General features: G+C 63.1%; 77 protein-coding genes (1 of these 77 cut by a window edge). 44 read left to right on the forward strand and 33 right to left on the reverse strand.

The window, feature by feature from the left end; genetic code table 11:
• Nucleotides 1-832: 832 nt before the first annotated feature.
• Genes B7X65_RS15180 through B7X65_RS15190 form a run of 3 tightly spaced genes read right to left on the reverse strand, consistent with a single transcriptional unit; the run spans nt 833 to nt 2,007 of the window.
• Nucleotides 833-1,108: a hypothetical protein gene (locus tag B7X65_RS15180; protein ID WP_293595134.1), complete on the reverse strand. Its 276-nt coding sequence runs from the start codon at nt 1,106-1,108 to the stop codon at nt 833-835.
• Between the two features lie 21 nt (nt 1,109-1,129).
• Nucleotides 1,130-1,570: a Mor transcription activator family protein gene (locus B7X65_RS15185; RefSeq protein WP_293595135.1), complete on the reverse strand. Its 441-nt coding sequence runs from the start codon at nt 1,568-1,570 to the stop codon at nt 1,130-1,132.
• Nucleotides 1,567-2,007, reverse strand: a complete 441-nt coding sequence (locus B7X65_RS15190) for a regulatory protein GemA (protein WP_293595136.1) — start codon at nt 2,005-2,007, stop codon at nt 1,567-1,569. Before B7X65_RS15190 ends, B7X65_RS15185 begins: the two co-directional genes overlap by 4 nt.
• Before the next feature lie 38 nt (nt 2,008-2,045).
• Here B7X65_RS15190 and B7X65_RS15195 point away from each other — a divergent pair, with 38 nt between their 5' ends.
• Nucleotides 2,046-2,396 (forward strand): hypothetical protein, encoded by a 351-nt coding sequence (locus tag B7X65_RS15195; protein ID WP_293595137.1) that lies wholly within the window; start codon nt 2,046-2,048, stop codon nt 2,394-2,396.
• An 11-nt stretch (nt 2,397-2,407) separates the two neighbouring features.
• Here the strand turns inward: B7X65_RS15195 and B7X65_RS15200 are convergent, their stop codons facing one another.
• The 24 genes from B7X65_RS15200 to B7X65_RS15315 all read right to left on the reverse strand — a co-directional run bounded on the left by B7X65_RS15200 (nt 2,408) and on the right by B7X65_RS15315 (nt 13,338).
• Nucleotides 2,408-2,659: a hypothetical protein gene (locus B7X65_RS15200; RefSeq protein WP_293595138.1), complete on the reverse strand. Its 252-nt coding sequence runs from the start codon at nt 2,657-2,659 to the stop codon at nt 2,408-2,410.
• Nucleotides 2,659-2,934 carry a hypothetical protein gene (locus B7X65_RS15205; protein WP_293595139.1) on the reverse strand — a complete coding sequence of 92 codons (276 nt, stop codon included), beginning with the start codon at nt 2,932-2,934 and terminating at the stop codon, nt 2,659-2,661. The genes B7X65_RS15200 and B7X65_RS15205 overlap by 1 nt, the downstream gene beginning before the upstream one ends.
• A complete protein-coding gene (locus B7X65_RS15210) occupies nt 2,931-3,278 on the reverse strand; it encodes a hypothetical protein (RefSeq protein ID WP_293595140.1) in 348 nt (115 codons plus the stop codon). The genes B7X65_RS15205 and B7X65_RS15210 overlap by 4 nt, the downstream gene beginning before the upstream one ends.
• Nucleotides 3,275-3,685: a hypothetical protein gene (locus B7X65_RS15215; protein WP_293595141.1), complete on the reverse strand. Its 411-nt coding sequence runs from the start codon at nt 3,683-3,685 to the stop codon at nt 3,275-3,277. Before B7X65_RS15215 ends, B7X65_RS15210 begins: the two co-directional genes overlap by 4 nt.
• Nucleotides 3,682-4,080, reverse strand: a complete 399-nt coding sequence (locus B7X65_RS15220) for a hypothetical protein (protein WP_293595142.1) — start codon at nt 4,078-4,080, stop codon at nt 3,682-3,684. Before B7X65_RS15220 ends, B7X65_RS15215 begins: the two co-directional genes overlap by 4 nt.
• 9 nt (nt 4,081-4,089) lie before the next feature.
• Nucleotides 4,090-4,422, reverse strand: a complete 333-nt coding sequence (locus B7X65_RS15225) for a hypothetical protein (RefSeq protein WP_293595143.1) — start codon at nt 4,420-4,422, stop codon at nt 4,090-4,092.
• Entirely contained in the window at nt 4,419-4,937 is a 519-nt protein-coding gene (locus B7X65_RS15230) for a hypothetical protein (protein WP_293595144.1), read from the reverse strand. The genes B7X65_RS15225 and B7X65_RS15230 overlap by 4 nt, the downstream gene beginning before the upstream one ends.
• Nucleotides 4,934-5,398: a hypothetical protein gene (locus tag B7X65_RS15235; protein ID WP_293595145.1), complete on the reverse strand. Its 465-nt coding sequence runs from the start codon at nt 5,396-5,398 to the stop codon at nt 4,934-4,936. Before B7X65_RS15235 ends, B7X65_RS15230 begins: the two co-directional genes overlap by 4 nt.
• A gap of 196 nt (nt 5,399-5,594) precedes the next feature.
• Nucleotides 5,595-5,813: a hypothetical protein gene (locus B7X65_RS15240; protein ID WP_293595146.1), complete on the reverse strand. Its 219-nt coding sequence runs from the start codon at nt 5,811-5,813 to the stop codon at nt 5,595-5,597.
• Entirely contained in the window at nt 5,810-6,079 is a 270-nt protein-coding gene (locus B7X65_RS15245; RefSeq protein ID WP_293595147.1) for a hypothetical protein, read from the reverse strand. The genes B7X65_RS15240 and B7X65_RS15245 overlap by 4 nt, the downstream gene beginning before the upstream one ends.
• Nucleotides 6,076-6,696: a DUF3164 family protein gene (locus B7X65_RS15250; RefSeq protein WP_293595148.1), complete on the reverse strand. Its 621-nt coding sequence runs from the start codon at nt 6,694-6,696 to the stop codon at nt 6,076-6,078. Before B7X65_RS15250 ends, B7X65_RS15245 begins: the two co-directional genes overlap by 4 nt.
• Nucleotides 6,693-7,079, reverse strand: a complete 387-nt coding sequence (locus B7X65_RS15255) for a hypothetical protein (RefSeq protein ID WP_293595149.1) — start codon at nt 7,077-7,079, stop codon at nt 6,693-6,695. Before B7X65_RS15255 ends, B7X65_RS15250 begins: the two co-directional genes overlap by 4 nt.
• A 13-nt stretch (nt 7,080-7,092) precedes the next feature.
• Nucleotides 7,093-7,386, reverse strand: coding sequence for a hypothetical protein (locus B7X65_RS15260; RefSeq protein ID WP_293595150.1), 294 nt, complete (start codon nt 7,384-7,386; stop codon nt 7,093-7,095).
• Nucleotides 7,383-7,655, reverse strand: a complete 273-nt coding sequence (locus B7X65_RS15265; RefSeq protein ID WP_293595151.1) for a hypothetical protein — start codon at nt 7,653-7,655, stop codon at nt 7,383-7,385. Before B7X65_RS15265 ends, B7X65_RS15260 begins: the two co-directional genes overlap by 4 nt.
• Nucleotides 7,648-8,124: a hypothetical protein gene (locus tag B7X65_RS15270; protein WP_293595152.1), complete on the reverse strand. Its 477-nt coding sequence runs from the start codon at nt 8,122-8,124 to the stop codon at nt 7,648-7,650. Before B7X65_RS15270 ends, B7X65_RS15265 begins: the two co-directional genes overlap by 8 nt.
• Before the next feature lie 3 nt (nt 8,125-8,127).
• A complete protein-coding gene (locus tag B7X65_RS15275) occupies nt 8,128-8,355 on the reverse strand; it encodes a hypothetical protein (protein ID WP_293595153.1) in 228 nt (75 codons plus the stop codon).
• Nucleotides 8,352-8,477, reverse strand: a complete 126-nt coding sequence (locus B7X65_RS15280; protein ID WP_293595154.1) for a hypothetical protein — start codon at nt 8,475-8,477, stop codon at nt 8,352-8,354. Before B7X65_RS15280 ends, B7X65_RS15275 begins: the two co-directional genes overlap by 4 nt.
• Nucleotides 8,474-8,830 carry a helix-turn-helix domain-containing protein gene (locus B7X65_RS15285; protein WP_293595155.1) on the reverse strand — a complete coding sequence of 119 codons (357 nt, stop codon included), beginning with the start codon at nt 8,828-8,830 and terminating at the stop codon, nt 8,474-8,476. The genes B7X65_RS15280 and B7X65_RS15285 overlap by 4 nt, the downstream gene beginning before the upstream one ends.
• Nucleotides 8,817-9,452, reverse strand: a complete 636-nt coding sequence (locus B7X65_RS15290; RefSeq protein WP_293595156.1) for a hypothetical protein — start codon at nt 9,450-9,452, stop codon at nt 8,817-8,819. Before B7X65_RS15290 ends, B7X65_RS15285 begins: the two co-directional genes overlap by 14 nt.
• Nucleotides 9,452-10,201, reverse strand: coding sequence for an ATP-binding protein (locus tag B7X65_RS15295; RefSeq protein WP_293595157.1), 750 nt, complete (start codon nt 10,199-10,201; stop codon nt 9,452-9,454). The genes B7X65_RS15290 and B7X65_RS15295 overlap by 1 nt, the downstream gene beginning before the upstream one ends.
• An 84-nt stretch (nt 10,202-10,285) precedes the next feature.
• The gene (locus B7X65_RS15300; RefSeq protein ID WP_293595158.1) at nt 10,286-12,415 is read right to left on the reverse strand and encodes a DDE-type integrase/transposase/recombinase; all 2,130 of its coding nucleotides are present in this window, start codon (nt 12,413-12,415) and stop codon (nt 10,286-10,288) included.
• Nucleotides 12,412-12,666 (reverse strand): hypothetical protein, encoded by a 255-nt coding sequence (locus B7X65_RS15305; protein ID WP_293595159.1) that lies wholly within the window; start codon nt 12,664-12,666, stop codon nt 12,412-12,414. Before B7X65_RS15305 ends, B7X65_RS15300 begins: the two co-directional genes overlap by 4 nt.
• Before the next feature lies 1 nt (nt 12,667).
• A complete protein-coding gene (locus B7X65_RS15310) occupies nt 12,668-13,024 on the reverse strand; it encodes a hypothetical protein (protein ID WP_293595160.1) in 357 nt (118 codons plus the stop codon).
• Nucleotides 13,021-13,338, reverse strand: coding sequence for a helix-turn-helix domain-containing protein (locus tag B7X65_RS15315; RefSeq protein WP_293595161.1), 318 nt, complete (start codon nt 13,336-13,338; stop codon nt 13,021-13,023). The genes B7X65_RS15310 and B7X65_RS15315 overlap by 4 nt, the downstream gene beginning before the upstream one ends.
• A 99-nt stretch (nt 13,339-13,437) precedes the next feature.
• Between B7X65_RS15315 and B7X65_RS15320 the strand changes: the two genes are divergently transcribed.
• The 42 genes from B7X65_RS15320 to B7X65_RS15525 all read left to right on the forward strand — a co-directional run bounded on the left by B7X65_RS15320 (nt 13,438) and on the right by B7X65_RS15525 (nt 45,230).
• Nucleotides 13,438-13,809, forward strand: a complete 372-nt coding sequence (locus tag B7X65_RS15320; RefSeq protein WP_293595162.1) for a helix-turn-helix transcriptional regulator — start codon at nt 13,438-13,440, stop codon at nt 13,807-13,809.
• Between the two features lie 58 nt (nt 13,810-13,867).
• The gene (locus B7X65_RS15325) at nt 13,868-14,332 is read left to right on the forward strand and encodes a hypothetical protein (protein WP_293595163.1); all 465 of its coding nucleotides are present in this window, start codon (nt 13,868-13,870) and stop codon (nt 14,330-14,332) included.
• 58 nt (nt 14,333-14,390) lie between these two features.
• Nucleotides 14,391-15,059: an N-acetylmuramoyl-L-alanine amidase gene (locus B7X65_RS15330; protein ID WP_293595164.1), complete on the forward strand. Its 669-nt coding sequence runs from the start codon at nt 14,391-14,393 to the stop codon at nt 15,057-15,059.
• Entirely contained in the window at nt 15,056-15,373 is a 318-nt protein-coding gene (locus B7X65_RS15335; RefSeq protein ID WP_293595165.1) for a hypothetical protein, read from the forward strand. Before B7X65_RS15330 ends, B7X65_RS15335 begins: the two co-directional genes overlap by 4 nt.
• A gap of 109 nt (nt 15,374-15,482) precedes the next feature.
• The gene (locus B7X65_RS15340) at nt 15,483-15,875 is read left to right on the forward strand and encodes a hypothetical protein (RefSeq protein ID WP_293595166.1); all 393 of its coding nucleotides are present in this window, start codon (nt 15,483-15,485) and stop codon (nt 15,873-15,875) included.
• A complete protein-coding gene (locus tag B7X65_RS15345) occupies nt 15,872-16,120 on the forward strand; it encodes a hypothetical protein (protein ID WP_293595167.1) in 249 nt (82 codons plus the stop codon). Before B7X65_RS15340 ends, B7X65_RS15345 begins: the two co-directional genes overlap by 4 nt.
• The gene (locus tag B7X65_RS15350; protein WP_293595168.1) at nt 16,089-16,346 is read left to right on the forward strand and encodes a hypothetical protein; all 258 of its coding nucleotides are present in this window, start codon (nt 16,089-16,091) and stop codon (nt 16,344-16,346) included. Before B7X65_RS15345 ends, B7X65_RS15350 begins: the two co-directional genes overlap by 32 nt.
• Complete coding sequence (locus B7X65_RS15355) at nt 16,343-16,705, forward strand: hypothetical protein (protein ID WP_293595169.1); 363 nt, start codon at nt 16,343-16,345, stop codon at nt 16,703-16,705. The genes B7X65_RS15350 and B7X65_RS15355 overlap by 4 nt, the downstream gene beginning before the upstream one ends.
• Nucleotides 16,698-17,018 (forward strand): hypothetical protein, encoded by a 321-nt coding sequence (locus B7X65_RS15360; protein WP_293595170.1) that lies wholly within the window; start codon nt 16,698-16,700, stop codon nt 17,016-17,018. Before B7X65_RS15355 ends, B7X65_RS15360 begins: the two co-directional genes overlap by 8 nt.
• A 6-nt stretch (nt 17,019-17,024) precedes the next feature.
• Nucleotides 17,025-17,558 (forward strand): DUF3486 family protein, encoded by a 534-nt coding sequence (locus B7X65_RS15365; RefSeq protein WP_293595171.1) that lies wholly within the window; start codon nt 17,025-17,027, stop codon nt 17,556-17,558.
• Entirely contained in the window at nt 17,555-18,907 is a 1,353-nt protein-coding gene (locus tag B7X65_RS15370) for a terminase family protein (RefSeq protein ID WP_293595172.1), read from the forward strand. The genes B7X65_RS15365 and B7X65_RS15370 overlap by 4 nt, the downstream gene beginning before the upstream one ends.
• A gap of 166 nt (nt 18,908-19,073) precedes the next feature.
• Nucleotides 19,074-20,597, forward strand: a complete 1,524-nt coding sequence (locus B7X65_RS15375) for a DUF935 family protein (protein ID WP_293595173.1) — start codon at nt 19,074-19,076, stop codon at nt 20,595-20,597.
• Nucleotides 20,594-20,803 carry a hypothetical protein gene (locus B7X65_RS15380; protein ID WP_293595174.1) on the forward strand — a complete coding sequence of 70 codons (210 nt, stop codon included), beginning with the start codon at nt 20,594-20,596 and terminating at the stop codon, nt 20,801-20,803. Before B7X65_RS15375 ends, B7X65_RS15380 begins: the two co-directional genes overlap by 4 nt.
• The gene (locus B7X65_RS15385; RefSeq protein ID WP_293595175.1) at nt 20,800-22,020 is read left to right on the forward strand and encodes a phage minor head protein; all 1,221 of its coding nucleotides are present in this window, start codon (nt 20,800-20,802) and stop codon (nt 22,018-22,020) included. The genes B7X65_RS15380 and B7X65_RS15385 overlap by 4 nt, the downstream gene beginning before the upstream one ends.
• Nucleotides 22,021-22,119: 99 nt before the next feature.
• Entirely contained in the window at nt 22,120-22,656 is a 537-nt protein-coding gene (locus B7X65_RS15390) for a phage virion morphogenesis protein (protein WP_293595176.1), read from the forward strand.
• A gap of 80 nt (nt 22,657-22,736) precedes the next feature.
• Entirely contained in the window at nt 22,737-23,906 is a 1,170-nt protein-coding gene (locus B7X65_RS15395) for a peptidase (protein ID WP_293595177.1), read from the forward strand.
• A gap of 26 nt (nt 23,907-23,932) precedes the next feature.
• Nucleotides 23,933-24,856, forward strand: coding sequence for a hypothetical protein (locus B7X65_RS15400; RefSeq protein ID WP_293595178.1), 924 nt, complete (start codon nt 23,933-23,935; stop codon nt 24,854-24,856).
• A 15-nt stretch (nt 24,857-24,871) separates the two neighbouring features.
• Nucleotides 24,872-25,021: a hypothetical protein gene (locus B7X65_RS15405; protein ID WP_293595179.1), complete on the forward strand. Its 150-nt coding sequence runs from the start codon at nt 24,872-24,874 to the stop codon at nt 25,019-25,021.
• Nucleotides 25,022-25,034: 13 nt separating this feature from the next.
• Nucleotides 25,035-25,367 (forward strand): capsid cement protein, encoded by a 333-nt coding sequence (locus B7X65_RS15410; RefSeq protein WP_293595180.1) that lies wholly within the window; start codon nt 25,035-25,037, stop codon nt 25,365-25,367.
• A 10-nt stretch (nt 25,368-25,377) separates the two neighbouring features.
• The gene (locus tag B7X65_RS15415) at nt 25,378-25,830 is read left to right on the forward strand and encodes a DUF1320 domain-containing protein (RefSeq protein WP_293595181.1); all 453 of its coding nucleotides are present in this window, start codon (nt 25,378-25,380) and stop codon (nt 25,828-25,830) included.
• Complete coding sequence (locus B7X65_RS15420; RefSeq protein ID WP_293595182.1) at nt 25,827-26,408, forward strand: phage protein Gp37; 582 nt, start codon at nt 25,827-25,829, stop codon at nt 26,406-26,408. The genes B7X65_RS15415 and B7X65_RS15420 overlap by 4 nt, the downstream gene beginning before the upstream one ends.
• 11 nt (nt 26,409-26,419) lie before the next feature.
• Nucleotides 26,420-26,614: a DUF2635 domain-containing protein gene (locus tag B7X65_RS15425; protein WP_293595183.1), complete on the forward strand. Its 195-nt coding sequence runs from the start codon at nt 26,420-26,422 to the stop codon at nt 26,612-26,614.
• Nucleotides 26,615-26,712: 98 nt separating this feature from the next.
• Nucleotides 26,713-28,134: a phage tail sheath subtilisin-like domain-containing protein gene (locus B7X65_RS15430; RefSeq protein WP_293595184.1), complete on the forward strand. Its 1,422-nt coding sequence runs from the start codon at nt 26,713-26,715 to the stop codon at nt 28,132-28,134.
• Nucleotides 28,135-28,164: 30 nt separating this feature from the next.
• Nucleotides 28,165-28,539, forward strand: coding sequence for a phage tail protein (locus B7X65_RS15435; RefSeq protein ID WP_293595185.1), 375 nt, complete (start codon nt 28,165-28,167; stop codon nt 28,537-28,539).
• A gap of 2 nt (nt 28,540-28,541) precedes the next feature.
• Entirely contained in the window at nt 28,542-28,883 is a 342-nt protein-coding gene (locus B7X65_RS15440; protein WP_293595186.1) for a phage tail assembly protein, read from the forward strand.
• 139 nt (nt 28,884-29,022) lie between these two features.
• Nucleotides 29,023-30,948 (forward strand): phage tail tape measure protein, encoded by a 1,926-nt coding sequence (locus B7X65_RS15445; protein ID WP_293595187.1) that lies wholly within the window; start codon nt 29,023-29,025, stop codon nt 30,946-30,948.
• Nucleotides 30,948-32,210, forward strand: a complete 1,263-nt coding sequence (locus B7X65_RS15450) for a DNA circularization N-terminal domain-containing protein (protein WP_293595188.1) — start codon at nt 30,948-30,950, stop codon at nt 32,208-32,210. Before B7X65_RS15445 ends, B7X65_RS15450 begins: the two co-directional genes overlap by 1 nt.
• 1 nt (nt 32,211) lies before the next feature.
• Complete coding sequence (locus B7X65_RS15455; protein WP_293595189.1) at nt 32,212-33,315, forward strand: phage baseplate assembly protein; 1,104 nt, start codon at nt 32,212-32,214, stop codon at nt 33,313-33,315.
• Entirely contained in the window at nt 33,312-33,887 is a 576-nt protein-coding gene (locus B7X65_RS15460; RefSeq protein WP_293595190.1) for a phage baseplate assembly protein V, read from the forward strand. Before B7X65_RS15455 ends, B7X65_RS15460 begins: the two co-directional genes overlap by 4 nt.
• Nucleotides 33,887-34,267 carry a phage GP46 family protein gene (locus tag B7X65_RS15465; protein ID WP_293595191.1) on the forward strand — a complete coding sequence of 127 codons (381 nt, stop codon included), beginning with the start codon at nt 33,887-33,889 and terminating at the stop codon, nt 34,265-34,267. The genes B7X65_RS15460 and B7X65_RS15465 overlap by 1 nt, the downstream gene beginning before the upstream one ends.
• A 10-nt stretch (nt 34,268-34,277) precedes the next feature.
• On the forward strand, nt 34,278-35,351 hold the full coding sequence (locus B7X65_RS15470; protein WP_293595192.1) for a baseplate J/gp47 family protein: 1,074 nt from the start codon (nt 34,278-34,280) through the stop codon (nt 35,349-35,351).
• Nucleotides 35,352-35,354: 3 nt separating this feature from the next.
• Nucleotides 35,355-35,927, forward strand: a complete 573-nt coding sequence (locus tag B7X65_RS15475; protein WP_293595193.1) for a putative phage tail protein — start codon at nt 35,355-35,357, stop codon at nt 35,925-35,927.
• A gap of 20 nt (nt 35,928-35,947) precedes the next feature.
• Nucleotides 35,948-37,006 carry a phage tail protein gene (locus tag B7X65_RS15480; RefSeq protein ID WP_293595194.1) on the forward strand — a complete coding sequence of 353 codons (1,059 nt, stop codon included), beginning with the start codon at nt 35,948-35,950 and terminating at the stop codon, nt 37,004-37,006.
• Complete coding sequence (locus tag B7X65_RS15485; RefSeq protein WP_293595195.1) at nt 36,991-37,452, forward strand: hypothetical protein; 462 nt, start codon at nt 36,991-36,993, stop codon at nt 37,450-37,452. The genes B7X65_RS15480 and B7X65_RS15485 overlap by 16 nt, the downstream gene beginning before the upstream one ends.
• Before the next feature lie 4 nt (nt 37,453-37,456).
• A complete protein-coding gene (locus B7X65_RS15490; protein ID WP_293595196.1) occupies nt 37,457-37,909 on the forward strand; it encodes a hypothetical protein in 453 nt (150 codons plus the stop codon).
• Nucleotides 37,910-38,034: 125 nt separating this feature from the next.
• The gene (locus B7X65_RS15495; protein ID WP_293595197.1) at nt 38,035-38,262 is read left to right on the forward strand and encodes a Com family DNA-binding transcriptional regulator; all 228 of its coding nucleotides are present in this window, start codon (nt 38,035-38,037) and stop codon (nt 38,260-38,262) included.
• Between the two features lie 37 nt (nt 38,263-38,299).
• Nucleotides 38,300-39,064: a DNA adenine methylase gene (locus tag B7X65_RS15500; protein ID WP_293595289.1), complete on the forward strand. Its 765-nt coding sequence runs from the start codon at nt 38,300-38,302 to the stop codon at nt 39,062-39,064.
• 73 nt (nt 39,065-39,137) lie between these two features.
• Nucleotides 39,138-39,344: a hypothetical protein gene (locus B7X65_RS15505; protein WP_293595198.1), complete on the forward strand. Its 207-nt coding sequence runs from the start codon at nt 39,138-39,140 to the stop codon at nt 39,342-39,344.
• Nucleotides 39,341-39,562: a hypothetical protein gene (locus B7X65_RS15510; protein ID WP_293595199.1), complete on the forward strand. Its 222-nt coding sequence runs from the start codon at nt 39,341-39,343 to the stop codon at nt 39,560-39,562. Before B7X65_RS15505 ends, B7X65_RS15510 begins: the two co-directional genes overlap by 4 nt.
• Nucleotides 39,563-40,199: 637 nt before the next feature.
• Entirely contained in the window at nt 40,200-43,445 is a 3,246-nt protein-coding gene (locus tag B7X65_RS15515) for an efflux RND transporter permease subunit (RefSeq protein ID WP_293595200.1), read from the forward strand.
• An 8-nt stretch (nt 43,446-43,453) separates the two neighbouring features.
• Nucleotides 43,454-44,896: an efflux transporter outer membrane subunit gene (locus tag B7X65_RS15520; protein ID WP_293595201.1), complete on the forward strand. Its 1,443-nt coding sequence runs from the start codon at nt 43,454-43,456 to the stop codon at nt 44,894-44,896.
• Between the two features lie 190 nt (nt 44,897-45,086).
• Nucleotides 45,087-45,230, forward strand: coding sequence for a DUF3149 domain-containing protein (locus B7X65_RS15525; RefSeq protein WP_293595202.1), 144 nt, complete (start codon nt 45,087-45,089; stop codon nt 45,228-45,230).
• A 36-nt stretch (nt 45,231-45,266) separates the two neighbouring features.
• Here the strand turns inward: B7X65_RS15525 and B7X65_RS15530 are convergent, their stop codons facing one another.
• From B7X65_RS15530 to B7X65_RS15555, 6 genes are all read right to left on the reverse strand, one after another.
• Nucleotides 45,267-45,899, reverse strand: a complete 633-nt coding sequence (locus B7X65_RS15530; protein WP_293595203.1) for a YitT family protein — start codon at nt 45,897-45,899, stop codon at nt 45,267-45,269.
• Nucleotides 45,896-46,402 (reverse strand): hemerythrin domain-containing protein, encoded by a 507-nt coding sequence (locus tag B7X65_RS15535; protein WP_293595204.1) that lies wholly within the window; start codon nt 46,400-46,402, stop codon nt 45,896-45,898. The genes B7X65_RS15530 and B7X65_RS15535 overlap by 4 nt, the downstream gene beginning before the upstream one ends.
• A gap of 194 nt (nt 46,403-46,596) precedes the next feature.
• Nucleotides 46,597-47,928 carry a phosphoglucosamine mutase gene (gene glmM / locus B7X65_RS15540; protein ID WP_293595205.1) on the reverse strand — a complete coding sequence of 444 codons (1,332 nt, stop codon included), beginning with the start codon at nt 47,926-47,928 and terminating at the stop codon, nt 46,597-46,599.
• Nucleotides 47,929-47,979: 51 nt separating this feature from the next.
• Nucleotides 47,980-48,873 carry a dihydropteroate synthase gene (gene folP / locus B7X65_RS15545; protein ID WP_293595206.1) on the reverse strand — a complete coding sequence of 298 codons (894 nt, stop codon included), beginning with the start codon at nt 48,871-48,873 and terminating at the stop codon, nt 47,980-47,982.
• A 63-nt stretch (nt 48,874-48,936) separates the two neighbouring features.
• Nucleotides 48,937-50,859 carry an ATP-dependent zinc metalloprotease FtsH gene (gene ftsH / locus B7X65_RS15550; RefSeq protein WP_293595207.1) on the reverse strand — a complete coding sequence of 641 codons (1,923 nt, stop codon included), beginning with the start codon at nt 50,857-50,859 and terminating at the stop codon, nt 48,937-48,939.
• Between the two features lie 133 nt (nt 50,860-50,992).
• Nucleotides 50,993-51,679: an RlmE family RNA methyltransferase gene (locus B7X65_RS15555; protein ID WP_293595208.1), complete on the reverse strand. Its 687-nt coding sequence runs from the start codon at nt 51,677-51,679 to the stop codon at nt 50,993-50,995.
• Between the two features lie 88 nt (nt 51,680-51,767).
• Here B7X65_RS15555 and B7X65_RS15560 point away from each other — a divergent pair, with 88 nt between their 5' ends.
• Nucleotides 51,768-52,063 carry the 5' portion of a YhbY family RNA-binding protein gene (locus B7X65_RS15560; RefSeq protein WP_293595209.1) on the forward strand. It continues 181 nt past the right edge of the window, so 296 of the gene's 477 nt are visible here — the first part of the coding sequence; the start codon lies at nt 51,768-51,770; the stop codon falls past the right edge of the window.

Raw genomic sequence — 52,063 nt, forward strand, 5'->3', positions numbered from 1 at the left:
CGGGTCTCGCCCCGGCGGGCGACTCACTTTCTCTTGCGTCGCCAAGAGAAAGTAAGCAAAGAGAAGGCGACCCGATGGTCTGGGTCCCTTCGCTTCGCTGCGGGCAACCTGCGGTGCTCGGCAAAAGCGGGGTCTCGCTCGAACTCGCCTTCGGCTCAGACAATCGCGAGCCCTGGTCCGCTTTTGCCTGCGCTCCTCGGCCCAGCCCGACGGGTGGGGGAGACAAATACCAAGACAAATTCGGGGAGGCGAGGACGCGCTTTGCGCGTCCTCGCCGGAGCCCGATTCCGTACCCGCTCCCGACCCCACCACCCTTCTGTGACCGGACCCATGAGCCTGAACATCCGGGAAGTGGCGGGATGAAGCGGGAAGAGGTGGGAAAGGTCCATTGAATCAAGGGGTTACGGGTATTTTGGCCGATTCGGGTTCCGGGCGGCGCGGACGCATAAAAAATGGGCTCCAAGGCCTTCCTGGCGCGATTCTGGCTGCTGCCCTGGTCAAGGCACCGATCCCCGGCAAAACCCCGCCACCACTGTATAAAAGGGCCATCGGTGCGCCCGGCCGGACAGCGCCCGGACACTCTGCCCAGGCAGCGAACTCGGACGTTGGCGTCCAAGTTGGCAGACAAGCGTCCGAGTTGGATAGATGACTGATTTATATAGGGTTTTGGCACGGCGGTCGGCAGAACTGGAAAAGCGAACTCGGACGGTATTTGTTGAATATTTAAGCACAACTCGGACGCCAACTCGGACATTTTGGACCAGAAAAAGCCCCAAAAAAGGGGCGATTCAGCGTCTGAAAATGGTGTTTTTTGGGCCTTAAAACCCGGTTTTTAGTACCCCAGAAGCGCCCTCATCTCCGCAATGTTCCTGCTCAGCTCGTCGAAGGCTGAAGCGTGGTCACTGAATGGAAAATCCACGTCCGCAGTGGTCAGTCGCTCCAGTTGGGCGGCGGCCAGATTGCTGAGGTCGAGGTAGCGATCCGCCTGCTCGTCGGTCAGGCCCATGTTGCGCAGCAGGTGGTACTGCTTGAGGTAATTCTCATGCTCCAGGACGGCGCTTTCCCAAAGCCAGGGTGAGACGTTCGGGTTGGACGGTGCTGGGCGCATGGCTGGATTATCCTGGAGCTTCTACAAAGGTTTTTTCAGCACACGGTACATGTGCCGGCGGGTGATCTTGTTGTCGCGGCGCACCACGTCGAAATCCTCACCGGCATCGATGCGGCGGATGATCTCGCGGTCGCGATGAGCGCGCAGAGCGACAGCGCAGGTGGGCACGTAGAGCGGTGTGCCGGCATAGCGTTGCACCAGGCGTGTTGCAGCGTCAGGACCGACGGCATCCACCAGCATGGCCCACACCCGGCTGGTGCCGTTGATCACTTCCGGGATCTTGAGTTCGTCGCCGGCGCACATTTTCACCAGGTCAATCGTCGCGTCGAGGCCGATCACCTGCACCAGCTCGCGCGCAGTTTTCGGCAAGTCGTCTTGAGCGACTTCCGAGCGCAGCGGCATGGTTAGATCGAACAGGCTGAACTGTTCGCGTGGCGGGTCGATCTGGCGACGCGGTTTCATTGCGTGGGCACTCCCTTTTTTCGTTGTTGGACGCCCAGCGCCGCCGAGACCGCATGCAGTTGCTCGGGCGTGCACCATTCGTAAAACTGCACGCCGAACATCTGCTCGGCAATGCCGTCCGCGTAGGTGTCTGGCAGGCGGTCGAGGCTGATCAGCTGAGCGCGTATCCGGCGAACCAGCTTGAGCTTGTCCGGCGAGGGTGTTGGCCGCGAGGGGCGCTTGCCGTGGCTGGCCGTCTTCGGCTTCCAGCCCAGCGTGGCCTTGAAGTAATCAAGGACGCGCTGCCGGCCTTCATAGTCGAGGTTTTTCGAGCTGTCCTGTCCACCCTTGGCAACCAGGATGGCCCGGTAGTCGTCGTCGCTCAGCTTCAGCTCCTTCCTGGCGATCTGGATCTTGATGACGTCGCTGTTGCGGTGGTCGCGGGCTAGCTTGCTCATAATGGCTGCTCCATCAACCCAAACCTGCGACCAACACCATGCACTGGTACATCTACGAACTCGGCCCGATCGATCATTACTGGCAGCACATGAAGACTGTTGTTGAGACGGCAAAAGAGCTGGGCGCGGCCTCGGCAGCCGCCCAAATTGCTGGCTTTCCTGAAGACACTGACGGGGAAAGCGTGAGCGTGAGTGAGTTCCTTGCCAAATGGAAGGACGCCAGCAGTAGAGTGACCTCTAGCTCCGATGAATTGCGGCTTCCGCCAGTGGTTTTTTGGGTGCCGTGGGAGGGATACTTTAAATACGGCTTCGTGATCAAGCACGACAACAACGGCACTACCTACGTTGTGTCGCCGGTTGAGCTGCCGCATCTTGGTGAGGCCAGCTAGCGGTAGTTTGGTCATGATTCGACAATCTCAAAATTTGCGTGGAAGTTAGCGTTCCCGTAGACGCGAGGGCTGTGACGGCTACCTTCAAAAACGACCCAATCACCAGGGTTGATTTTTTGAAAGCCATGCGAGGCGCTGTGCACGCCCCAGGTGGACATTCCGGTAACGCCAGAGCTAACGACGATGTCGGGCAGATCACCGGGCTGATGCCACTGGCAGGCATCAAGATCGACCGGGCGTGTGCGAATGGCGATGAAGGTCATCAGTCAGGCCCTCCCAGGAGCATCTGGCCGGCTGCGTTGGTGTCGGCTCGCCTCGCCTTGATCTGCGACGCCTTGACCAAGGACAGCTCCACGCTCGGCTGCTCACCGAAAGCGTAGGTGTAGCCGTGATCGCCGTAATCTTTTCGGGCTGCAAAAGCCGACTGCAGCAGCTCGACCAGCTTCATGCCCTTGTCGGCAGGCATGAGGTAGTCGTTGTAGGCGATGCTGACGCAGCACATCGCCACAGGCTTCTTCGTGACAGGTGCGCGGCTCATAGCCCGATTGCCTTTCTCACAAGCTGTTCATAGTGGTGATCAACGGCTGGCACGATGATCCAGGTGTAGATGCCGACCAGCGAAGTGATGGAGAAGCCGATCTGTTGCACGAACATGAACTGATGGCCGTGCCCGTTGGCGAAGGACAGCCAGCCGATGTTGCTGGCGGCGAAGAAGAGCCAACCCAGGGGGGCCTGCCGGCCTTTCAGGGCCAGCAGCAAGCTGCCAAACAGACCGCAGGCCGTGGCGAACAGCTCTATCACGGCGAACGGCCTGCCGAGGTATTGCATCGCCTTGGTGAGCCACGGCTGCGCGGCCTCGAAAAGGTCAAGCCAGTGGCTCATGTCTGAATCCTCCAAGGCTCAAGAGCGATAAACAGACCATGCCCTTCAATGGAGGCATTGAGGCCGTCGCGGCTTGGGTGCGGGTCAAACACCAACCGACCATCTTCGCCAACGCATGCGTGGCCGACATCGGTGAATCTTGTGGTGCCTCCATAGATCTCGTGATGCACGCCACGAATTCCAAAGTCGGCAAGCATCTGGTGAAAGCCCTCTTGAGGGAAAGAAAGATAGGCCAGACCACGGGGACGCAGCCAGGCGTTCATGTCCTTCAGCCATGTGTCTTTGCTCGAAAACACAGGGATGGTCTCAATGGGGATATGCAGCAGCGACGCCAGCACGGCCGACAGGCAATTTCCGTGCTTGCCGTTCGCGGGATCATGAAGTTGAGTCTGGGTTACAGGTATCACAGCGGTAGCTCCAGGTTGTTTGCCTTGGCCTTGCGGGTCATGTAGGCATTGATGGTGTGGTGGTCCTGGTCGTAGGCCAGGTGATGGCGCTGGCACCAGGCCGCGAGGTTGGCCGGGTCGCAGTGTTCCGGGATGTGGTCGCGGTGAGCGATGGTCAGCACGATCTCGATCACCTTGAAGCCGTCAGCCAGGTCAGCGGCCTCGACGTCCATGCTGGCCGCTTCATCCTTCATGCAGATCTGCGTGAAGTTCGGTCCTTCCCAGTAGCCGACCGCGTGATTGACCGCGCAGCAGCCGGGCCACTCGCAGCGGTTGCCGGCCCGCAGGAGGATGGCAGCGCGGATCTCCGTCCAGTCGGCGGGATAGCGGGCGCGGTTTTCAGGTTTGATTGGCATCGCAGCAGCTCACGCAGTGAGCCTCCCGTAGACCACCAGGAGCCAAGCGGCGACAAGGATGCTGGCAACGATCCGACGCGCCTCGCGCTTGAGCCTCTCGCGCCAGGCCTGAAAGATCAAGATGGTTGTGACCAGCACGGGCAGCACCAGCCAGGGCTCATAGCGCCCGTACAACACCAATACCCAGCACACCAGGCACAAGACGATGGCGATCAGCGAGCAATCGTAGTCAAGGGCAGAGCCGATGGCGGCGAGGTCTATCCAAAGGCCGGCAGCCAACACCGCGAGGCAGAGCGCCAGCGGCAGCATCGTCCAGAACGGAACGGTGATGGTGAATGTCATGCTGCGCTCCCCTGACGGTTGCTAAAGACAACGCCGCAGCTCGTTTCTTTGCCGTTCCCTTTGGCGCACCAGTCCACCCACGCGATGAGCGCGTCTACTTGTGCGGTTTCGTTCTCCGCCTCTGGCACGCCTGGTACCAACAGCTTGCCTGCACTCTTGCCCATGCCTTCGCGGGCCAGCGCACTGACCCGGGCGCGCAGCGGGCGGTCCATGCCCGTGGCAAACGACAGGGCGCCCTCGGGCACTTCGCGGCCGAACTCGATCAGGCCGGACTGCCAGGCCCAGGCGTGCACCGGCTCGGCGTGCAGGCGCCAGTGGGTGATGTTGTGATCGCTGCCGCGCGGCAACGGTTCAACGGTGACCAGGGATGCGCCGTAGAGCTTCTCGCCCAGGCGCTCGGCCGCCTGCTTTTCACCAGCGGTGCAGCTTGCATTGAAGCCGCGCACGATGTTGGTCTGGTAGGTGCCGCCTGTTGAGCGCACCGTGATGTCTTGGGTTTGGACTTCGGTTTTCATGCTGCACCGCCTTTGCCGCTGGCAGCGCGAGTGATGGCGCGGTCGATGGACTCACATCCAGCCACAGCCAAGGCGGCAACCTGGACAAGGCGATGACGGGCTTTGGCGAGACTGTTCATTCCAGCCATGACACGCGCCCAGCCCGTGTAGCCTTCAATCAACAGGCAGAAGGTGTGCGTATCGTGGCCGTCGTCATGTTCTGGACCGCCCCACTTTGCGTCCTGTCGTTGGCGCTCCGACTCCACGTCGCACAAAACTACCCGCAAAGAATCCGGCGCTGGATCGCGGGCCTCGACCAGGGCGCGCAACAGATCGACCGGGATGCCCGCCGTGTTGGGTGTGACGGCATCGTTATTCATCGGATCGATGAAGGTCTCGGCGAACGGTTCGCCGCGCCGGGCTTCGGCGGCCTTGAAGTGCTCAGCGATGGCCTGGGCGGCAGCGACAAATTTGGTGTTCATAAATTGGCCTTTAAAGCGGTTTAAAAAGGCCCCAAGGCCGAAGCCCTGGGGCGGTGAAGATCAGCCGGTTGCGGTTTCCAGGCCGCTGGCGTGATCAAGGAAACATCAGTCGAAACGGGTGAAGATCCAGGACAGGAAGCCGATCAACACGATCAGCGCCAGGCTTTCGATCAATGCAGCGTCCATGTGCGTCCTTTCAGATATCGGTTGGGCCGATCTGCAGCAGCTCGCGCTGGCTGGCATCACGGCTTTGAACTGTCTGGTCAGCCTGCTGCGCGCGCCAGGCCGTGAGCGCCTTGGGGCAGTTGCTGCAGACGCCGGTGCCGTCGCGGTGATTGACGCCGAGCCAGCTGCAGCCGCCGGGGCAGGCGCGCAGTTCGGTGCATCCGCAGTTGGTGCAGGTGGTGGCGTTCATACGTCCCTCCGGTCGGTGTGCTTGAACTCATGCGTGTCACACACACTGGTGCGGCCGACCGGCATGGTGTGACGCCTGCAGCGGCTGTTCGAAGTCTCGAAATAGACGCCCTTCTCACCCTCGCGGTCATCGTGGTCGCAGAGGTAGAAGCTGCAGTTTTTGCAGGCTGGCTGCGGCAACGGCTTGGCGGGCTTCCGATAGTTGATCGAGGCGCGCAGGTTCGCCAGGTCCAGGTTGATGGCGGTCGTTAATTTTTCCGCGCTCATATCGCCGCCACGTCCAGGCTGATAGGCAAGTAATCGCCGCTGGCCGCGTCGCGCTTGTAGAAGCGGATATAGGGCTTGGTACTGCCCACGCGCATGCTGTCGCTGATCGCCTGCATCGCCAGCAGCCAGTTCGGGTCTGTGATCTTCAGACTGCGCAGGCCCAGCACGCGGCCGGTGCTGATCTTGCCCTGCTGGTCCACCTGGAAGGCATGGTTGACCATCACCTTGATATTGTCGTTACTGCCTTTGCTCCAGCCGGTGATGCAGTCGTCGATCAGCGCCTTGGCCGCCATAAGGCGTTCGTCGAAGACCAGGGTCTCCGCCATCTGCCGGACAATCTTGTATTCGCCGTCGAAGGTGAACAGCGTGACGTTGCCCTTGGTGCCGCGCGGCTTGATGCCGTACTCCGCCATGCTGGTGTTGATGAAATCGGTGACGGCTTGCATAGAAACGGTTTTGAAGGCCATCAGGCGTGCGCTTTCCTGCTCGGCTTGTCGGCAGATGTCGCCAACCGTCTTGTGGCGAACCTTGTCGATTTCCTTGATCTTGCTGACCGGGATCAGGCTGCCGCTGGCATCCTTCCAGTAGCCAGGGTGCGAGGTTTGTTGTTCACTCATTTAGAAGCTCCTGCAGTGGTTGATTTTTTGGAAGGGCTGGGGACGCCCATTTCGATATAAAGGTCGGGCGCAAAGCGGCCCTTCATGGCGGCGACCTGGTCCACCGTGGTGCTGGCGCGCTCCAGGAGGAAGACGCAGGTGTCGTCAAACTCCTTCTGTGTGGCGGCCATGTAGTAGCCGCTGGCCGGGTAACCGCACACGCGGTGCTGGTCCATGCGCAGCTCCACGATGAAGTCGCGCACAGCCCGCTCCAGGGCGGGCGGGTTGCTGGCCTGGTTGGTGATGCGGGCAACCAGGTCACGGCCGTGGATGCCGTTCTCGCGGCCGACGTGCTTTTGCAACTCGGCCAGGACCTGGGCTTTGGTGATCTGCAGCTGTGACATGGTTGGCTCCTGGTTACTGGACGATGGGCGGCGCGGCGTGGTGGTCAACCTCAAGCGATGCCGGCACGCTGCAGCGCGTCATGTTCTTGCTGAACAGCTCGTTGAAAACGATGCTGCCGCCGACATTGATCAGCGTTGTGCCGGCGTTTTCCAGCAGCCCGCTTTCGGTTGCGATGGTCACGAAGGCGAGCAGCAAGGCGTCGAGCTGCACATTGGCGGGCAGGCCGGCCAGTGCGTCGCGCAGCTTTGACTGCTGCTCATGAGCCAGCGCCACGAGTTGTTCGGTGGTCAAGGTGGGCTGATTCATAGGACACCTCCAAGCGCAGTTGCTGGGGGCAGATCCGGCAGCGTCTTGCATTCGGACGTGAAGGCGTAGATACGCGTGTGCGCTTTGTCGCCCTGGTCGCGGCTGGCCAGGAAGCCGCCAGCCTCCAAGGCATCAACGGCCTGCTGCACCTCGTGCGGCGCGAAGGTGGGCCGCCAGTGATGCGTGAGCATGGCGGCGGTCCACCAGCCGCCGTCGCGCACCAGCATCAGCCAGAGCGCGCGCGTGTCTTGCGTGATGGCGTTACCCATAAATGGCCCTTCCAGGGATGAAGGGCATGCGGCGGCCGGCGTCCAGGCTTGGGCAGTTGGCGAAGTCCATCGCCCCCTCACGGCACGGCACTGGTGGCGGCGGCTGGTAGGTGCCGCCCCGCATGACGTAGACGCGGCGCGGCGGCGTGATGCAGCCGCCAGCGGCCAGGGCTTGCCTGGACGTTGGTTCCTGCTCGCCGGCCTGGTAGCCGGCCACGTAGTACATGACGCCTTCATGCACCTCGCGCGACACATGCCCGCCTTGCCGCAGGTTGGTCAGCCGGGCGCGCAGCCAGTGCGGATTCGGGACGAACCCGTTGGGGCCGTTGCTGCGGTGGTAGGACGGCTCCCTGAACAGCACATGCAGCTGGTCAAAGGTTTGACGGCCGTGCGCCTGCAGGTGCGCGACGATGGCCTTGCTCTGCGGATTGAGCCTGGCACCCTTGGGGGGCATTTTTTTGAATTGCATGGTTCAGGCTCCCCTGGTGCAAAGTTGGCGGGCTGCGTTCATGCCCTGCAGGAAGGCGCTGTCGAGCTGCGCGTCGAGCGTCCACAAGATGGCGACTACCTTGACTGCACCGAGCACCATCACGGCCACCACCATGAACAGCGCCAGCCAGCGCAGGAAGCGCAGCAGCTGCTTGCGCCTTGATGGCACGGTCGGAATCACGACGCCTGGATAAAAGGCATGCCGGTTCATGACTGGCCTCCCTGGAGCATCAGGAAGTCCTGGCGCGCGTCGAACACGGCCAGCTTGCGGTCGATGCCATAAAAGTTCTGCAGGCGCCTGGCGCGCCGCTTGATCCATCCGAATCGGGTCATGGTTTACCTCCTTTGGGGTTGTTGGGGCAGGTCTGGCAGGCGCGCCAGAGCCGCACACGCGTCGGGTTGGCGCTGTGGAAGGGCTTTTTCCGCTCGTCCTGGCAAATGCGCGTGGTGATCTCGCCCAAGATCGGGCAGACCACCGTCTGGTTGAGCACCTGGCCACGGATCCGCTCTGCCAGCGCTTCGACGTTGCCGATGTAGCGCCCGGCCAGCGCGTTGCTGATCGTTCCCTCGCTCACGCCGATCAGTCGCGCTATCGCGGCCTGGGAGTGGGTCTCCTTGAGGCCCAGCAGCGCCTGCAGCGCGTCGGCCGGCAGCGGCCGGGCGACCGGCGTCTTATTCGAGGCCATCGGCGACCTCCTGCACGGGTTGCGTCCAGGTGAACTTGCCCAGGTTGCGGTCAAACACCGACTTCACGCGCGTGATGGCCGGCGCGTGGTGCCCGGTCACCTTGGTCAGCCGGTACCGGCCGGCCTTCAGCCTTGTGGGCTCCTGCAGCGTGGTGAGGTAGCCGGCCTTGGCGAGGGCGTTCACATATTTCTGCGCGGTAATCTCGGCGATGATCAAGGTGGGGTGGCTCGCAGCACGGGCAATGTCCCTGAAGTCGAAAGACTTGAGAACCTGCATGCAGCGCCACATGGCCAGTACGCCCAAGCCTTGCCGCGCCTCCTTGCCGTACAGGCCCACACGCGGCGCTTCAAAGGCTGTTTTAACCAGCTTGTAGACTGGTGCCTCGAAGCGGCTGCCTGCCGGTTTCTCCGGCTTGATGCGCTCGACCACCTCCAGGTAGCCAGCGTCTTTCAGATCGCGCAGGTACTGGCTCACGGTGTCGTAGGCCACGGTCGGCTTGCAGCCGTCCTCAACCATCATGGCCGTGAACTGCTTGCGCGGCCCGAAGGTGCGCACGGACTGCCAGATCCGCTCGCGCGGCGTCAGCATGCCGGTCATCACGATGGAAGGCTTTCCCGCCATTACAGGCCCGCCCTTCCAGGTGCAAGGCCCGTGTACAGCTCGACATCGCAGTCGGCCAAGGCATCCTTGGTGCCCTTGCGGTCGCACCAGCGCTTGATGTTGTGAATGTTGGTGACCACGCGGCGGGTGATGCCGTGGGTCTCGGCCAGCACGCGCTTTTTGAGTTCGGGGGCAATCCGGATATCGGGCGCGTACTGTTTGACCAGGAGATCGAAGTCGCCGCTGGTGCAAGCCGTGGCCGGTTGCCAGATCAGCACACGGTTGTCGAACCGCTCGTGGCTTTTGAGCTTGTTGGGCAGTCGCTCTTCGCCGATCAGCAGGATGGGTGCGTCCGATGCGTCGTGGATGTCGCGGATCAGCTCCACCGTTTTCGATTCCACGATGTGGTCCACCTCGTCCACGATCAGCGGCCGGCCGCTGAGCGAAAGCGCCTCGACAATCGCATCCACGATTTCCGGGATGCTGCCCTTGGCCACAATGCCAATGGCCTTGCAGATCTGGATGGCCAGGCTCTTCTTGGTTTCAAAGCTGCGGCAGCTGACATAGATGCCGTTGAAGCCGGCCGGGTGACTGGCGTAGGCTGCGCCGACGCTCTTACCCAGGCCGCTGCGGCCGTAGAAGGCGGCAATGCCGGGCAAGCCAGGAGCGCGCGTTGTCAGCGACTCCATGAGGGTATGCACCAGGCCGATGTTGGAGGTTGGCGCAATTACGCCGCCGCCAGTGGCTGTTGAAATTTTCCTGTTTGTCATATACTTTCCTTCTCGTTAGTTCTTCTGAACACCGCCCGGTCAGGCCGCACGCCTGCCGGGTTTCTTTTTTTGGATTGCCCGCTGTCAGCCGGCCAGCACCTGGTCAGCGGTCAATCCAAAAGTCTCGAAGTAGCGCTGCATGGATGCCCACTCGGCACCCTGCGCGTACCCCTCAAACCAATTTCCTTCGTCGGCCGTCAGCGCCTGGCTGAGCTGGACGCGTTCCTGCAACTTGAGCCAGCGGGCGTAGCGAATCTGGGGCGTCTCGGGCATGGCGCGCACTTCGGCCGGCTTGGCCAGGAAAGCCGCAAGGCCGGCCTGTGCTGCTTCCACGCGGGCTTGGTCTACCAGGGGAGCGTCGGCCGCCACGATGGAGGCGATGGTTGCGCTGGTGTGTTCGGCAGATGGGCGCTGGATTGAGACCACGTTGCTTGCGTTGGCCACCGCGTCCTCGGTCCGTGCCCGGTTGATGCTGGCGACGGCGGCACGCGTGTCGAAGGCCTTTTTTGCTTCGCGCAAGCCGCGTTTTTGTTCACGGATGACTTTGGCCTGATGAGCGCGTCGCTCGGCAGCCACTTCGGCGCTATTGAGGCCGAGCTTTTCGTAGTCCAGGGCTTCGCAGATAAACTGCCCGTCCAGGTCGAACACCCAGCAGCGGCCAAGGTTGGTGTCGTCCACCTTGACCTGCACTGACGTGCCCTCCATGCCGCCCAGCGATGCGTGGTTATAGAAACCACCGATATCGATGCCTTTTTTGCCAATAACCCGCGTACCGCTGTATGCCGCCGGTGCAAGCAGCACGTCCAATGCGCGCTCGTTGATAGTTTTGAGCTGGTGGCCGGCGGCCATCTGCAGCGGCGTGCGGTCCTGCAGGTAGCTGCGCGGCTTGGCGTCCATGCGGTCGCAGAAGGTATTGAGCTGCTCCTGCACCTGCTCGGGCGTCAGACGCATTTCCACCGTGAAGCTTTTGTCTTTCAGAATGCGCTCAGCAAAGCCCTTGCGTGCCTCGATGCCTTTTCGGTCGGCCACGCTATGGCCGATGTATCCGTCAAGCAGCTCAAACAACTGGTGCATCAATGAGCCGATGGCACGCTCGATGTGCGGTTTTTGGTGTGGGCTGAATGGCTCGCACAGCGGATGTGCAATGGCTAGGCCCAGCAGAGCCAGTTCCAGCACCTGCGCGACGTAGTCGGCCCCGTTGTCTGTCTTGATGGATTCCGGCACGCCCCAGCGCTGAATGGCAAGGCGGATCAGGCTCATGATCGCGTTGGCCCGGCTGGTGCGAGTCACTATGAACAAGCGACGGCGCGTGAAAACGTCAATCACGCCGACGATGTGATGGCGGCGGCCGTCAGCCAGCATGATGTCTCCGACCGTGCTGTCCATTTCCCACTTCTGGTTGGGACGTGTAATGCCCTGGCTGTAGCTGCCGGCCGCAGACATGTATTTGTTGCGCCACGCGTCCGGGTTGATTGCCGCCTCGTAGACCTGCTTGTTCTGTTCTTTCCAATAGGCGAGCGCGCGACGGAAAGCCCGGTCACTCGGTAGGTCTTTAAAACTGCTCTGCAAGGCTTCATAGATAGCCTGGGCTGACAGATGTGGTTGCTGCACCAGCATGGCCAGGACTGCTGTGCCGACTTCGCCGGCCAATGCTGCATACATACCCTTGCGGACATGCTCACGCGGTGTGATGGCGACAAGGCCTCGCTCCTGGACGCCGACGTGCCAGGCGCGCAGCGTGCTGAAACTCAGGGTCGGAAACTGGGCGCACAGAGTGGGCTCGACGTCAATCTTGCCGGCTGCCCATTGGGTGCAAAAGGCTTGCAGAGCCGGCGTCGCCTTGCCGCCGAACCCCTGCCAGAAGCGCTGAAAGAGCACCAGGACGCGGGCGATGGCGTCCTGCCTGTCTTTGCGCCATCCGGTCACCAGTGCGCCCTGCCGTGTGCCGTTGACACGGTTCTCGCCCACCGATTGCACGGACTTCGTGATCGCGTCGTTGGCTGCGCCCTGGCTTTGCTGGCCAGCGAAGCGTGCCGCCCATTCCATGCGGGCTGCTGGTGGCAGGGCTTCCACCGAATACTCAAAGCCGCCACCGCGTCCCGCCCTTGGCCGGGCGGGGAGCTGCATGCGTGTGGCTGTCTCGCGGGCGCGGCGTTCGCTTGACGGGAAACCGGGGAGTTGGGCGAGTTCGGCGGCGGTAGCAAATGCTCTCATGCGCGGGCCTCTTGGGCTGTAGCTGCGTCGGTTGCCAAAGACGCCATCTGCACCTGAGTAGGCCGCCAATGCTTGCCACCGGTTGGCAAACGCGCAGCCATGTCGGCCAGCGCATTGAGCTGCTGCGCCATGACGCGCAGTGCGCCTGGGCGAATTTCAAGCCCGTTGAACGGTTGGCCGTCAAGCACTACCAGCGCATGGCCGTGGCGGCAACGGCTCAGCGTGGCCTGGATGGGGGTGGGTGCGGTCATGCTAGCGCCCTCGCCTTTTAGCTGTCAAAGCCAGCGCCTGGAGTGGTACTTTCAGCGTTATGTCGAGCGCCTTGGTGTTTGCACTGCTGCGCACAGGAAGACCCATCAGTGCGCGCAGCGCACCGCTTCCGCCTCCGATACAACCGTATTTGCCACGCGGAGTTAGCGCGTCCTGCACAAGCGTGTGAGGAATTCCAAACTCCCGCTGCCACGCACTTACGCTGCCGAATTTCTTTTTGATTGCCGCAACCAGCTCTTGCCTGCCAAGCTTGTTGTGCGTATTGAACGACGCGTAATCTGATGGCACAGATGCCAGCGAAATTTGACCATTCAGATGAAGCTTGTAGTGCGGCTTCACTTGCGCGCTCCCGCGCGGCGGTCGCCAGACCTGCATTCAACACCGTCCCAGGTGGACGCAAGCTTTCGGCGGTCCTCGGTTCTCGCGACCAGTTTGGGCTTCGTTCGCCGCATCAACGTGGGCTTCGCATCAGGCCAGATGGAGGCCTTCGGGATGCCCAGCACCTGGCTAATGCGCGTGGCAACCCTGTCCGAAACACCACGGCCATGAATGACCTGCGACACGGTTGTACGGGAAATGCCCAACTCGTCTGCAACGGCCGAGGGCGTGGTGCCTTTCATGCGAATGGCTGCTTTGATTTCCTCTGGGTGCATGGCTGGGTTATCCTTCGTCTAACAAGTTGGACGCTCTGATTAATTGCGTCTGTTAGATCGAATTATGGGCAATTAATTACCCATTTGCAAGGTAAATTTATGTCTCATGACGAAATATTTTTTGAGGCGGGACAACGTATTGCGGAATTGCGCGGCGATTTGACGCAAGCCGCCTTTGCTGAGCGACTTGGTGTTGACCGAAAAACGGTTGTGGGCTGGGAGGCTGGAAAGCGTCTCCCAGACGGTTCATCGTTGCTGGCGCTGGCACGCCAGTTCGGCGCTGATGTGAACTACATCCTCACTGGACGTGCGGAAGTGGCGGCTGGAGCGCTGCAGCCTAGAGAAAGGGCACTCCTAGATAACTACAAGCATTCCGGTAAGGAGGGGCAGCGCGCCATTGAGCGCGTCGCGATGCTGGAAGCGAAACAGCCAGAGATAAGTGTTAAAAAAGCGGAAAGGAAGGCAGCATGAAAAACAATGAGCTACACAGGCGCACACGCAGGCAAGATGCAGCCAGGAAAGGGAAGTCATGAGCGCTACTGCATATTGGGTCTTGGCCACTTACGCGGCTATCGTTGCTTGGTGCGTCTGGTCCGGCGTGCGATCACGTTGGGCATCGCGCCAAGTCCGCGTGCTTGCTTGGACGCTGCTGCCGGCTGGTGTGGTTGCTGTTTTTTCTATTGGTCTATGGTTGCAATCGCCGGTGTCCGAAGAACAGACCAGCGCGACGGCGCAAAAACAGAGGATGGTCAACATGGCGGCGCAACTTAAGGCCGCAGACCGCAAGGGCGACGCGGGCGCGGCCGCAGCGCTGCTTGACAGTTCCACAGCTGTGTTTCGCGCACTCAATCCGACAGGTGCGCCTCAAGCAGACAAAAAGGATTGCTTACTTGCTATCGGTCATCTTTCTGATGGAATCACTGACGTCATGCGTGGCGGCTCCTGGATGTCGCAGTCACGTTTCGAGGCGGCTTTGGCAGACTGCAAGCATTAGTCTAGAGTGACCGTCGTCACTCTGACAAATCAAGCCCCGGCCCGGCATTCTGCCGGGCATGCCCAACCAAAATCAAACTCCGCTCGCCCGCCAAGTCGGGCAACCGCTGCCACGGTCGATTGACCTGGTTGTCATCCACTGCGCCGCCACCCCCAGCGGCAAACCACTGCAGCAGGGCAAGCCCGGCTCAGTGGGTTACATGAACGCGCCCCAGGTCATTGACGCCTGGCACGCCGGACGCGGCTTTCACCGCAACCCTGCGGCCGTGCGCGCCTTCAGCTCCAAGCTGCCGTCCATCGGTTACCACTACGTCATCGACCTGACCGGCGAGGTCTGGTCTGGCCGGGCCTTGACCGAGGTTGGTGCGCATGCGGTCGAGTTCAATTCGCATTCGGTGGGCATCTGCCTGGTAGGCGGCGCTGAGCGGGAAGCGCAGTACACGGCCGCGCAGTGGAAGAGCCTGCAGCAGGTTGTGGCGATGCTACTGACCGACTACGGCATCCCTTGCGCCGCGCCCAAGCGCGTGCCGGACAAAACGGCCAAGCTGGGCTATCGCATGTTCGGTGGCGTGTGTGGCCACCGCGACCTGTCGCCCGATGGCGATGGCGACGGCATGGTCGAGCCCTTCGAGTGGACGAAAACCTGCCCCGGCTTTGACGTGCGTGCGTGGCTGGCCAACGGAATGCAGCCGCTGGCCAAGCACGTCTACCAGGAGCAGGCAGCATGAGGCACGCCGCACTCCTGGCCGCTGCCAGTCTGGCGGGCGCATTCGGTGCCGTGGGGTCACTGGCCACCGTCAACCTGGGCGAAGTTCCAGGTCTGTCACAGACCACACAGCGCGCCATCAACAAGAGCGCACAGAACCCGATCAAGGAAGCCAGCAACAAGATGCGCGCAATGCTCGGTGGTGGGGTCGGCACCTCGGGCGGGCGCCAGCGCCGAGCAGCCTATGGCTGGACCAACCGGCACGCTGTGCGCGTGGCGCGCAAGCGCCGCAACCAGGCCCGGCACAAGGCGGCCGGCCGTGGAGGGCGCCGATGAAATCCCGGAACTCAATTTTTATGGGCGGCCCCCCGGCGCGCATGCGCGAAGGTGATAGCCCGCGCCGCGTGTCGAGTGGGCTTGCCCACCACTGCGGCGAGGTGCGTGAATGAGCCCGCAAGCATTCAAGGCTTTCAAGCACATGGCGGCGGCCCAGGCAGCGGTTCCCGCCACGCCCGGCGAGCGCGCTTACCGGGATTACTTCCTGCTGCGCAACGGCGTCAACTCCGAGGGCGGGCCATTGCCCGCCTGGGGCGAACTGAGCATCGAGATCCGCAGCTGGTGGGAGCATACCGGCGTGCAGCCGCCAGGCGCGCCGCGCTGGTGGGAGAACAAGGTGTTCTGGTTCAACGCCATCGTGCTGGCCGCTGCTGCTGCAGAAGAGCGCATGGGCCTGTTGAAAGACGTTCTGCCCGGCAGCGTGTTTGTCTGGGTGGCCTTTGGCCTGCCGGTGCTCAACAAGGCCATCCGCGCCTTCCAGCTTTTCAGGGCCATCTCATGAACTGGGTGCGCATCGCCATCATCGCCGCCGTGCTGGCAGCACTTGCCGCTGCCGGCCTGGCCGTGCGCTCGCACCTGATCGGTGTGGGTGAAGCCCGTACCCAGGCGCAGTGGGACAAGCAAAAAGCCGTTGACCAGGCCGAAACCCTGCGCCTGGAGCGTGAGCGCAGCGCCGACCAACTGATCAAGTTTCGTAACGCAGAAAGGATTTCCGATGAACAGGCAAAACCTGCGCAGCGCCATTGAAACCCTCAACCGGCGTGACGTGTCCGCCGCCGGCAGCGATCCCGGATCTGTCGCCCTCGCTGAAGGTGCCGCCACCGCCCGAGAGCTTTTTGGAAGCTGCAACCAAGCTCTCCTCGGGCTGGCTGCAGAAGCTGACCGACTCAGCGACCAAGTAGCCGGCCTGCAAGACGACGCGATGTTTGTATGTCGCGCACCCAAACAAACAAACATGGAGAGCGCGCCTTGAAAGTTGAATTTGATCTGTGGCAGTTGATCCTGCTCGCGTCCATGATCATGGGCGCTTTCTGGGGTATGGCCAAGATGATGCTGGTGCAGCAGGTGAAGTTTCTGGACGCGAAGTTCAAGACCACCGATGACAGGTTCGAAGCCATCGATGACAAGTTTGAAGCCATGAACAAACGCCTGACCGTCCAGGACGAAAGCGACCGCCGCATCGAGCGCGATATCGCGGCCTTGCGCGTGGAACTGCCCACCGATTACGTGCGCAGAGAAGACTTCACGCGCGTGATCGCCAGCTTCGAGATCAAAGTAGATAACCTGCGCCTGACGATTGAGCGCGCCATGTTCGGAGACAAGCGTGTTTAACCAGACCATCACTGACAAGGTTCGCCGCGAGGCAGTGCGCTGGCACCTGATGCAGATCGCCAACGTCTCGCGCCCCCAAGGCATGTACACCGGCGCGATGCTGCCCATCCTGCAATCCGTCTACCCGGACGCCTCCGAGCTGGAGGTGCGCCGGCAGCTGGACTACCTGCAAGAGCGGGACGTGGTGAAGATCGACATAGATCCGATGGGCCGGTGGTTCGTCACGCTGACGCGCTGGGGCGTGGACATCGTGGAATACACGGTGCCGTGTGAGCCTGGTATCTCGCGCCCACAGATCCACGGACAAGGGTGAGCGGCAATGGTGAAACGCAGCAAGGTAGACACGCTACCGCAGGAGCTGAAGAATTGGCTGGACGCCGAGTTGGTGACGCGCGGCTTTGCTGACTATGTCCAGCTTGCCGCCGACCTGCAGAAGCGGGGCGCGGCTCTGTCCAAGAGTTCCCTGCACCGCTACGGCAGCAAGTTCGAAGAGCGCATGGCCCAGCTCAAGGTCAGCACCGAACAGGCTAGAGCCGTCGTGGCGGCCAGCCCGGACGATGAGGGCGCAATGAATGAGGCGCTGATCCGTCTCACCCAGGACAAGCTGTTCGGCGTGCTGGTGGACCTGGACGTTGATCCCGAGTCGGTGAATATCACCAAGATCACCAAAAGCATTGCCGACCTGGCGCGCAGCTCGATCACGCAGAAGAAGTGGCAGATCGAGGTCCGTACCAAAGCGGCCGAGCGTCTGAAGGCTGTCGAACAGGAGGCCAAGGCGCTGACCGGCGCATCGCGCGATGTTGCGATGGAGATGCTCAACAAGGTTCGCGCGGTCTATGAAGGGGCCATGTGAGCCAGGCTGTAGACAACGCTGTCCGCGCACTGCTCTATTCCTACCAGGTCAAATGGATCAGGGACAAGAGCAGGTTCAAGCTCGGGCGCTTCGCACGGCAGACGGGCAAGACTTTCACGACCACCCTGGAGATCGTTGACGACGTCCATGAAGCCGAGATACTGAAGCGGCGGGCACCCTGGGTCATCTTGAGCCGTGGTGAGCGCCAGGCACAGGAGGCGATGGAGGAAGGCATCATGCGGCACAACGCCGCCTATGGTGCCGCGCTGAAGGTCGCCCGCGAGGACACTGACTTCTATGATGAAGAGAGCGGCATCAAGCGGCGTGCGCTGCAGCTGATCTACCCTGGCGGCAACAAGATCACCGCGCTGCCTGCCAACCCGGACACTGCACGCGGCTTCAGCGCCAATGTGTTCCTGGACGAGTTCGCCTTCCACAAGGACAGCCGCAAGATCTGGACAGCGCTTTTCCCCGTGATCTCTGCCGGCTGGAAGCTCCGTGTCACCAGCACGCCAAACGGCAAGGGCAACAAGTTTTACGACCTCGCCACGGCTACCGCTGGCGGTTGGTCGCAACACGTCGTGGATATCTATCAGGCCATCGCGGCCGGCCTGCCCCGCGATGCCGATGAGCTGAAAGCGGCGCTGATGGACGAGGACGCCTGGAATCAGGAGTTCTTGTTGCAATGGCTCGACGAGGCGTCAGCCTGGCTGAGCTTTGACCTGATCAACAGCGTCGAGCATGACCATGCCGGCGTCCCTGAGTTTTATACAGGTGGCCCGTGCTACGTGGGCGTCGATATCGCCAGACGCTCAGACAATTTCGTGATCTGGGTGGACGAGCTGGTGGGCGACGTGCTTTGGAATCGCGAGACCATCGTCAAGAAGCGCATCAGCTTTAGCGAGATGGACGCGCTGCAGGACGACGTCGAGCTGCGCTACAACGTCGTGCGCTATTGCATGGACCAGACCGGCATGGGTGAGAAGCCTGTCGAAGATGCGCAGAAGCGCTACGGCAAAAATCGTGTCGAGGGCGTGCTGTTCACCGGGCCGAACAAACTGCAGCTGGCGACGTTGATCAAGCAGAGCTTTGAGGACCGGAAGAGCCGCATCCCCCAAGCGGACGATCCGCTGCGCCTGGACCTGCACAAGGTGCGGAAGATTTCCAGCCCAACCGGCGCGCCACGCTTTGACGCCGACAGTGACGCCAACGGCCATGCTGACCGCTTTTGGGCAAAGGCGCTGGCCTGCCTGGCAGCGCACGGATCGCTCGGCCCCTTGCATACGGCGAGCCGGGCCAGGACGTCCACCGCATCGGTCGCCAGCCAGCTTGCGGGGTACCTTCCATGACCCCAATTTGTGAGCGCTCGCTGACTTTCCGGGCGAGGCCTGCCCCGGCGCGTTCGGCCCTGCATGGCCGCCTACCCCACGCCGATGGCCTCCAAGGGCCTTTCGTCCCCCTTTTAAATGGCTGCAAACCGTATTTGCGACCCCAAGACACCTCTAGGAAAACGCCATGACCCGTGGACTGTGGGTTTCCCCCACCGAATTTGTATCTTTTGAGCAACAAAGCAAAACGGCGGCTGGCGGCTTGACCGGCCAGATCGCGACGCGCCTGGCAGCCGGCGACATCAGCAGTTTTATGGGCCTGCTGCCCAACCCGGACCCGGTTTTGAAGGCAATGGGCAAGGACATCAAGGTCTACCGCAACCTCCTGGCTGATCCGCTGGTGATGGGCGCACGCGGTCGCCGCGCGGCCGCTGTGCTGTCGATGGAGCGTGGCTTTGATGCCACCTTGTCCAGGCGCACGCCCGTTCGCGTGATGAAAGCGGTCGAGGCCGTCTTTGCCGGTCTGGACCTGCAGCGCATCGTCCGCGACCTGATCGACGGCGCATTCTTTGGCTACCGGGTCGGCGAGTTGATGTGGGAGCCACGTCACGGCCTGATGGCGTTGCGTGACGTGATCGCAAAGCCCTGCGAGTGGTTTGGCTTTGACCCCGAAGACGCACGGCTGATGTTCCGTCCCTGGAATTCGTTCCAGGGCGTCGATGTGCCCGACCGCAAGTTCGTGGTGGTCGGCAAGATGCGCAACTGGGAAAACCCATACGGCGAGCCCGACCTCGCTGCGGTGTTTTGGGCGGTGACGTTCAAGCGCAGCGGCATGAAGTTCTGGGTCACCTTCACCGAGAAGTACGGCATGCCCTGGGCAGTGGGCAAGCTGCCACGCCAGGCCGGGCAGACTGAGGTCGATCATCTGGCCGACAAGTTGGAGGCGATGGTGCGTGACGCGGTTGCCGTGGTGCCTGACGATTCGAGCGTGGAGCTGCTGACGACTGGCGGCACTACCAGCGCGGACATGTACGAGAAGCTCCTGATGTTCTGCCGCTCGGAGATCTCCGTCGCGCTGCTCGGTAACAACCAGAGCGTGGAGATGCAGAGCAACAAGGCAAGCGCCACGGCCGCCAAGGGCGTCGAGGCATCGCTGCGGGATGCCGACGCTCAGATGGTTGCTGCGGGCCTCAATGCGATTGCTCGTGACGTCACCGAGGTGAACTTCCCAGGCACACCCCCGCCGGTGTATGGCTTTTGGGAACAGGAAGAGGTGGACGAGGTACAGGCCGGCCGCGACCAGAAGCTCAAGAACGCCGGTGTGCGATTCACCAATCACTACTGGAAGCGAACATACAACCTCGAAGACGGCGACCTGATGCCCGAGGCTGCCGGCACTGCGGATCCGTCCAACCCGGACGACACCGTCAACTTCGCCGATCCCAACACCGACGATGTGCCGGCCGACCAGCTGGCCCTGGACGCCGCCATCGAGCAGCTGCCGGCGGATGCTATCCAGGCGGCCATGAAAAAGCTCCTGGCGCCGGCTTTAAAGGCCATTGAAATGGCCTCTACACCCGACGAGGTGCGCGAGGCCCTGGTGGACGCCTGGCCGGACATGGATGCCAGCGACCTGGAGGAACTGATGACGCGTGCCTACTTTGTCGCTGACCTGGTCGGCCGTGACGGCGCGGCGCAGGAGGCGGCGTGAGCATTGACGCGCACGCCATATTGGCGCAGGTAAAACGCAACCAGGCGTTGCTTGATAGCTGTCAACAGCATGCCTTTACCCCAACACAGATGCAGCATGGCTTCGTGCGGCGCTATATGTGTTCGCATTGCCAGGGCGAGGTTGATTCGCATGGTTTCCATTGGTATAGCAAAGGCTTGGCCCACGCCGCCGCAGCGCAGACATGACGATCAGCTCGGCCGATATCGGTCGCTCCATCACCCTGCCGCCCGAGGACGCCATCCGCTTCCTGCAGGCGAAAGGCGCGCAGGTGACAGGCAACTGGACGGAATGGCTCGACGGTCAGCATGCCCGTGGCTTTACCGTGGCCAACGTGGCCAAGCTGGACGTGCTGCAGGACATTCAAAATTCGTTGATCAAGTCACAGCAGGACGGCCAAACGCTGCAGCAGTGGAAGGACGGACTGATTCCGGAGCTGCAGCGCAAAGGCTGGTGGCGGCGCGAGGGCACCACGGCGCAGCTGCAGGCGGCTGGGCGTGTCGATACCGATGGCGTGATCGCCAAGGGCCTGACGCCGTACCGCTTGAAGACAATTTATCAGACGAACATGCAGAGCGCCTACATGGCCGGTCGCTATGCGCAAATGATCGAGCAGGCCGAAGAGCGGCCATATTGGCAATACGTGGCCATCCTGGACGGCAAGACGCGGCCGGCGCACCGTGCGCTCAACGGCAAGGTGTTCCGCTATGACGACGCCGGCTGGGGCGCGTTCTATCCACCCAACGGTTTTAACTGCCGGTGCCGCGTGCGCAACTTCAGCAAATCGGACATCGACCGCCGCAAAATCCCGCTGAGCAGCACCGAGGGCAAGCTACGCCAGGTGCAGGTGCCGCTGAAGAGTGGCGGGACCGCTGACGTGACGCGATATGTGGACCGCTCGCTGCCTGGTGGCAAGTTTCAGCCGGACGCCGGCTTCAGCAACAACCCAGGCATCAACGCCTACCAGCCACGCCTGGAGCCGCTGGACACACAGCTGTCGCGCCGGTATGTGGACACGGTGATGCAGGGACCTTCTTTCCAGCGCTTCGTAGCTGCACAGTCCGAAGGCGTGTTCCCGGTGGCCGTGTTACGGCCGGCCGACCAGGCGCGGCTGCAGGCCGACACCTCTGTTGCATACCTGAGTAGCCAGACGGTGACCAAGCAGCTGCAGAACCATCCGGAGATCGGTCTGGACGACTATCGCCGGATCCCGGACATCGTTGACCAGGGCGACGCGCACCTGCAGGGCGCCAATCGCCTTGTGTTCTTGTTTGAGGACGGTGTGGTGTGGCGGCTGGCCTTGAAAGCCACGAAGCAGGGGCACGAGCTGTATGTGCTGAGCCTGTTCAAAACCACCAGGGAGAAGGCGCAGCGCGAGATCAGGGAGCGGCTGCAGCGCAATTAAACGGGGCCAGTAGGGGTATCCAGCCCCGCTAGAGCTCGCACCTGGCGGTGCTGCCTCGGAAGGATTCCGACACTGGCCCGCCAATGATAGGACAAAACCGTGATTCAGTCTCGCATCGAATACAAACCCGTTTTGAACGCCCTGCGTCAGGCTGCCGGCCAGATGGGCGACAAGCGGCCGCTCATGCGGTCAGTCGCTGGCGTGATGTTCCGCGCCGTCGAGGACAACTTCGAGCAGGAGGGGCGGCCAAAGTGGAAAGACCTGCATCCAGGCACAAAGCTCAGCCGGTACAAGCAGGGCACCTGGCCAGGCAAGATCCTGCAGCGCTCGGCCGGCGGGCTGGCGGCGTCCATCGTCCAGCTCTTCGACAGCAACCGCGCCGTGGTGGGCTCGAACAAGGTCTACGCCGCAATCCAGAACTTCGGCGGTAAAACCAAGCCGCATGTGATCAAGGCCAAAAACGGCCGCGCGTTGTCGTTCGGTGGCATCGTGGTAAGGTCAGTCAAGCATCCGGGCAGCAACATACCGGCGCGTGAATTCCTGCGATTGACGCCCGGTGATCTGCGTGAAATCATCGCGGTTGGCCGGCTGCATTACGCCAAAGCGCTGGCCCGCAACGGACTGCAAAGCCGCTGAGCCCTTCCGCTCAAAGTCGCGCATTTAAGTGACTGCCGTCACTCTGCGCATGAGCCGCCTCAAGCCCGACAGTTGCGGGCATGGCATCACTTCACATCTCGAAACCCGGCCGTGCAGTCAGCATGGAAGGGATCGTCGTCGATTTCACGTCGTCGATTCTGGAAGAGGTGGCTTCCACCTACGACCCCAAGCTGCACGAAGCGCCCATCGTGATCGGACACCCAAAACTGGCAGATCCTGCCTATGGGTGGGTCGGTAGCCTGAGCTTTGGCGAGGGTGGCTTGGTCGCCGACGAGCGCCAGGTGGATCCCGACTTCAACGAACTGCGCCGCAAGGGGCACTACAAGCATCCGTCGGCATCGTTCTACATGCCGGACTCCCCCAACAACCCGACGCCTGGCAAGTGGTATTTGCGCCATGTGGGCTTTCTCGGTGCTACGGCTCCGGCGCTCAAGGGCTTGAACGCCCAGGCCGTGAGCTTTGCCGAATCCGAGCAGGGCGTCGTCACGTTTGGCGAGCTGCCTGGTTACGCCGGCAGCTACGTGGCCAGCATGCTTCGCAAGCTGCGCGAATGGTTCATCGACAAGGAAGGCCTGGAGACGGCCGACCGCATCTTGCCCGACTGGGAAGTCGAGGGCCTGCGCGAGATCAGCCAGCGCGCGTCTGATTCCCCAACGCAGGCCACCCCGCAAATCACCAGCTTTGCAGACCCTTCCAACCCGCTTTTCAACCACAAGGAACCGCCGTCAATGGACAAAACCCCTGAACAACTGAAGAAAGAGCTGACCGAGGCCCAGGGCACGATCAGCAGCCTGCAGGAGGCCGACCGCAAACGCGCGGCCGACGGCCGCCACGCGGCGCACGTCAGCTTCGCCGACACCCTGATCGCCGAGGCCCGCTGGCCGTCCGGTGCCAAGGATGTCCTGGTCGCCACGCTTGACCACCTGCAGACGCCATCGGGCGAGGCAGGCGTCGTCAGCTTTGGCGAAGGTGACAAGGCCAGCCCGCTGGCCGTCGCACTCCAGGAGCAACTCAAGGCCCTGTCGCCGATGGTGGAGCTGGGCGAAGTGGCCACCAAGGCCAAGGGCGCTGGCGCAGCTACAGGCGGCGTCGTGAGCTTCGCAGAGCAGCCCGGCTATGCCGGCATACAGGTCGATCCCGTGCGGGCTGACCTGGACAAGCGCATCAAGGCGCACATGGCCGAGCACAAGGTGGACTACGCCACCGCCGCCAGCCAGTTGACCAATTAACCCAAACCGCAAGGAGTATTTTCTAAATGGGACGTCTTTCCAACATCCGCATGGTCGATCCGGTATTGACCAACCTCGCACTCGGCTACAGCAATGCCGAATACGTCGGCCAGCACCTCATGCCCTTTGTGCCGGTTGACAAGGAGGCCAACAAGCTGCCGAAGTTCGGCAAGGAAGCCTTCAAGATCTACAGCACCGAGCGCGCCCTGCGTGCGAAGAGCAACCGGATCAATCCCGAAGGCATCACGCTGGTGGACCTGAACACCGACGAGCACGACCTGGAATACCCAATCGACTACCGGGAAGATGCCGAAGCCGCGTTTCCCCTGCAGGCGCACGCTACCAATGTCAGCACCGGCGGCATCGCCCTGCGCCGCGAGAAGATGATCGCTGACCTGGCACAGAACCCGGCCAACTACGCGGCCAGCAACAAGATTGCGTTGTCGGGCACCAGCCAGTTCACCCATGCTTCCTCGGACCCGGTGAACGTGATTGAGGACGGCAAGGAGGCGGTGCGCGCCAAGATCGGCAAGCGTCCCAACACCATGATCATCGGCGCGTCGGCTCTCAAGCCGCTGAAATTCCACCCTGCGCTGCTCGACAAGATCAAGTACACGCAGATGGGCGCGATCCGCCTGGCGCAGCTGCGCGAGCTGTTCGAGATCGAGAACATCTACGTCGGCGAGGCGGTCTATTCGTCCGACGCGGATGTGTTCGGCGACATCTGGAGCGACAGCATCGTGCTGGCCTACGTGCCCACCCATCAGAGCAGCGTCGAGCGCAACCTGATGGAGCCGAGCTACGGCTACACGCCGCGCCGCAAGGGCAATCCGCTGGTGGACGTGCGCACCGAAGACGGAAAGATCGAAGTGGTTCGCGCCACGGACAACTTCCGCCCGTACATGGTGGCGGCCGAAGCCGGCTACCTGATCACCGACACCAACCTCTGATAAGGATCGCCCGCCATGAAATACACCGCCAACACTCCCATCCTGCACGACGGCGAACGCTACGAAGAAGGCGACCCCATCGAGCTGACCGACAAGGACGCCAAGCGCCTGGGCGCGAAGGTCACGCCGGCCAAGCCCGCCAAGGAAGAAAAGAAACCCACCTGACCAGGACTGACGCATGAAAACTGAACAACCGATCCTTACCACCAGCATTCCCGCGACGGCCGCGCTGACGGCACGCCGCTTTGTCACCACGGTCGGCGCTGTGCCGGCGGCCGGCGCGAAGGTGCTGGGCGTCGCAAACGCCGGCTACGACGCCGGCGAACAGGCCGGCGTCGGCGTACTGGGCATCTTCCTGGTGGAAGCAGGCGCAGCTGTAGCCGCCGATGCCAACGTCGAGACCGACGTTTCCGGCCGGGCGATCACGCTTGCGGCCGGCGTGGATTGCGGCCGCGCAATGGACGCTGCATCTGCGGCTGGCCAGTTCATCCGCGTCGTTCGCGGCATCTGACCAGGTTGATATGCCCTACGTCACCCCCGAGGAATTGATTGACCGGCTCGGCACGCGCGAGGCAACGGCCATCAGTGACCGCCAGAAAACCGGTGCGCCGGACCTGGTGGTGCTGGCCGACGCCCTGGCGCTGGCCGAGGACGAGGTCAATTCCTACGTAGGGCGACGCTACGCCTTGCCGCTGATTACCAGCGGTGGTCAGCCGGCAGCAATACCGCCTACCGTCAAGCGCCTGGTGATTGATATCGCCCGGTACCGCAACACCGGCACCGAGGTGATGGAGACCGAGCCCATCCGCAACCGCTTCAAGGATGCGGTGAAGCTCCTGGAGCAGATCTCGCGCGGCGAGATCAACCTGGGCGACCTGGCGCTGGTCGGCGTTGGTGGCCCTACGCCTGTGGGCGGCAGCGTTGCTGTTCGCACCGGCGCGAAGACCTACCCCGACCTAAGCGGTGTGCTGTGAGCCCGGTTACTCAGATCGAACTGGCCATCGTGGAGCAACTGCGGGCCGTGCAGCGCCCCTACACGGGCCTCTGCGTGGAAAGCTATGCGGCCCAACTGGACGACGAACTGTTCGCCTGGGTGCGCACTGTGCCGGCCGTGTGGGTGACCTTTGGCCAGGCCCAGGACGTCAAACGCACCGGGGCGCGCAGCTTCCTGGTGAGCGGCACGTTTGAGGTACTAAGCGCCCAGCGCGCCCTGGACGAAAACGACCGGCGGCTCAAGCCTGGCACAGCCGGCGACAGCGTCGGCGTCTACCAGATCGTTGAAGACAACAAGCTGGCCCTGGTCAATCAGACCTTGGGACTGGAGATCCAGCCGCTCACGCCTGGAGCGATTCGCCCGGTGATGAAAAGCATGGTGAACCGCGACGCCATCGCCGTGTACTCCCAGGAGTTCCGGACGCAATGGATGGAAATCTATCCGGATCCCGAGATGACGCCTGGCGGCACCTTAGTCACCGTGGGCCTGAACTACCTGCTCAAGCCAGGTGATGAAACCGTCGATTCGTCCGACACCCTGACGACAAGAACAACCTGAAGGAACTGCAAATGCTAGTGAAAGCTGCCCCTGGACTGAACGTGCCGCGCGAGGACAACCCGCGCAAGTACATCACCGACGCCGAGCCTGTCGAGATCGACATGACCGGCTATTACATCCGGCGCATGTCGGCCGGCGAGCTGGTGGAGGTTGCCGCCGAGCCGGTGGTCCCTACACCCACCGAGGTGAGTTCGCGCAAGAAATAGCGCCCGCCTACAACCAGGCAGACACCTCGTTTCAGCAAACGTTTTACAGACCACCCGGATATCACACCAGCCACTGGCTTCACTGAGGACACCCCGACATGGCAAGCCCCAACATCAGCTTTGACAGCATACCGAGCAGCATCCGCAAGCCCGGCAAGTACTTCGAGTTCAACGCCCGGCTCGCAGTGCGCACGCTGCCCAGCAACCTGCAGCGCGTCCTGATCGCCGCGCAGATCACGACGACCACCATCGGCCTGGCCAACAACATCCTGCAGATCTTTGACGGCGAAACGGCCGCCGGGCTGTTCGGACGCGGCAGCCAGGCGCATCGCATGGTCAAGGCCACGATCAAGGCGAATCCATACACGCAGCTGTTTGTGCTGCCAATGGCCGACAGCGGCACCGGGGTGGCCGCTACGGCAACTGTGACCTTTACCGGGCCAGCTGCCGGTGCAGGAAGCGTGACGGTGAATGTTGAGGGCGTGGAGATCGTGACGCCTGTCGCCGCAGCCGACACGGCGACCATCATTGCCGCGGCGGCGGCTGCAGGTGTCAACGCCAAGATCGACCTGGGCGTCACGGCCGCGGCTGCCCTGGGCGTGGTGACTTTCACCTCCCGGAACAAAGGCACCGTGGCCAATGCGGTGAAGCTGTCAACTCGTGCAGATGCCACGGGCGTTACGGCCGTGGCTACCGCCTTCACTGGCGGCCTGAACGATCCTGACCTGGCAGTGCCCCTGGCGGCGGCCCAGCAGGGCGGCCACGAGATCCTGGTAGTGCCCTACAACGCCACCGCCCCGCTGACGTTGCTGCGCACCCACCTGCAGTTCGTGAGCGGCCCGATGGAGCAGCGACGCGCAATTGGCGTATGGGCCAGCACCGGCACCTTGTCGGCTGCCACGACCTTGGCCGCCACGCTCAACTCCGAGCGCATGACCTGCGGCCTGGTGCCCGATTCCGGCACGCCTGGCGAGGAAGTGGCTGCAGCGTATGCAGCTGTGATCTCCTTCGAGGAAGATCCCGCGCGGCCGCTGAACACCCTGGAGCTGGTAGGCGTGCAGCCACCGCCGATTGCCAGCCGGCTCACGCGCACCGAGCAGGAAAGCTGCCTCAACAACGGCGTCACGCCAATGGAGGTCGGCCCGGGCGAGCGCGTGCAGATCGTGCGCGCAATCACCACGTACACGGTCAACCCGGGCGGTGTGGCTGATATCAGCTGGCTCGACCTGACCACGATTCGCACGATGGACTACATCGCCAAGGCATGCCGCCAGCGCATCGAGCTGCGCTTCCCCCGCGACAAGCTGAGCTCCCGCACCCCGGCACGTGTGCGCAGCGAACTGCTGGACGTGCTGCTCAAGGCCGAGGAACTGGAGATCGTGGAAGAAGTCACGGCCAACCTGGCCGGCTTGATCGTGGAGCGCGATTCCCAGGATCCGAACCGCCTCAATGCCCGGATCCCGACCGATGTGGTCAATGGTCTGCACGTATTCGCCGGCCGCCTTGACCTGCTGCTGTGATTTAAACCCCCTTTGAAGAAAGACTGAAACATGGCACTGACTGAATACGTGGGCTTGGCCACGCTGGACGTGGACAGCCGCGAAGTGGAGATCGCCAGCTACAGCGTCACCGACATGACCGGCCGCAAGCCGGTCAAGACGATGAACCGCACGGGGCGCATCAAGGGTTTTACCCGTGGCCTCGGGCAGTTCGAGATCAAGGCCACGGCCGTGATCCCGAAAGGCGGCACGCCAATCAACTGGGCAGAAATTGAGGGTGCAAAGCTCACCATCGAACCGCTGGGTGGCGGCAAGCGCATCAGCTACCTGGACTGCTTCACTATCCAGGTAGGTGAGCAGTACGACACCGAGAACGAGGCCAAGATCGACGTGAGCCTCATTGCCATCCGCAAGGTTGAGGAATGAGCTTGACCGAGAAAGGCACCCTGCTTACCGGTGCCGTGGTGGGCGGCGTGGCGCACAAGACGTTTGAGCTGCGGCTGCCTACCGTGCGCGACAACATCGATGCTGTGGACGAAGTAGGCGGGCACAACGGCGTCGCACTGGGCGCAGCGATCCTCGCGCGCCAGCTGGTCAGCCTGGGCACGCTCAAGCCCGAACAGATCGACTTTGACCTGGTGGCTGGGCTCCATCCCGGCGACTACAACCTGCTCGACGCGGCGGCCAAGGAGCTGGAAAAAAAGCGGTTGGCCGTCGCAGTGAGTCCGGCTGGATCCGCATCCGCCTCGCACTCTGCCGCGCCGGCCTGAATTGGGACGAAACCGCCCGGATTGACCTGGTCGATGTGCGGTCGATCCTCCAGGCTGCCGGCGGAAAGCCCACTGCGGCCACACCCACCACGTTTGTCAGTTTGCGCAAGAAAAAGCCCCGGCAGAAGAAACCCAGTAAATGACACAAGATCTGCGCATCGCCCTGACCACCAGCCTGAATGATCAGCTGGTTGGGCCATTGCGCCGAGCGCTGGACGAGATTGAGAAGAATCTCAAGAAGGTCGAGCAGGAGTTGACGGGCGTAGCGCAGAAGAGCGACCAGGCAGGGCGGGCGCTGGCGGGCCTGCAGGGCCCTGACCGCGCTGCCAAGCAGGTGGCTGATCTGGCGCGCAACACGCAGAACGCCGTCAGCATGGCCGACCGCCTTAAAGCCGCCTGGGCCGGTGCCGGCAACATGATGCGCGGCGTCACGACCGGCATTGCGTCCTACCAGGCTGCGAAGTACGTGGTGGCCGCACCGATGCAGCAAGCCCGTAGCTACGACAGGCAGCTGGCCGATGCGGCAAATACCGCTTTTTCCAGCCGCGACGTTGCCGGCCGGCGCGCCGGCATGGCGGATCTGGATGCGACGGTGACGAACTCGCTTCGAGCTGGTGGCGGTAGCCGCGACCAGGCGCTGGCCGCCCTGAATGAAATGCTGGCCAGCGGTTCGGTGTCGGCCGACCAGGCTAAGGGCCTGCTACCGACCGTGGCAAAGTACGCCACTGCCGGCAACGCCAGCATGACCGAGATCTCCACCATCGTGGTTCGGGCGCTTCAAAGCGGCTTCAAAGAGGCAGACATCCCCAAGATGCTGGACATGGCGCTCGACGCTGGCCAGCGCGGCGGCTTCGAGCTGAAGGACATGGCCAAGTGGCTGCCCAAGCTGCTGGCGGCCGGGAGCATGTCCGGCCTCGGCGGCATGGACGGCTACGCCCGTATTCTCGCGTCGGCGCAAGGCACTGTAACCACCACTGGAACCAAGGATCAGGCCGGCAATGCGCTATTGAACTTGCTGCTCAAGATCAACAGCAGCGACACCGCCAACGATGCGAAAAAGATGGGCATCGACCTGGCCGGCAGCTTGTCGGATGCGCGCGGCAAAGGCGTCAACTCCCTGGACGCGTTTGTGAACCTGGTGGACCAGATAGCCGGGCGTGATAGCCGCATGGTTGACTTGCGAAAGAAGGCGGTCGGGGCCGGCACCAACGAAGAGCGCAAAGCTACGTACAACGCCCAGGCCGACATTTTGCAGGGCTCCGCCATTGGCAAAATCGTGCAGGACAGAGAAGCGCTATTGGCGGTAGTTGCCGAGCTGAACAAGCGTGACTACATCCAGGGAATCTCCAAGGGTGTGTTGGGCGGCAATGGCCAGCTCGGCAACACCAACTTCGGCCTCATATCCAGCACGGCCGACTTCAAGGTAGGGCAACAGGAAAACGAAAAGCTGTTCGCGCAGACGCGGGCGCTGGACAGCGCCAACGGCGCGCTGGGCAAGCTGGCCGAAGTGGCCACTGCCTTCTATCGCGAGTATCCCGCCTTTACCAGCGTGGTGGAAGCCGCCAAGCTGTCCATCATGGCCTTGGCGGCGGCTTCTGCGGCCGCCAGCGTGGCCCAGTTGGTCGCGGGCGGCGGCAGCATGCTGGGCCTGCTCAAGGGCGCTGGCGCCGGCATTGCCGGGGTGGGTGGCGCAGCGATGACCGCCTTGGGCGCTGCCGGCACCGGATCCGCTGCCGCTCTCGCTGCAGGCGCGGCCGGCGTCGGCATTGCGGGCGCGGCCGGCTACGGCGCGGGCACTCTGATCAGCAAGGGGATCGAAGGCACCAGCGTGCATGACGAGATCGGCAAGCTGGCCGCTGCAGTGATGGCCACGTTGGGCAGCAAGGATGCCCAGGAGGCGCTTGATCGCATGGCCGAGTTTGATGGCAAGCGTAGCGCCGAGGCTGCTGCCACGATGCAGCGACTTGAGGCCGTGGCGCAGCGGCCGATCCGCGTGGTGCTGGACGGCCGGGAAATCTCTGCGCAGGTGAACTCGTACAACGAACTCTTCATCAGGAGGAACTGATGGCCTGGAAAGACACATTGCTCGACGCGAAGTTTCGCGGCGTCACCTTTCCAGTGATGAATGTCGGCCGCAGCGGCCGCCGCGCCATCGTAGCCAATGAGTTCGCCTACCGGGCAGGTGCGGAACTTGAGGACACGGGCCTGCGCGCGCGCACGGTGAAGCTCAAGGCGGTCATCTACGGCGACAGCTACGAGGACCAACTGGACGAGCTGGTCAAGGCCCTGGAAGCGCCCGGTGCCGGCGAGTTGATCCATCCCATCCACGGCAGCATGACCGTGATGGCCGACGCCTGGGACGATGAACACGACGCCGATCTGGTGGACGGCGTGATCGTGAATATGAGTTTTATCGAGCACACGGTGCGCGATATCGTTTTCAGTGCCGACAGCGCCAGCGCCAAGACGGACGCGATCATCGCCAAGGCGGATGCGGCGCGGGCTGCGGCCGACGATGCCATCGTGCGCCGGGTGGACAGCGCCTTCGGCAGCCCTTTCCCCCGCCTGACCGTTCTAAAAGACCTTTTTGACCAGGCTAAAACCCAGCTCACGAGGCTACTGGACGGCACCGCCCTGCGCGTGATCCTGAGCGACCTTGACCCGCTGCTGTACCCGCGCGCCTATGTGGCAGATCTACGGGCAGTGCTGGACCGTGCCCTGCAGGGTTTTCCCTTCGGTGGCCGGAACATGTCCTTTGACGCAAGCAGCGGTGCGGCCGTCGCCTTGGGCTCTGGCCTGGCTGACTTCAACACCGCGCAACTACAGCTGCAGCCCAGCGCCATAGCCGTGGCACCAGCACTGCCCGTGCCTGACGCGGTCATGCTCGAAGACGCTGCGGCTGTGCAGGCGCATGCCCAGGCCCACAGCGCGACAGCCCTGGCCGAGTGCGCCGCGATTGTGTTGGCAGGGGAGCTTGAGCACCCCATCCTGGAGCGCGCCGAGGTAGAGGCATTGGCCGGGCAGACCCGCCAGGCGCTGCAGGAGGCCATGAACGCGGCACGGGCGGCTCTTGATGGCGAAGGCCGGGGCCTGGTGGCCACGGCGCTGCGGGACGTGGCCTACCAGGTGCAGGAAGCAGCGTTGGCCGTGATCAACCAGCGCCCGCCCCTGGTGCGCAAGGAAAGCCCGATAAGCGGCCCGGCGCGCCTGGTTGCGCATGCGATCTATGGCGACCCCTCCCGCGCGGCAGAAATCATCAAGCTGAACCGCCTTGGCCGGCGTGTATTTGTGGAGCGCGGTGACGCGCTGAGTGTTTATGCGGCCTGATGTGGTGGAAGTGAAAATAGGCGGCCAGATCCACACGGACTGGCAGAGCTATGAAATCGACAGCGACCTGATGACGCCGGCCGACGCCTGGCGTGTCACGCTGGCGCAGGCTCAGATCGTGCTGCCCCCCGAGGTGGTCGAGGGCGCGGCTGTCGAAGTGCGGCTCAACCGTGACATGGTGCTGAGCGGCCGCCTGGACGAGCGCAACCTGCGCGTGGGCAAAGGGCAGCATGATCTCACGCTTGGCGGCCGCGACGGCGCTGGGATTCTGCTGGACTGTTCCGCCCCGGTGCTGGCCGGCCGCGGTTTAACACTGGAGGACGTGGTGGCCAAGCTGGTGCGGCCGCTGGGCGTCACGCGGATCCGCATCGAGGCCGACACCAAGCTGCTGCGCGAGAAGATCAACACCGAGCCAGGCGACACCGCCTGGGACTCGTTGCGCCGGGCTGCCGAGGCAAATGGCCTCTGGCCGTGGTTTGAGCCGGACGGCACCCTTGTGGTGGGCGGCCCCCGGTACGACCTGCCGGCAGTGGCCACGCTGGTGCTGCGCGCTGACGGAAAAGGCAACAACGGCTTGACCATCGCCGAGCGGCGGTCCATCGTGGAGCGCTACAGCGAGGTCACCGTGTATGGCCAGGCGCATGCCGGCGGCAGCGGTGCAGGCGAGCGTGACGGTCGGCACAACATCAAAGCCGTGGTTCGTGACGATGGCTTGACTGTGTACCGGCCGAAGGTTGTGGTGGACCACGAGGCCATCAATGAGGACATCGCACGTGCGCGCGGTCGAAAAATTATCAGCGATGCGCGGCTAAAGGGCTATAGCCTGATCGCTTCGATCAACGGGCACCGTACAGAAAGCGGAGTGCTGTGGACGCCTGGCCAGCGGGTCAATGTCAAGAGCGAGCCCCACGGCATCGACGGCACCTTCTTTCTGATGGCGCGGCGGTTAGCCGGCGACAAGGCCACCGGCCAACGCTCAACCCTGACGCTGAAAGAAGACGGCGTGTGGACACTGGACGCGCACCCGAGCAAGCGCAAGCACCGTCGCGGCAAGAACAGCCTGCCAGGCCGCGTGCTGGACCTGACCACGGGAGCGCCCAAATGATCGATCAGATCCGCAGGGAAGTGACGCGCGGGCTGAGCGGTGTGCGTAGCGCGTTGCGCGGCTTTCTGCACGGCATCAACCTGGCGCAGCGGATTCAGCGCGTGGAGGCCGAGGGCTTGGCCGGCGAAGAGCTGCCAGGCTTGGAGCTGATGCAGCAGTTCGGCTTCACGTCCGCACCGCCTGCAGGCTCGCAACTGATCATCATTCCGCTGGGCGGCCGCACCAGCGCATCCGTCGTGGTGGCCACAGAACACGGGGCGTTTCGCTTCAAGCTGGACAACCAGGGCGAGACGGCCATCTATAACCAGTGGGGTGACCTGATTCATTTACGTAAGGACAGGTCTATCCGCGTGGTGGCGGCACTGAAGGTGGAGATGGAGACACCGTTGCTTAACGTCACGGGCGCGATCCATGCCGGCCAAAACATCACCACGGACCAGAGCGTTGTTGCTGCCGTCGATGTGAAAGATCAGGGTGGCGCGAAGAGCATGGCAGGCATGCGAGATATCTACAACCTCCACGATCACCCCGAAACCGAGGTCACAACCCTCCAACCCAACCAGGCAATGTGATGGACGCATGGATTGACCCTTCAACCCGCGACTACGTCAGAGATGCCAACCGCGTCGGCGAGTTGACGCGCGCGCCAGGAGATGGTCTGGCCAATGCGATCTACCTGCGCCTGATGACGCCGCTGGGCAGCTGGTTTGGCAATGTGTCCCTTGGCTCGCGCCTGCATGAGCTGTCCAGGGAGAAAGACCTGGCGCGCGTTGAGCGCCTAGCTCAGCAGTTTGCACGTGTGGCCCTGCAGCCGATGCTGGCCGATGGCCGGATCCGCTCGCTCGACGTCCACACCGTGCGCCCTGGAGACGGCCGGTTATTGCTCGCTGTGGCAGTGGTCGATGCCCAGGGCGTGGCGTCCACGTTTGAAGTGCCTGTCAAGGTCGTTTAAAGAGGAATAAATGTCTACGTTTTCTGTACCTGTCTTTGAGCAGATCCGCGACCGCTACCTGCAGGCTGTCGCCAACCAGGACCCCAAAGCCGCCATTGGCCCGGACAGTGATCACTTTGTGCGCGCCAGCGGCTATGCGGCCGTCACGGAAGGCGTCTACGCCCACCAAGCTTGGGTGTTCCGCCAGGCCTACCCCGACCTCGCCGACTCGGACAACATGCAGAAGATGGCCAGGCAACGCAAGATAACGCCACGGCCTGCTGTTGCCGCGACCGGTACCGTTCGTTTCTTTGGCGCAGCGGGCACCCTGATGCCGATAGGCCAACAGGCCACGACAGCGCAGGGCGTTGTCGTCGTATCCACCGCGAGCGGTGCTGTCGGTGTTGGGGGCACGGTAGATCTGGCAAGCGCGGCCGCTATAGCCGGCGCTGCCGGCAATTTGAGCGCCAACACAGCAGCCACAGTCGATTCCCCGCCTGATGGAGCTACGGCCGCTGCGACCATTTTGACCATGACGGGCGGCGCTGATGTCGAGGACGATGCGTCGCTGCTGATGCGCCTGCTGCTTGAACTCAGTGAGATCGCCCAGGGTGGGAATGAGGTGGACTATAAGCGCTGGGCCTTGAGCGTTCCAGGTGTGGACCGAGTGCATGTGTTTCCCACGCGTCGTGGTGCCGGCACCGTGGACATCATCCCGCTTCCGGCGACTGGCATGCCTGACATCGTGTTGCTGGCGGCCGTGCAGACGAAGATCGATAGTTTGCGCCCGGTAGGCATGCTGCCCAACATCGGGGCTCTGGTCATTGCTCCCACGGAAGTGATAACTGCCGTGACAGCAGCGCTTGCGCTCGCGCCAGGTGCAACTCTCGCCGTGGTCGAGCCGCTGGTGGAGGCGGCGATTGCCAGAGTGTTTGCGGCGCTTGAGCCGGGCGACACGCTTGTCCGTCACAGGCTGATCACGGCCATCCTGAATGTGCCGGGGGTGACCGACGTCACGCTGGCAGCACCTGCAGCCAACGTGACATCCTTGGTGGACGCCACACACCTCGAAATGGTGACGCAAGGCGTCACCTCCATCACCTGATCCATGAACACGCGCGACGCCCTTATTGCTTGCTTACCCCCGCTGGCGTATGACCGCCAAGCCCCCGGCGTGCAGGCTGAGGCGACGGCGGCCGCGGCGATTTTGGACGATGCGATCACGTCTGCCGACGTCGTGCGCCTGGAGCACCAGCCGGAGATGGCTTCCGTTGCGCTGGTGGACTGGGAGCGCAACTACAACCTGCCAGATGACTGCGTGGGCGGCCTTGGAGCCTCTATCGATGCGCGGCGAAAGAGTCTGTCCGGTCGCATCTACGGCCGAGGGAATTTGTCCAGGCCATTCCTGATTGAGCAGGCGGCAGATCTGGGCTATCCGGGCTGCACGATCACCGAGCTGGGGCCGATGTCCTGCACGGATCCGTGTGACAGCCCGGTCAATGGTGAGGACTTCATTGGCGTCTGGCGCTTGAACGTCCCGGTAAGCACAGCCATCCGCACAGCCACATGCACCGATCCATGCGACAGCCAGCTTCGCAGCTGGGGCAACACGCAACTTGAGTGCGTGATCAATCGCCGCAAGCCAGCCCACACGGTGGCAATTTTCGGCTACGCGCCTTGACCTTGAAAACGGAGAATTAAGTGGACTACATCCAGAGCAGCAACAAACAGGTAGACAAGTTCGGGCCCGGTGCGCATGGCTTTTCTGCCGGCAACCCTACTGGCGGCGAGCCTGCCACTTTCTACACGCCCGATTGGTCGGACGCTGTGCAACAGGAGCACATCAACGCTATAAAGGCCGGAGGCTTGGTCCCATCGGGAGCCTCGCTGTCGCAGGTGGCGCAGTCGATCAGGCGCATCGCTGGCGGCAACATGACCGTCGTCAATGTAGCTAACAGCCCCTACGCTCTGACCGCTGACAACGCCGGGCTGGTGATCATGGACGCCACCGCTGGCAATATCGCAGCGACCCTGCCGGCTGTTAACGTCGTTACAGCGTTGCCAGTGACTTTCAATTTTGTCCGGATCGACGCCACTGGCAACACAGCCGCCGTCAGCCGAGCCGGAGCCGACACATTCATTGGTGGATCGACAGGTTTTACGCTGCTGGGGCAAGGTGATACCCGCTCTATCAAAGGCGATACCACAAGCAAGTGGCTCACTGTCGCGTCCAACACCGGGAGATCGCCGGGCGACATCTTTCTGCACGCCGGTACTACGGCTCCAGCCGGATCGCTGGTTTGCCCAACATCTGTCACCAATGTCTCACGGACAACTTACGCCAGACTGTTTGCAGCCATTGGGACCACGTGGGGTGTTGGTGATGGGGCGACAACCTTTGGCATCCCGTGGTTACCGGCAGACTACTCGCTGCTCCAAGCCAACTCCAATGTTGGTACGCAGTCTGTTGGTGCTGTGATCGCCCACGTTCACACAACCGGCGTGAATAGCATGGCGGGCAACAACGGCGGCACCGGTCCGGGCACCTCTCAAAAACAGTTTATTTGTACGACAAAAACACAGGCGAGTTCGCTGGCCGGTATGACGCCCAGGAAAGCCCGCTGGAGCCAGGCACGTTTATCACACCGGTGTGTTCCGCCTCGCTACCGCCTCCAGCTACTGGCGCGCATGAAGCGGCGGTTTTTGTCAATGGCGAGTGGGCCATCACCCCGAACTATCGGGGCGTGTCTTACTGGCTGAACGGTGTCGAAGGTCGGGTCGAAGCGCTTGGCGTGGCGCCGCCTGAAGGCTCGACGCCAGCCAAGCCGCCGCCCGCCCTGGCGGATGTCAAGGCCGAACTGGTGGCTCTTGTAGACGGCGCGATCAGCGGTATTTATAGCCGCTTCACGCGCTTCGAGTCGGAGTACACGAAGCGCGAGGATGCTGCGCGCGCCTTCAAGGCGGGCGGCTATGCCGGGGATGCGGGTTCGTGGGTGACTGCGTTTGCGACAAATGCCGGTCTGACCAGCCAGGTCGCTGCCGATCTGATCATCCAGCAGGCCGACCAACTGCGAGGCGCTCTGGAGCTGCTCGCCGCCCAGCGCATGCGTAAATACGGCATCGCCGCCGCTGCTGACGCGGCTGCAGCCCAGGCACTGCATGACGACATCGTCGCTCAAGCGATGGTGATCGCCGCAACTCTCTGAATCCATGCAGCTACAGGTCGCGTTCTACAAAGGCACCGGCCGGCTATTCAACCGCGCAGTGTCCTGGTGGGAGCGCGGTCCGTATTCGCACTGCGAGCTGATCACGGGCTACGAGGGCGACAAGGCGATCTGCTATTCGTCATCGTTCATCGATGGCGGCGTGCGCCGCAAGCTGATCGTGCTGGACCCAGCCCATTGGGATCTGGTCACCATCGAGGTCACGTTGCAGCAGGCCTGCGCAGCCAAGCGTTGGTTCGTTGAACACCTAGGCGAGAAATATGACGTGGCCGGCTTGGTGGGTTTTGTTTGGGGACCTTGGGCCGAGCGACCAGACCACTGGTTTTGCAATGAATCAGTCGGCGCTTCGCTAGGCTTGCCAGAGCCCTGGCGCTTTGGCCCCAATTCCTTCCATGCCGCGTTGACCTATGCACACCAGGAGGTGCTGGCCCCGGCTTAAAAAAAGACAGGGCGAAGGCCTGCGGTGCACTAACACCTCAAGCCCCCGCCTCCACCGTGAGCGAGCACGGTATTGACCGAAGACCCTGCCACCTGTACAGGCCGGGCCATCATAACGGCGATGCCATGCGACAAGAACTGAAAGACATCAGGTGCGGCCAATGCGAGCGAAAGCTCGGCGAAGGCTTGTTCACCAGGCTGAGAATTAAATGCCAGCGTTGCAAAACGCTGAATGACTTGAGTGCCAGCGCAGCTGATCACAGCAGCCCGAGCACCACACCAGCACGCCGCCGAGCGTCATCTGAAAACGGAACCAAAGATGACGACAAAACGGGAGCGGCCAAAGCTCTTTAACAATTCAGGCGAGCAGGACACGGTCCAGGCGGCACCGATGGTGCAGTGGGTGGGCGGCAAGCGCCGCCTGGCCCCGCACATCCTTCCGCTGTTTCCGGATCATTCCTGCTACGTTGAGCCCTTCTGCGGTGCCGCAGCGCTCTTCTTTTTGAAGGCGCCGGTCAAGGTAGAGGTGCTCAACGATATCAACGGTGATCTGGTCACCCTTTACCGGGTGGTCCAACATCATTTGGAAGAGTTTGTAAGGCACTTTAAATGGGCTTTGACCAGCCGCGAGATTTACAAGTGGCTCCAGATCACCCCGCCCGATACGCTGACCGACATCCAGCGCGCTGCTCGGTTTTTTTACCTGCAGAAGAACGGCTTCGGCGGCAAGGTGCAGGGCCAGACCTTCGGCACAGCGACCACCAGCCCCGGCCGTCTGAACCTGCTGCGCCTGGAGGAACAGCTCAGCGCCGTCCACCTCCGGCTGCACCAGGTGTTTATCGAGCGCCTGGAGTGGTCGGCCTGCGTGGCCCGCTACGACCGCCCACACAGCCTTTTTTATTTAGATCCGCCCTACTGGGGCACCGAGGGCTACGGCGTGGCGTTTGGGCTTGAACAGTACGACCTGATGGCCGAGCTGATGGGCTCCATGAAGGGCAAGGCCGTGGTCAGCGTGAACGACATCCCCGAGATGCGCAAGGCGTTCAAGGGGCACAGCATGAAGCGGGTCAGCATCAGCTACTCGGTGGGCGCTTCAGGGCGCGGCCGGGAGCCCAGGGGCGAGCTGATCATCTGCAACTTCAAGCCAGGTGCTTGAGAATGCCAGACCATCGTTGTCTGGCATGCAGGAACCGCTTGCTGGCTGGGCCGAACAGAGCGTTACTGGGCGCATGAACAAACCGCCCCTCACCGCCCTGGCCACCGCGCCCGCTGACCTTCTTGAGCGCATCGCCCGCGAACAACTCGGCCTCGAAACCCTGATTGCCCGCAGGAGCGACAGCCTGGATTTTCATGACCTCGCGGTCTGGTCGATTGAAAAGGCCCTGCAGGCGGCTTACGCTGCCGGCAGGCACGCCGCTGCGGGCGATGCGGTATGAAGACGGCGGAGGCGGCATACGCTGACCACCAGGCCGCAGCAAAGGCGCTTTTGGCCAGGCTGGCCAGAGCGGTTGATGAGCATGCCGGCAAAGCCAAGGCTCACCAAACCAACTGGGGCTATGTCGGCGATCTGGACGGCCTATGCGGGCAGCTGATCCAAGGCCTCGGCATGCTGGACGCGCTCACCGAGGCCGAGCGGCAGATCCACCGCTTCTAGCCTTAGAATTCCCCGCTGGTCCTACGGCGATCTGCCCGGGCTGGCTGAGGCCAACCCCTTGCCACTCCGCTGATCGCGGCTCCTAGGCCGATCTGAGAGGTCGTTTTCCGGCTTGGCGGGGCGATAAACACAGGTTTTAGTGTGCTTTTAAGGCCCCATAGAGGGGCTTTTTATTTCAAGATTTCGGACGCAGTGTTACAAATTGGACGCGAAAGCCAAAATTCAGGATCATGCGTCCGCAAGTTCAGCGCCACGCGGCCGCTTACACCTTCTGGCTGCGCCGAGGAGCGGAGGGCCAGACGGATAAGGACGGGCGATTGTCTGAGCGTAGCGAGTTCGAGCCCGGCCCCGGCTGGACCGAGCACCGCAGGTTGCCCCGGAGCGTAGCGCAGGGGTCGCAGACAGCAGGGTCGCCTTTTCTTTTGCTTACTTTTCTTTTGGCGACGCAAAAGAAAAGTGAGTTGCCGCCGGGCAACCCCCGGCTAGTGGGCACACCTCCAACGCAGGAAGGGAAGACGGCTTCGACAGGCTCAGCCCGAACGGTTGAAGGGACACCTCCCGGCCAACCAGCTTGTGCATCGCCACTGAAACTGGCTCAATGCGCAACCGCCCTGCCGGCGACACGAGGAACCGGCAAGTGAACCTCTCCGAACCCTTCGTCCGCCGCCCGGTAGCCACAGTGCTGCTGACCATCGGCCTGGCCCTCGCCGGCATAGGCGCGTTTTTCGTGCTGCCGGTCTCGCCACTGCCGCAGGTCGATTTCCCGACGATCTCGGTCAGTGCCTCGCTGCCCGGCGCCAGCCCGTCCACCATGGCCAGCAGTGTGGCGACGCCGCTGGAGCGGCGCCTGGGCACGATTGCGGGGGTCAATGAAATGACGTCCAGCAGCGGCACGGGCTCGACCCGCATCAGCCTGCAGTTCGACCTGAACCGCAAGATCGACGCAGCGGCGCGCGAAGTGCAAGCCGCCATCAACGCATCACGTGCCGACCTGCCCGCCACCTTGCGCAGCAACCCGACCTACCGCAAGGCGAACCCGGCGTCGGCTCCGGTCCTCATCCTGGCGCTGACGTCCAAAACCCGCGCGCCCGGCCAGATCTACGACGAAGTCTCCAACCTCGTGCAGCAGAAAATTGCGCAGGTGCCGGGCGTCGGCGACGTCGAGCTCGGCGGCGGCTCGCTGCCTGCGGTGCGGGTGGACCTGCTGCCGTTTGCACTGAACCGTTACGGCGTCAGCATGGAAGATGTGCGCGCCGCCCTGCAAGCGTCCAACGCCAACCGGCCCAAGGGCGCGATTGAAGGCAACGGCCAGCGCCTGCAGATCTATTCGGGTGCCAGCACGGCCAGCGGCGGGCGCAAGGCGGCCGACTACCGCGATCTGGTGGTGGCCTGGCGCAACAATGCGGCGATCCGCCTGCGCGACGTGGCCGAGGTGGTCGATGGCGTGGAAAACATCAACACCCTGGGCCTGTTCAATGGCGAGCCGGCCGTGATCGTGCTGGTCACGCGCCAGCCCGATGCCAACGTGATCGCCACGGTGGACGGCGTGCGCGCCCTGCTGCCCGAGCTGCAGGCCCAGTTGCCCCAGGACGTGGTGCTGCACATCGCCTCGGACCGCACCAACTCGATCCGTGCCTCGCTCAAGGAGATCGAGATCACGCTGCTGATCTCGATCGCGCTGGTGGTGCTGGTGGTCAGCGCGTTTTTACGCAGCGCGCGCGCCACCCTGATTCCGGCCGTGGCCACCGTGGTGTCGCTGCTGGGCACCTTCGGCGTGATGTATTTCCTGGGCTTCAGCCTGAACAACCTGAGCCTGATGGCGCTCACCGTGGCCACCGGTTTTGTGGTGGACGACGCCATCGTGGTGCTGGAAAACACCAGCCGGCACATCGAGGCCGGCATGGACCGCTTCAAGGCAGCCCTTCTCGGCGCGCGCGAGGTGGGCTTCACCGTGCTGTCCATCAGCCTGTCACTGGTGGCGGTGTTCATTCCCCTGCTGTTCATGGGCGGGCAAACCGGCCGGCTGTTCCGGGAGTTTGCGGTCACGCTGTCGGCGGCGGTGCTGATCTCGCTGCTGATCTCGCTGACCACCACCCCCATGATGTGCGCCTGGCTGCTCAAGCCCGACGCCCACACCAAGCCGCCAGGGCGGGTGGCGCGCTGGTTCGAGGCGGCGTTCAGGCGCCTGCACCGCGGCTACGAAATCAGCCTCGACTGGGCGCTGGCCAGCCGAGTGATCGTGATGCTGAGCCTGCTGGCCGTCATTGCGCTCAATGTCTATCTGTTCGTCGCCATCCCCAAGGGCTACTTTCCTCAGCAGGACAGCGGGCAGATCAGCGGCGGCATACGCGCGGACCGCAGCATTTCCTTCCAGGCCATGCAGAGCAAGCTCAAGGCCATCGTGGACATCATCCGGGCCGACCCGGCGGTCGATACCGTGGTCGGTTTTACCGGCGGCTCGCGCGCCGGCGGCGGCTTCATGTTCATCAACCTCAAGCCGGTGAATCAGCGCACGGACAAGGGCCAGGCGGTGATCACCCGGCTGCGTCCGCAACTGGCGCAGATCACCGGCATCAGCATCTTCCTCAACCCGGTGCAGGACCTGCGCGGGGGCGGGCGGGCCAGCAACTCCACCTACCAGTACACCCTGAAGAGTGACAACAACAACGACCTGAAAATCTGGGCCGTGCGCCTGGCCGACCAGATGAAACTGCAACCGGCGCTGACCGACGTGGACACCGACCAGCAGGAAAACGGCGTGGAGACCATGGTCACCGTGGACAAGGACAGCGCGGCGCGGCTGGGCATCAGTTCGCGCGATGTGGACAACGCGCTGTACAACGGCTTCGGCCAGCGCCAGGTCGCCACGATTTATGCCGACCTGAACCAGTACAAGGTCATCATGGGCGTGGCGCCGCGTTACATCCAGAGCCCGGAATCGCTGAAAGACATTTATGTTCCCGCACGCGGCGGTAGCGGCACGACCCTGGCCGCTGCAACCCCGTCCACCAGCACCAGCGTCGCCAACCCGGCGCTGCGCGACCCCTCCTCTGGCCAGGCGCTGAGCGCAGCGGTCACCACCATGGTGCCGCTGTCCGCAATCGCCAGCTTCAGCGAAAACCCGACGGCTGCATCGATCAGCCATGAAGACGGCGAGCTTTCGACCACGGTGTCTTTCAACCTGGCCGAGGGCATCCCGCTCAGCGCCGGGCAGGACGCCGTCAAACAGGCCGAGGCCGAGATCCGCCTGCCCAGCAATGTGCGCGGCAGTTTTTCAGGAACGGCGCTCAGCGCCCAGCAATCGCAAAACGAGCAGCCCCTGCTGATCCTGGCGGCGCTGATCGTGATCTACATCGTGCTGGGCATCCTCTACGAAAGCCTGGTGCATCCGATCACGGTGCTGTCCACCCTGCCCTCGGCCGGCGTGGGGGCGGTGCTGGCGCTGATGCTGTTCAAGATGGAGTTTTCCATCATCGCGCTGATCGGCGTGTTCCTGTTGATCGGCATCGTCAAGAAAAACGCCATCCTGATCATCGACTTCGCGATCGAGGCCGAGCGTTCACGCGGCCTGTCGGCCGTCGAGGCGGTGCGCGAGGCCTGCCTGCTGCGCTTCCGGCCCATCCTGATGACCACGCTGGCCGCCATCCTGGGCGCGTTGCCGCTGGCCATTGGTTTTGGCGAAGGTGCCGAGTTGCGCCGGCCGCTGGGCATCTCCATCATCGGCGGCCTGATTGCCAGCCAGCTGCTCACGCTGCTGACCACGCCGGTGGTTTACATCCTGCTCGACAAGCTGCGCCGCCGCAGCCCGTCCGAGCGCCACCTGAGCCGTCATCCCGATGATGCCAGCGCGCCACTACCCGGTGCGGCGCTGCAACTGCAATGAGGCCCGCCATGCGATCCAGACTCACGCTTTACCCCATCGCCGCCGCGCTTGTTATTCTGCTCGGCGGCTGCGCCGTTGGCCCCACCTACCAGCGGCCGCTCACGCCAGAGGTCAGCAGCTACAAGGAAGCCGAAGGCTGGGTGCCCGCTGCACCGGCCGATGCGCTGGAACGCGGCCCCTGGTGGTCGCTGTTCGGCGACCCGGTGCTCGACCGGCTGGCCGCGCGGGTGGAGGTATCCAACCAGAATGTGGCCGCCGCCGTGGCCGCCTACGCCCAGGCGCGTGCGCTGGTGCGCGAGCAGCGCGCTTCCCTCTTTCCTGCGGTCACGCTGGGCGGCGGTGCCACCCGCTCCGGCAGCGGTGGCAGCGGTGGCAGCAGTAGCAGCACAAGCACGACAGGCAGCTCGGGCGGGCGCACCGGCAACAACTACCAGCTCAGCATAGGCGGCAGCTGGGAGCCCGACGTCTGGGGCCGGCTCGGCCGCGCGGTCGATGGTGCCACCGCGGGCGCCCAGGCCAGCGCCGCCGACCTGGCCTCGGCCAAACTGTCGGCGCAAGGCGAGCTGGCCATCAACTACTTTTCACTGCGCCAGCTGGACGCGCAAAAAGGCCTGCTCGAGGACACCCTCACCGGCTACCAACGCGCACTGGAAATTGCACAGAACCGCTACAACGCCGGCATTGTCGGTAAGACCGATGTGCTGCAGGCGCAAACCCAGCTGGCCAACGCCCAGGCTGACGATGCTGGCCTGGTGCGGCAGCGTGCGCAGCTGGAGCATGCGATAGCGGTGCTGATCGGCGAGGCGCCGGGCAATTTCTCGCTCGCCCGGGCGGCGTGGAAACCTTCCGTGCCCGAGGTTCCGGTGGGTGTGCCGTCAACGCTGCTGCAGCGCCGGCCCGACATCGCCGCGGCCGAACGTCGCGTGGCGGCGGCCAACGAGCAGATCGGCATCGCCAAAAGCGCGTATTACCCCAATCTGTCCCTCAGTGCCTCCTATGGCTTCGGCGCCAGCCGGGTGGCGGACCTGTTCAGCGCGTCCAGCACGGTCTGGTCGCTGGGCCTGTCGGCCGCACAGGTGCTGTTCAATGCCGGTGCCACCGGTGCCCGCGTGGAAGGCAGCGAAGCGGCCCATGCACAAACCGTGGCACGTTACCGGCAAACCGTGCTGGCAGCCTTCCAGGATGTCGAGGACCAGCTGGCCGCCACCCGCGTGCTGCTCACCCAGCAGGAGCTGCGCCGCCAGGCCTCCGCATCGGCCGACCAGGTCGAGCAGCAGGTGCTCAACCGCTACCGCAGCGGCCAGGTCGGCTACACCGAAGTCATTGCAGCGCAGGCCACCGCATTGAGCGCGCGCCGCGCGCTGGTGCAGGCCATGGCGGACCGCCAGACCACAGCGGTGGCGCTGATCCAGTCGCTGGGCGGCGGCTGGCAGGCGGAGCCGTCGCCCTGAGCGATCCGGCCATGCTTCGTTTTCAGTAGCGCCCAGCGCACGTATTCATTGGGCTGCAGCCCTGAATCTTGTACAAATCAACCCGGTTCCCAGGCCCGGAGGGCGGCTTCAGGCATACATTGTTGACCTGCATCAGTATGTGTTTCAGGCAGACAGGCCATAGTGGAAGCCTTACCAAGGAGCGACCACCATGAAACTGTTGACTGACCTGTTCTCCACCGACTATGGCCTCATGAGCGTCATCGGCATTGCCTTCATGATTGGCATGGGCGTGTTTTTCTTCATGCTGTTCATGGGCAAGATGGATCAGGACGCCAAACGCGCCGGTAAATAGACCTTGGGGCCGAGGTCCGGCCCTGAAGAAAAGCCGCTACATCGCCATGTAGCGGCCGGGCCGGTGGTTGATGGCCAGGGCCAGGTTCAGCACCACCGCGCCCAACACCGACAGCGCGACCCGCTGCCAGTCGGTCACCCACAGCGCACCCAGCACGATCAGGCCGTCCATGGCCATCTGCACCTTGCCGGCGCGCCAGCCCAGGCGATCCTGCAGATAAAGCACCACGATGTTCAGCCCGCCCAGACTGGCGCCATGGCGAAACACGATGAGCATGCCTGCGCCGCAGAGCAGGCCACCGAGCACCGCCGCCAGCGCGGGTGACAGGTAGCCGAAGGCCAGCCCCTGCGGCAGGACCCAAGTGAACAGCGACAGCAGGCCCACGGCCGCAAAGGTCTTGAGGGTGAAGGCCAGCCCCATGCGCCGCCAGGCAAAGAAATAAAAGGGCAGGTTCACCATAAAAAACGCGAGGCTGAAACTCAGGCCGGTGGCGTAGTGAATCAGGAAAGCGATGCCGGCCGTGCCACCCGTCAACAGTCCGGCATGACCGAACATGACCACGCCCAGCGCCACAAACAGGGTGCCCGTGGTCAGGGCCTGCACATCCTCGTGCAGGCGGTGGTGTGGCACACCCATGGCGCCGGCCACAACGGCTGGCGCCGTACTCATGCCGCCTGCGCGGTGGCTGCGGGCGCCTGGGTATCGGTGCAGCTGGCGCCGCCGCAACCGTGAATGATGTCCCTGGGCAAGGCCGCAGGCATGGCCACCACGCCGGTGACCGGGTCGTAACCGATGCCGCGCAAATGCAGGGCCAGCGCGGCATCCATGGTCTGGGCATGCTGGGGAAACCAGAGCGCGAGTTCACGCGCCATGTCGCGCAGCATTTTCAGGTTGCCGGCTTCGCCGCCGGTCAGGCCTTCACGCATGACCTGCAGGACCACCTTGTGCTGCACGCTGTGGCAGTTGGACGATGAAAACCGCGTGTCCTGCATCCAGCGGTCTTCCCGGCTGAAATGTTCATCGGTGTGGTCCAGCAAGACGCGCCAGTGGGCCAGCAGCGCGTGGTCTGCGGCGTTTTCCACCTGCGCCAGCAGGTCGACAAATTCCCGGTGGGTGTCATCCATCGCGGGCAGGTCGAGCGCGAGCGCGTCAGACCATTCAAGATTCGGCATGTTCAAGTCTCCTCAGGTAATGTGCAAGCTTACGCAAACCTGCCTGAAAAAACTTGATCCACGTCATGAATTCATCCGCCAGAGAGCATGGGCGCGCTGCCAATGCCACCCCGCACAGACGCTCTTTTTTTGATAGCTGCTCGCGCCCGTCCACTCTGGGCCAGAGGCACTATTCATTCAAAGAAAAAACGGCGTCAGCGCCTGATCGTGTCCGCCACGCGCTCGGCACAGGCCAGGGCCTGCGCTGCGTCGCGCGCCTCTACCATGACACGCAGCAGCGGCTCGGTGCCGCTGGCGCGGATCAGCAGCCGGCCGCTGTCGCCGAGTTCGGCTTCGACGGTGCGGCTCATGTCTGCCAGCGCCGCGCTGCTTTTCCAGTCCTGGCCGGGCTGCAAGCGCACGTTGATCAGGGTCTGGGGAAACAGCGTCACATCGGACAACAGCTGGGCCAGCGACTTGCCGCTGCGCACACAGGCCTGCAAAACCTGCAGCGCGCTGATCAGGCCGTCACCGGTGCTGTGTTTGTCCAGTGCCAGCAGGTGGCCGGAGCCTTCGCCGCCGAGCAGCCAGCCGTGTTTTTCAAGCTCTTCCAGCACATAGCGGTCACCGACCTTGGCGCGCACAAACTCGACGCCCCGGGCCTTCAGCGCCACTTCGACGGCCATGTTGGTCATCAGGGTACCGACCGCGCCAGGCACGTTCTCGCCGCGCGCCAGGCGTTCGGCCACCATCAGGTACAGCACTTCGTCGCCATTGAAAAGGCGACCCTGGGCGTCCACCAGTTGCAGCCGGTCGGCGTCGCCGTCCAGCGCCACACCGTAATCCGCCCCATAGGCCTTGACAGCCTTGATCAGCGCCTCGGGATGGGTCGCGCCGACCTCGTGGTTGATGTTCATGCCGTCGGGCGCGCAGCCGATGGCAATGACCTCGGCCCCCAGCTCATGAAAGACTTCCGGTGCAATGTGGTAGGCCGCACCGTGCGCCGCATCGACGACGATCTTCATGCCCTTGAGCGTCAGGTCATTGGCAAAGGTGCTTTTGCAGAACTCGATGTAGCGGCCGGCGGCGTCGTCGAGCCGGCGCGTCTTGCCGAGATTGGGCGAGTCCGCCCACACCGGCGCTTCTTCCAGCACGGCTTCGACTTCCTCTTCCCACGCGTCCGGCAGCTTGGCGCCCTGGGCGCTGAAAAACTTGATGCCGTTGTCGGGAAAGGGGTTGTGGCTGGCACTGATCACCACGCCCAGGCTGGCGCGCTGCGTGCGCGTGAGGTAGGCCACGCCCGGTGTCGGCAAGGGCCCGAGCAGCACCACATCGACGCCGGCGGAGTTGAAACCCGACTCCAGCGCACTTTCGAGCATGTAGCCGGAAATGCGGGTGTCCTTGCCAATCAGCACGGTGGGTCGGGCCTCGGTCTTTTTCAGCACGCGGCCGACCGCATGCGCCAGGCGCAGCACAAAATCGGGCGTGATGGGCGCCTGGCCCACGGTGCCGCGAATGCCGTCGGTGCCGAAGTATTTTCTTGTCATTGTTGTTTGTCCCTGGTGGTTATGGATTCGATTTCAATACCAGCGGAAATTCTACGGTGCGCCGACCTGCCCGCTTGTAGGCTGCGGCGCCGTGGCAGCCACCCAGACCTTCAGGGCCTGCACGGTTTCGCACACATCGTGCACACGCACCACCCGCGCACCGCGGTCCACGGCCAGCACGGCGGCCGTGACGCTGGGCACCATGCGGTCGATGATGTCGAGCTGGGCCACCTGGGCCAGGGAACTGCTGCTCACGGCGGCCAGTGAGGACTTGCGCGACCAGCCGGCCAGCAGCGGGTAACCGGCCGCCAGCAGCTCGTGCTGGCGCGCCAGCAAGGCGAAATTCTGGGCCACGGTCTTGCCGAAACCGATGCCCGGATCCAGAGTGATGCGGCCGGCAGCCACGCCCAGCGCGCGCAGCTCTGTTGCGGCCTGGGCCAGAAAAGCCAGCACCTGCGGCACCACGTCGCCCTCCATGGGCGCGGCCTGCATGGTCTGCGGCTCGCGGTGCATGTGCATCAGGCAGACGCCGCACGCGGGATGCGCGGCCACGACGGCGGCTGCGCCAGGCTGGCGCAGCGCCCAGATGTCGTTGACGATGTCGGCCCCCAGGTCCAGCACCGCGGCCATGACTTCGGGCTTGTAGGTGTCCACCGACACCGGCACGCCCAGGGTCACCGCATGGCGCACGACCGGCAGCACACGCGCGAGTTCCTCGTCCAGCGGCACCGGCGGCGCGCCGGGACGGGTGGACTCCCCGCCGATATCCAGCATGTCGGCGCCGTCCTTGACAAGCTGCTCGCAATGCGCAAATGCGGCGCGCGACGCGCCGTCCACCGAGAAATATTTGCCGCCGTCCGAGAATGAATCAGGTGTGACGTTGACAATGCCCATCACGCGGGGCTGGCTCAGGTCGATTTGAAAGCGCGAGGTTTGCCAGATCATGGGGTATTGTCGAGCCAAAGAAAAACCGGGGACTTGCCCCGGTTGTCATGTGGATGGAGGCGCTCAGGCCACCGTGGGTGCCGGGTCGGTCGTGACCGCCGGCGTACCGCCGCTGGGGCCACCGCTACCGCCCACCGACGGGTTGCGCGGTGTCCAGTCTTTCGGTGGACGCGGCTCCTTGCCGGCCATGATGTCGTCGAGCTGTTCGACGTCAATGGTCTCCCACTCCAGCAAGGCCTTGGCCATCGCGTGAATCTTGTCCTGGTTGTCCTCGATCAGCGTGCGCGCCTGGGCGTACTGCTGGTCAATGATGCGGCGCACCTCGTCGTCGACCTTTTTCAGGGTCGACTCGCTCATGTTGTTGGTTTTGGTGACCGAACGGCCCAGGAACACTTCGCCTTCGTTCTCGGCGTAAACCATGGGGCCCAGCGCCTCGCTCATGCCGTAACGCGTGACCATGTCCCTGGCCAGTGCCGTGGCGCGTTCAAAGTCGTTGCTGGCCCCGGTGGTCATCTGGTGCATGAACACTTCCTCGGCAATCCGGCCGCCAAACAGCATGCTGATCTGGCTGAGCATGTACTCGCGGTCGTAGCTGTAGCGGTCCTGGGCCGGCAGGCTCATGGTGACGCCCAGCGCGCGGCCGCGCGGAATGATGGTGACCTTGTGCACCGGGTCGCACTTGGGCAGCAGCTTGCCGAGCAGGGCGTGGCCCGACTCGTGGTAGGCCGTGTTCCTGCGCTCCGACTCGGGCATGACCATGCTCTTGCGCTCGGGGCCCATCAGGATCTTGTCCTTGGCTTTTTCGAAGTCCTGCATTTCCACGGTGCGCGCATTGCGGCGTGCGGCCATCAAGGCGGCTTCGTTGCAGAGGTTGGCCAGGTCGGCGCCGGACATGCCGGGCGTGCCGCGGGCGATCACGCTGGCATTGACGTCCTGGCCGAGCGGGACCTTGCGCATGTGCACATTGAGGATCTGCTCGCGGCCACGGATGTCGGGCAGCGTCACATAGACCTGGCGGTCAAAACGGCCGGGACGCAGCAAGGCGGAATCCAAGATGTCGGGGCGGTTGGTGGCAGCCACCACAATCACGCCGACATTGGTCTCGAAACCGTCCATCTCGACCAGCATCTGGTTCAGGGTCTGCTCACGCTCGTCGTTGCCGCCGCCCAGGCCTGCGCCACGCTGGCGGCCAACGGCGTCGATCTCGTCGATGAAGATGATGCAGGGTGCGTTTTTCTTGGCATTGTCGAACATGTCGCGCACGCGGGCCGCGCCCACGCCGACAAACATCTCGACGAAGTCAGAACCGGAAATCGAGAAAAACGGAACCTTGGCTTCGCCGGCAATGCCTTTGGCGAGCAGGGTCTTGCCGGTGCCCGGTGGGCCGACCAGCAACAGGCCGCGCGGAATGCGTCCGCCCAGCTTCTGGAATTTTTGCGGGTCTTTCAGGAAATCGACCACTTCCTTGACCTCTTCCTTGGCCTCGTCGCAGCCGGCAACGTCGGCAAAGGTCACGGTATTGGTGGACTCGTCGAGCATGCGGGCCTTGGATTTGCCGAAGCTGAAAGCCCCGCCCTTGCCGCCGCCCTGCATTTGCCGCATGAAATAGATCCAGACACCGATCAGCAGCAGCATCGGACCCCAACTGACCAGCAGGGTCATCAGGAGCGAGCCTTCTTCACGCGGCTTGACATCGAACTTGACATCGTTGGCGATCAGGTCGCCGACCAGACCGCGGTCCAGGTAGGTGGCCGTGGTGCGGATGCGGCGGTCATCGGTCGTGACGGCCGAAATTTCCGTGCCGCCCTGGCCCTCCGCGATGGTCGCGGACTTGATGCGTTTGCCCTTGACCTCGTCGAGGAACTCCGAATAGCCAAGGTAATTCGTACCGGCGCCACCGCGTGTATCAAATTGCTTGAAAACGGTGAACAGCACCATGGCGATCACCAGCCAGATTGCAATTTTTGAAAACCACTGATTGTTCAAGGATGTCTCCGATAGAGGAACACAAGGCACATGCGCCTGATTTTAGGCGTTTCAAGGCCAAAAGCCGCTTAACAAGCCCGGGACATCCCTTGGTTTGAAGCGGGATTGCGGTATTTATTGCGTTTCAGCAAGCTCAGGCCGTTTGGGCCGGCCTGTTTTTCAGCCCCATGCCGACCAGAAAGGTTTCCGACGACTCCGAGCGCGAGGCCTTGGGCTTGATGGGCTTGACCACCTTGAAGGTCTCCTTGAACAGCTTGACCAGGGGACTGTAGGCGCCGCCATGGAACAGCTTGACGACCAGCGCGCCCTCGGGTTTGAGGTGCTGCACGGAAAAATCCACCGCCAGCTCCACCAGGTGGGCGATGCGGGCGGCATCGGCCGATTCAATGCCCGACAGATTCGGCGCCATGTCGGAAATCACGACGTCAACCTTGGTAAAGCCCTTGTCGGCGGCCAAAGTCTGCTCCAGAATCTGTAGCACCTCCGGTTCCCGGAAGTCCCCCTGGATGAACACCACCCCCTCGACCGGGTCCATCGGCAGGATGTCCAGCGCGATGATGCGGCCGTTGAGTTCGCCGGCCGCCGCGCCCGATGGCGAGAGCTTGCGGCGCGCATACTGGCTCCAGGCGCCGGGCACGCTGCCCAGGTCCACCACACAGTAGCCGGGCTTGATGAGGCCCAGCATGTCATCGATTTCCTTGAGCTTGTAGGCCGCCCGGGCCCGGTAACCCTCTCTTTTGGCCAACTTGACGTAGGTATCGTTGACGTGGTCATTCAGCCACGCTTTGTTGACCTTTTTGCTTTGGGTTTTTACTTTCATGCCTGTATTGTCCTCTCACCGCCTTCCGGCGCCGCGGTTTCCCCAACGATAAATCAGCGGCAGCGGCGGCTTCTAGGATAATCAGGGCATGGCTCAAATACTACTTACCCCCGCCCAGCGCAAAGACCACCGCGCCGATGCGCACCACCTGGACCCCGTCGTGATGGTCGGCTCGGACGGCCTGACGGCCGCTGTCAAAAGGGAAATCGACCTGGCACTGAAGGCGCACGGCCTGATCAAGGTCCGTGTGCAGTCGGACGACCGCCCTGCGCGCGAAGCCATGTTCCAGGCTCTGGCCGACGAACTCGGGGCCGCGCCCATCCAGCACATCGGCAAGCTGCTGGTGCTGTGGCGCCCGATGCCTGAAAAGGAAAAAAAGGTCAA

Origin of the sequence: Polaromonas sp. 39-63-25 (genome assembly GCF_002278925.1) — a bacterium.
Classification (GTDB): Bacteria; Pseudomonadota; Gammaproteobacteria; order Burkholderiales; family Burkholderiaceae_C; genus Polaromonas.

Bases quoted from the DNA above. Each gene is read 5' to 3' on its own strand.
- B7X65_RS15265 (WP_293595151.1), bottom strand. From the start codon at position 7,655: ATGGGTAACGCCATCACGCAAGACACGCGCGCGCTCTGGCTGATGCTG.
- B7X65_RS15505 (WP_293595198.1), top strand. From the start codon at position 39,138: ATGAACAAACCGCCCCTCACCGCCCTGGCCACCGCGCCCGCTGACCTT.
- B7X65_RS15350 (WP_293595168.1), top strand. From the start codon at position 16,089: ATGAACAGGCAAAACCTGCGCAGCGCCATTGAAACCCTCAACCGGCGT.
- B7X65_RS15510 (WP_293595199.1), top strand. From the start codon at position 39,341: ATGAAGACGGCGGAGGCGGCATACGCTGACCACCAGGCCGCAGCAAAG.
- B7X65_RS15450 (WP_293595188.1), top strand. From the start codon at position 30,948: ATGGCCTGGAAAGACACATTGCTCGACGCGAAGTTTCGCGGCGTCACC.
- B7X65_RS15270 (WP_293595152.1), bottom strand. From the start codon at position 8,124: ATGCAATTCAAAAAAATGCCCCCCAAGGGTGCCAGGCTCAATCCGCAG.
- B7X65_RS15295 (WP_293595157.1), bottom strand. From the start codon at position 10,201: ATGACAAACAGGAAAATTTCAACAGCCACTGGCGGCGGCGTAATTGCG.
- B7X65_RS15190 (WP_293595136.1), bottom strand. From the start codon at position 2,007: ATGAGCAAGCTAGCCCGCGACCACCGCAACAGCGACGTCATCAAGATC.
- B7X65_RS15375 (WP_293595173.1), top strand. From the start codon at position 19,074: ATGACCCGTGGACTGTGGGTTTCCCCCACCGAATTTGTATCTTTTGAG.
- folP (WP_293595206.1), bottom strand. From the start codon at position 48,873: ATGATCTGGCAAACCTCGCGCTTTCAAATCGACCTGAGCCAGCCCCGC.
- B7X65_RS15205 (WP_293595139.1), bottom strand. From the start codon at position 2,934: ATGAGCCGCGCACCTGTCACGAAGAAGCCTGTGGCGATGTGCTGCGTC.
- B7X65_RS15395 (WP_293595177.1), top strand. From the start codon at position 22,737: ATGGCATCACTTCACATCTCGAAACCCGGCCGTGCAGTCAGCATGGAA.
- B7X65_RS15520 (WP_293595201.1), top strand. From the start codon at position 43,454: ATGCGATCCAGACTCACGCTTTACCCCATCGCCGCCGCGCTTGTTATT.
- B7X65_RS15430 (WP_293595184.1), top strand. From the start codon at position 26,713: ATGGCAAGCCCCAACATCAGCTTTGACAGCATACCGAGCAGCATCCGC.
- B7X65_RS15500 (WP_293595289.1), top strand. From the start codon at position 38,300: ATGGTGCAGTGGGTGGGCGGCAAGCGCCGCCTGGCCCCGCACATCCTT.
- B7X65_RS15300 (WP_293595158.1), bottom strand. From the start codon at position 12,415: ATGAGAGCATTTGCTACCGCCGCCGAACTCGCCCAACTCCCCGGTTTC.
- B7X65_RS15475 (WP_293595193.1), top strand. From the start codon at position 35,355: ATGAACACGCGCGACGCCCTTATTGCTTGCTTACCCCCGCTGGCGTAT.
- B7X65_RS15385 (WP_293595175.1), top strand. From the start codon at position 20,800: ATGACGATCAGCTCGGCCGATATCGGTCGCTCCATCACCCTGCCGCCC.
- B7X65_RS15365 (WP_293595171.1), top strand. From the start codon at position 17,025: ATGGTGAAACGCAGCAAGGTAGACACGCTACCGCAGGAGCTGAAGAAT.
- B7X65_RS15225 (WP_293595143.1), bottom strand. From the start codon at position 4,422: ATGACATTCACCATCACCGTTCCGTTCTGGACGATGCTGCCGCTGGCG.
- B7X65_RS15535 (WP_293595204.1), bottom strand. From the start codon at position 46,402: ATGCCGAATCTTGAATGGTCTGACGCGCTCGCGCTCGACCTGCCCGCG.
- B7X65_RS15220 (WP_293595142.1), bottom strand. From the start codon at position 4,080: ATGCCAATCAAACCTGAAAACCGCGCCCGCTATCCCGCCGACTGGACG.
- B7X65_RS15180 (WP_293595134.1), bottom strand. From the start codon at position 1,108: ATGCGCCCAGCACCGTCCAACCCGAACGTCTCACCCTGGCTTTGGGAA.
- B7X65_RS15260 (WP_293595150.1), bottom strand. From the start codon at position 7,386: ATGAATCAGCCCACCTTGACCACCGAACAACTCGTGGCGCTGGCTCAT.
- B7X65_RS15530 (WP_293595203.1), bottom strand. From the start codon at position 45,899: ATGAGTACGGCGCCAGCCGTTGTGGCCGGCGCCATGGGTGTGCCACAC.
- B7X65_RS15465 (WP_293595191.1), top strand. From the start codon at position 33,887: ATGGACGCATGGATTGACCCTTCAACCCGCGACTACGTCAGAGATGCC.
- B7X65_RS15285 (WP_293595155.1), bottom strand. From the start codon at position 8,830: ATGGCCTCGAATAAGACGCCGGTCGCCCGGCCGCTGCCGGCCGACGCG.
- B7X65_RS15280 (WP_293595154.1), bottom strand. From the start codon at position 8,477: ATGACCCGATTCGGATGGATCAAGCGGCGCGCCAGGCGCCTGCAGAAC.
- B7X65_RS15490 (WP_293595196.1), top strand. From the start codon at position 37,457: ATGCAGCTACAGGTCGCGTTCTACAAAGGCACCGGCCGGCTATTCAAC.
- B7X65_RS15200 (WP_293595138.1), bottom strand. From the start codon at position 2,659: ATGACCTTCATCGCCATTCGCACACGCCCGGTCGATCTTGATGCCTGC.
- B7X65_RS15470 (WP_293595192.1), top strand. From the start codon at position 34,278: ATGTCTACGTTTTCTGTACCTGTCTTTGAGCAGATCCGCGACCGCTAC.
- B7X65_RS15230 (WP_293595144.1), bottom strand. From the start codon at position 4,937: ATGAAAACCGAAGTCCAAACCCAAGACATCACGGTGCGCTCAACAGGC.
- B7X65_RS15340 (WP_293595166.1), top strand. From the start codon at position 15,483: ATGAGCCCGCAAGCATTCAAGGCTTTCAAGCACATGGCGGCGGCCCAG.
- B7X65_RS15195 (WP_293595137.1), top strand. From the start codon at position 2,046: ATGCACTGGTACATCTACGAACTCGGCCCGATCGATCATTACTGGCAG.
- B7X65_RS15495 (WP_293595197.1), top strand. From the start codon at position 38,035: ATGCGACAAGAACTGAAAGACATCAGGTGCGGCCAATGCGAGCGAAAG.
- B7X65_RS15275 (WP_293595153.1), bottom strand. From the start codon at position 8,355: ATGAACCGGCATGCCTTTTATCCAGGCGTCGTGATTCCGACCGTGCCA.
- B7X65_RS15425 (WP_293595183.1), top strand. From the start codon at position 26,420: ATGCTAGTGAAAGCTGCCCCTGGACTGAACGTGCCGCGCGAGGACAAC.
- B7X65_RS15555 (WP_293595208.1), bottom strand. From the start codon at position 51,679: ATGAAAGTAAAAACCCAAAGCAAAAAGGTCAACAAAGCGTGGCTGAAT.
- B7X65_RS15325 (WP_293595163.1), top strand. From the start codon at position 13,868: ATGAGCGCTACTGCATATTGGGTCTTGGCCACTTACGCGGCTATCGTT.
- B7X65_RS15330 (WP_293595164.1), top strand. From the start codon at position 14,391: ATGCCCAACCAAAATCAAACTCCGCTCGCCCGCCAAGTCGGGCAACCG.
- B7X65_RS15345 (WP_293595167.1), top strand. From the start codon at position 15,872: ATGAACTGGGTGCGCATCGCCATCATCGCCGCCGTGCTGGCAGCACTT.
- B7X65_RS15315 (WP_293595161.1), bottom strand. From the start codon at position 13,338: ATGCACCCAGAGGAAATCAAAGCAGCCATTCGCATGAAAGGCACCACG.
- B7X65_RS15400 (WP_293595178.1), top strand. From the start codon at position 23,933: ATGGGACGTCTTTCCAACATCCGCATGGTCGATCCGGTATTGACCAAC.
- B7X65_RS15460 (WP_293595190.1), top strand. From the start codon at position 33,312: ATGATCGATCAGATCCGCAGGGAAGTGACGCGCGGGCTGAGCGGTGTG.
- B7X65_RS15415 (WP_293595181.1), top strand. From the start codon at position 25,378: ATGCCCTACGTCACCCCCGAGGAATTGATTGACCGGCTCGGCACGCGC.
- B7X65_RS15210 (WP_293595140.1), bottom strand. From the start codon at position 3,278: ATGAGCCACTGGCTTGACCTTTTCGAGGCCGCGCAGCCGTGGCTCACC.
- B7X65_RS15240 (WP_293595146.1), bottom strand. From the start codon at position 5,813: ATGAACGCCACCACCTGCACCAACTGCGGATGCACCGAACTGCGCGCC.
- B7X65_RS15185 (WP_293595135.1), bottom strand. From the start codon at position 1,570: ATGAAACCGCGTCGCCAGATCGACCCGCCACGCGAACAGTTCAGCCTG.
- B7X65_RS15255 (WP_293595149.1), bottom strand. From the start codon at position 7,079: ATGTCACAGCTGCAGATCACCAAAGCCCAGGTCCTGGCCGAGTTGCAA.
- B7X65_RS15250 (WP_293595148.1), bottom strand. From the start codon at position 6,696: ATGAGTGAACAACAAACCTCGCACCCTGGCTACTGGAAGGATGCCAGC.
- B7X65_RS15245 (WP_293595147.1), bottom strand. From the start codon at position 6,079: ATGAGCGCGGAAAAATTAACGACCGCCATCAACCTGGACCTGGCGAAC.
- B7X65_RS15305 (WP_293595159.1), bottom strand. From the start codon at position 12,666: ATGACCGCACCCACCCCCATCCAGGCCACGCTGAGCCGTTGCCGCCAC.
- B7X65_RS15405 (WP_293595179.1), top strand. From the start codon at position 24,872: ATGAAATACACCGCCAACACTCCCATCCTGCACGACGGCGAACGCTAC.
- B7X65_RS15290 (WP_293595156.1), bottom strand. From the start codon at position 9,452: ATGGCGGGAAAGCCTTCCATCGTGATGACCGGCATGCTGACGCCGCGC.
- B7X65_RS15235 (WP_293595145.1), bottom strand. From the start codon at position 5,398: ATGAACACCAAATTTGTCGCTGCCGCCCAGGCCATCGCTGAGCACTTC.
- B7X65_RS15445 (WP_293595187.1), top strand. From the start codon at position 29,023: ATGACACAAGATCTGCGCATCGCCCTGACCACCAGCCTGAATGATCAG.
- B7X65_RS15525 (WP_293595202.1), top strand. From the start codon at position 45,087: ATGAAACTGTTGACTGACCTGTTCTCCACCGACTATGGCCTCATGAGC.
- glmM (WP_293595205.1), bottom strand. From the start codon at position 47,928: ATGACAAGAAAATACTTCGGCACCGACGGCATTCGCGGCACCGTGGGC.
- B7X65_RS15320 (WP_293595162.1), top strand. From the start codon at position 13,438: ATGTCTCATGACGAAATATTTTTTGAGGCGGGACAACGTATTGCGGAA.
- B7X65_RS15435 (WP_293595185.1), top strand. From the start codon at position 28,165: ATGGCACTGACTGAATACGTGGGCTTGGCCACGCTGGACGTGGACAGC.
- B7X65_RS15335 (WP_293595165.1), top strand. From the start codon at position 15,056: ATGAGGCACGCCGCACTCCTGGCCGCTGCCAGTCTGGCGGGCGCATTC.
- B7X65_RS15410 (WP_293595180.1), top strand. From the start codon at position 25,035: ATGAAAACTGAACAACCGATCCTTACCACCAGCATTCCCGCGACGGCC.